53 protein-coding genes and 5 tRNA genes are annotated in these 56779 nt (G+C 55.4%); 43 read left to right on the forward strand and 15 right to left on the reverse strand.

The features are described from left to right. The first annotated feature begins 58 nt into the window (after nucleotides 1–58). Nucleotides 59–134: transfer RNA gene (locus tag IAE48_RS19335), tRNA-Trp, on the forward strand. Nucleotides 135–257: 123 nt separating this feature from the next. Here IAE48_RS19335 and hdfR read toward each other — a convergent pair. Beyond that, nucleotides 258–1079, reverse strand: coding sequence for an HTH-type transcriptional regulator HdfR (hdfR, locus tag IAE48_RS19340; RefSeq protein WP_054803695.1), 822 nt, complete (start codon nucleotides 1077–1079; stop codon nucleotides 258–260). Between the two features lie 118 nt (nucleotides 1080–1197). Here hdfR and IAE48_RS19345 point away from each other — a divergent pair, with 118 nt between their 5' ends. After that, nucleotides 1198–1536, forward strand: a complete 339-nt coding sequence (locus tag IAE48_RS19345) for a DUF413 domain-containing protein (protein WP_023479578.1) — start codon at nucleotides 1198–1200, stop codon at nucleotides 1534–1536. Nucleotides 1537–1562: 26 nt separating this feature from the next. On the opposite strand, the gene IAE48_RS19350 is transcribed toward IAE48_RS19345, so the two are convergent. Then, nucleotides 1563–3083: a YifB family Mg chelatase-like AAA ATPase gene (locus IAE48_RS19350; RefSeq protein WP_200135318.1), complete on the reverse strand. Its 1521-nt coding sequence runs from the start codon at nucleotides 3081–3083 to the stop codon at nucleotides 1563–1565. 319 nt (nucleotides 3084–3402) lie between these two features. Here IAE48_RS19350 and ilvL point away from each other — a divergent pair, with 319 nt between their 5' ends. From ilvL to ilvA, 6 genes are all read left to right on the forward strand, one after another. Then, nucleotides 3403–3501, forward strand: a complete 99-nt coding sequence (ilvL, locus tag IAE48_RS19355) for an ilv operon leader peptide (protein WP_200135319.1) — start codon at nucleotides 3403–3405, stop codon at nucleotides 3499–3501. Between the two features lie 138 nt (nucleotides 3502–3639). After that, nucleotides 3640–5286 (forward strand): acetolactate synthase 2 catalytic subunit, encoded by a 1647-nt coding sequence (gene ilvG, locus IAE48_RS19360; protein ID WP_200135320.1) that lies wholly within the window; start codon nucleotides 3640–3642, stop codon nucleotides 5284–5286. Next, nucleotides 5283–5552 (forward strand): acetolactate synthase 2 small subunit, encoded by a 270-nt coding sequence (gene ilvM, locus IAE48_RS19365; protein WP_023479554.1) that lies wholly within the window; start codon nucleotides 5283–5285, stop codon nucleotides 5550–5552. The genes ilvG and ilvM overlap by 4 nt, the downstream gene beginning before the upstream one ends. Before the next feature lie 17 nt (nucleotides 5553–5569). After that, a complete protein-coding gene (locus tag IAE48_RS19370; protein ID WP_200135321.1) occupies nucleotides 5570–6499 on the forward strand; it encodes a branched-chain amino acid transaminase in 930 nt (309 codons plus the stop codon). 186 nt (nucleotides 6500–6685) lie between these two features. Beyond that, the gene (ilvD, locus tag IAE48_RS19375; RefSeq protein ID WP_200135322.1) at nucleotides 6686–8536 is read left to right on the forward strand and encodes a dihydroxy-acid dehydratase; all 1851 of its coding nucleotides are present in this window, start codon (nucleotides 6686–6688) and stop codon (nucleotides 8534–8536) included. A 2-nt stretch (nucleotides 8537–8538) separates the two neighbouring features. Continuing rightward, on the forward strand, nucleotides 8539–10083 hold the full coding sequence (ilvA, locus tag IAE48_RS19380; RefSeq protein WP_200135354.1) for a threonine ammonia-lyase, biosynthetic: 1545 nt from the start codon (nucleotides 8539–8541) through the stop codon (nucleotides 10081–10083). Here the strand turns inward: ilvA and ilvY are convergent. Next, entirely contained in the window at nucleotides 10080–10970 is an 891-nt protein-coding gene (gene ilvY, locus IAE48_RS19385; protein WP_042717919.1) for an HTH-type transcriptional activator IlvY, read from the reverse strand. The genes ilvA and ilvY overlap by 4 nt on opposite strands. Nucleotides 10971–11123: 153 nt before the next feature. Here ilvY and ilvC point away from each other — a divergent pair, with 153 nt between their 5' ends. Next, complete coding sequence (ilvC, locus tag IAE48_RS19390) at nucleotides 11124–12599, forward strand: ketol-acid reductoisomerase (RefSeq protein WP_023479616.1); 1476 nt, start codon at nucleotides 11124–11126, stop codon at nucleotides 12597–12599. A 50-nt stretch (nucleotides 12600–12649) separates the two neighbouring features. On the opposite strand, the gene ppiC is transcribed toward ilvC, so the two are convergent. Further along, the gene (gene ppiC / locus IAE48_RS19395; protein ID WP_001140255.1) at nucleotides 12650–12931 is read right to left on the reverse strand and encodes a peptidylprolyl isomerase PpiC; all 282 of its coding nucleotides are present in this window, start codon (nucleotides 12929–12931) and stop codon (nucleotides 12650–12652) included. A gap of 145 nt (nucleotides 12932–13076) precedes the next feature. On the opposite strand from ppiC, the gene rep reads away from it, so the two are divergent. From rep to IAE48_RS19430, 7 genes are all read left to right on the forward strand, one after another. Further along, a complete protein-coding gene (rep, locus tag IAE48_RS19400; protein WP_042717921.1) occupies nucleotides 13077–15098 on the forward strand; it encodes a DNA helicase Rep in 2022 nt (673 codons plus the stop codon). Between the two features lie 278 nt (nucleotides 15099–15376). Further along, nucleotides 15377–15628 (forward strand): phosphopantetheine-binding protein, encoded by a 252-nt coding sequence (locus tag IAE48_RS19405; protein ID WP_200135323.1) that lies wholly within the window; start codon nucleotides 15377–15379, stop codon nucleotides 15626–15628. Between the two features lies 1 nt (nucleotide 15629). Beyond that, nucleotides 15630–16904: a beta-ketoacyl-[acyl-carrier-protein] synthase family protein gene (locus IAE48_RS19410; protein WP_042717926.1), complete on the forward strand. Its 1275-nt coding sequence runs from the start codon at nucleotides 15630–15632 to the stop codon at nucleotides 16902–16904. Next, nucleotides 16901–17677: a MaoC/PaaZ C-terminal domain-containing protein gene (locus IAE48_RS19415; RefSeq protein WP_200135324.1), complete on the forward strand. Its 777-nt coding sequence runs from the start codon at nucleotides 16901–16903 to the stop codon at nucleotides 17675–17677. The genes IAE48_RS19410 and IAE48_RS19415 overlap by 4 nt, the downstream gene beginning before the upstream one ends. 12 nt (nucleotides 17678–17689) lie before the next feature. Continuing rightward, nucleotides 17690–18430, forward strand: coding sequence for a 3-oxoacyl-ACP reductase FabG (fabG, locus tag IAE48_RS19420; protein WP_042717929.1), 741 nt, complete (start codon nucleotides 17690–17692; stop codon nucleotides 18428–18430). Between the two features lie 30 nt (nucleotides 18431–18460). Further along, nucleotides 18461–19405 carry a metal-dependent hydrolase gene (locus IAE48_RS19425; protein WP_200135325.1) on the forward strand — a complete coding sequence of 315 codons (945 nt, stop codon included), beginning with the start codon at nucleotides 18461–18463 and terminating at the stop codon, nucleotides 19403–19405. A 68-nt stretch (nucleotides 19406–19473) separates the two neighbouring features. Next, on the forward strand, nucleotides 19474–21102 hold the full coding sequence (locus IAE48_RS19430) for a class I SAM-dependent methyltransferase family protein (protein WP_200135326.1): 1629 nt from the start codon (nucleotides 19474–19476) through the stop codon (nucleotides 21100–21102). A gap of 51 nt (nucleotides 21103–21153) precedes the next feature. On the opposite strand, the gene ppx is transcribed toward IAE48_RS19430, so the two are convergent. Next, nucleotides 21154–22638 (reverse strand): exopolyphosphatase, encoded by a 1485-nt coding sequence (gene ppx, locus IAE48_RS19435; protein WP_042717936.1) that lies wholly within the window; start codon nucleotides 22636–22638, stop codon nucleotides 21154–21156. A gap of 5 nt (nucleotides 22639–22643) precedes the next feature. Then, nucleotides 22644–23915 (reverse strand): ATP-dependent RNA helicase RhlB, encoded by a 1272-nt coding sequence (gene rhlB, locus IAE48_RS19440; protein WP_023479570.1) that lies wholly within the window; start codon nucleotides 23913–23915, stop codon nucleotides 22644–22646. A 144-nt stretch (nucleotides 23916–24059) separates the two neighbouring features. Between rhlB and trxA the strand changes: the two genes are divergently transcribed. The 18 genes from trxA (at nucleotide 24060) to IAE48_RS19530 (ending at nucleotide 39297) form a co-directional block, all read left to right on the forward strand. Continuing rightward, nucleotides 24060–24389, forward strand: coding sequence for a thioredoxin TrxA (gene trxA, locus IAE48_RS19445; protein WP_023479590.1), 330 nt, complete (start codon nucleotides 24060–24062; stop codon nucleotides 24387–24389). A 161-nt stretch (nucleotides 24390–24550) separates the two neighbouring features. Continuing rightward, nucleotides 24551–24649: a rho operon leader peptide gene (locus tag IAE48_RS19450; protein WP_124971653.1), complete on the forward strand. Its 99-nt coding sequence runs from the start codon at nucleotides 24551–24553 to the stop codon at nucleotides 24647–24649. An 87-nt stretch (nucleotides 24650–24736) separates the two neighbouring features. After that, complete coding sequence (gene rho / locus IAE48_RS19455) at nucleotides 24737–25996, forward strand: transcription termination factor Rho (RefSeq protein WP_023479599.1); 1260 nt, start codon at nucleotides 24737–24739, stop codon at nucleotides 25994–25996. Between the two features lie 241 nt (nucleotides 25997–26237). Continuing rightward, complete coding sequence (wecA, locus tag IAE48_RS19460; RefSeq protein WP_200135327.1) at nucleotides 26238–27341, forward strand: UDP-N-acetylglucosamine--undecaprenyl-phosphate N-acetylglucosaminephosphotransferase; 1104 nt, start codon at nucleotides 26238–26240, stop codon at nucleotides 27339–27341. Nucleotides 27342–27354: 13 nt separating this feature from the next. Continuing rightward, complete coding sequence (gene wzzE / locus IAE48_RS19465; RefSeq protein ID WP_094419055.1) at nucleotides 27355–28401, forward strand: ECA polysaccharide chain length modulation protein; 1047 nt, start codon at nucleotides 27355–27357, stop codon at nucleotides 28399–28401. A gap of 55 nt (nucleotides 28402–28456) precedes the next feature. Further along, nucleotides 28457–29587 carry a non-hydrolyzing UDP-N-acetylglucosamine 2-epimerase gene (gene wecB, locus IAE48_RS19470; protein WP_023479595.1) on the forward strand — a complete coding sequence of 377 codons (1131 nt, stop codon included), beginning with the start codon at nucleotides 28457–28459 and terminating at the stop codon, nucleotides 29585–29587. Further along, nucleotides 29584–30846: a UDP-N-acetyl-D-mannosamine dehydrogenase gene (wecC, locus tag IAE48_RS19475; protein ID WP_200135328.1), complete on the forward strand. Its 1263-nt coding sequence runs from the start codon at nucleotides 29584–29586 to the stop codon at nucleotides 30844–30846. Before wecB ends, wecC begins: the two co-directional genes overlap by 4 nt. A gap of 9 nt (nucleotides 30847–30855) precedes the next feature. Then, nucleotides 30856–31533 carry a dTDP-4-amino-4,6-dideoxy-D-galactose acyltransferase gene (gene rffC, locus IAE48_RS19480; protein ID WP_200135329.1) on the forward strand — a complete coding sequence of 226 codons (678 nt, stop codon included), beginning with the start codon at nucleotides 30856–30858 and terminating at the stop codon, nucleotides 31531–31533. 4 nt (nucleotides 31534–31537) lie between these two features. After that, nucleotides 31538–32668 (forward strand): dTDP-4-amino-4,6-dideoxygalactose transaminase, encoded by a 1131-nt coding sequence (gene rffA / locus IAE48_RS19485; protein ID WP_200135330.1) that lies wholly within the window; start codon nucleotides 31538–31540, stop codon nucleotides 32666–32668. A gap of 1 nt (nucleotide 32669) precedes the next feature. Next, complete coding sequence (gene wzxE / locus IAE48_RS19490) at nucleotides 32670–33920, forward strand: lipid III flippase WzxE (RefSeq protein ID WP_200135331.1); 1251 nt, start codon at nucleotides 32670–32672, stop codon at nucleotides 33918–33920. Next, entirely contained in the window at nucleotides 33917–34996 is a 1080-nt protein-coding gene (locus IAE48_RS19495; RefSeq protein WP_200135332.1) for a TDP-N-acetylfucosamine:lipid II N-acetylfucosaminyltransferase, read from the forward strand. The genes wzxE and IAE48_RS19495 overlap by 4 nt, the downstream gene beginning before the upstream one ends. Continuing rightward, entirely contained in the window at nucleotides 34993–36345 is a 1353-nt protein-coding gene (gene wzyE, locus IAE48_RS19500) for an ECA oligosaccharide polymerase (protein WP_200135333.1), read from the forward strand. The genes IAE48_RS19495 and wzyE overlap by 4 nt, the downstream gene beginning before the upstream one ends. Before the next feature lie 11 nt (nucleotides 36346–36356). After that, complete coding sequence (gene wecG, locus IAE48_RS19505) at nucleotides 36357–37097, forward strand: lipopolysaccharide N-acetylmannosaminouronosyltransferase (protein WP_042714907.1); 741 nt, start codon at nucleotides 36357–36359, stop codon at nucleotides 37095–37097. A gap of 256 nt (nucleotides 37098–37353) precedes the next feature. Then, on the forward strand, nucleotides 37354–38739 hold the full coding sequence (locus IAE48_RS19510; protein WP_200135334.1) for an amino acid permease: 1386 nt from the start codon (nucleotides 37354–37356) through the stop codon (nucleotides 38737–38739). A 103-nt stretch (nucleotides 38740–38842) separates the two neighbouring features. Next, nucleotides 38843–38919: transfer RNA gene (locus IAE48_RS19515), tRNA-Arg, on the forward strand. Nucleotides 38920–38988: 69 nt separating this feature from the next. Further along, nucleotides 38989–39064: transfer RNA gene (locus IAE48_RS19520), tRNA-His, on the forward strand. Nucleotides 39065–39094: 30 nt separating this feature from the next. After that, a tRNA-Leu gene (locus tag IAE48_RS19525) sits at nucleotides 39095–39181 on the forward strand. A gap of 39 nt (nucleotides 39182–39220) precedes the next feature. Next, a tRNA-Pro gene (locus IAE48_RS19530) sits at nucleotides 39221–39297 on the forward strand. A 574-nt stretch (nucleotides 39298–39871) separates the two neighbouring features. Here the strand turns inward: IAE48_RS19530 and hemY are convergent. Genes hemY through hemC form a run of 4 tightly spaced genes read right to left on the reverse strand, consistent with a single transcriptional unit; the run spans nucleotide 39872 to nucleotide 43934 of the window. Next, a complete protein-coding gene (gene hemY, locus IAE48_RS19535) occupies nucleotides 39872–41068 on the reverse strand; it encodes a protoheme IX biogenesis protein HemY (protein ID WP_042713026.1) in 1197 nt (398 codons plus the stop codon). Between the two features lie 2 nt (nucleotides 41069–41070). Then, on the reverse strand, nucleotides 41071–42234 hold the full coding sequence (hemX, locus tag IAE48_RS19540) for a uroporphyrinogen-III C-methyltransferase (RefSeq protein WP_200135335.1): 1164 nt from the start codon (nucleotides 42232–42234) through the stop codon (nucleotides 41071–41073). Between the two features lie 21 nt (nucleotides 42235–42255). After that, entirely contained in the window at nucleotides 42256–42996 is a 741-nt protein-coding gene (hemD, locus tag IAE48_RS19545; protein ID WP_200135336.1) for a uroporphyrinogen-III synthase, read from the reverse strand. Next, nucleotides 42993–43934 carry a hydroxymethylbilane synthase gene (gene hemC, locus IAE48_RS19550; RefSeq protein WP_054803676.1) on the reverse strand — a complete coding sequence of 314 codons (942 nt, stop codon included), beginning with the start codon at nucleotides 43932–43934 and terminating at the stop codon, nucleotides 42993–42995. Before hemC ends, hemD begins: the two co-directional genes overlap by 4 nt. Before the next feature lie 357 nt (nucleotides 43935–44291). On the opposite strand from hemC, the gene cyaA reads away from it, so the two are divergent. Then, a complete protein-coding gene (gene cyaA / locus IAE48_RS19555; protein WP_023479540.1) occupies nucleotides 44292–46835 on the forward strand; it encodes a class I adenylate cyclase in 2544 nt (847 codons plus the stop codon). Between the two features lie 31 nt (nucleotides 46836–46866). Here the strand turns inward: cyaA and cyaY are convergent, their stop codons facing one another. Further along, nucleotides 46867–47187 (reverse strand): iron donor protein CyaY, encoded by a 321-nt coding sequence (gene cyaY / locus IAE48_RS19560; RefSeq protein ID WP_200135337.1) that lies wholly within the window; start codon nucleotides 47185–47187, stop codon nucleotides 46867–46869. A 136-nt stretch (nucleotides 47188–47323) separates the two neighbouring features. On the opposite strand from cyaY, the gene IAE48_RS19565 reads away from it, so the two are divergent. The 8 genes from IAE48_RS19565 to corA all read left to right on the forward strand — a co-directional run bounded on the left by IAE48_RS19565 (nucleotide 47324) and on the right by corA (nucleotide 54313). Further along, nucleotides 47324–47527, forward strand: a complete 204-nt coding sequence (locus IAE48_RS19565; protein WP_042714296.1) for a lipoprotein — start codon at nucleotides 47324–47326, stop codon at nucleotides 47525–47527. Nucleotides 47528–47563: 36 nt separating this feature from the next. After that, entirely contained in the window at nucleotides 47564–48388 is an 825-nt protein-coding gene (gene dapF, locus IAE48_RS19570) for a diaminopimelate epimerase (RefSeq protein ID WP_023479551.1), read from the forward strand. Then, nucleotides 48385–49092: a DUF484 domain-containing protein gene (locus tag IAE48_RS19575; RefSeq protein WP_042714298.1), complete on the forward strand. Its 708-nt coding sequence runs from the start codon at nucleotides 48385–48387 to the stop codon at nucleotides 49090–49092. Before dapF ends, IAE48_RS19575 begins: the two co-directional genes overlap by 4 nt. Continuing rightward, entirely contained in the window at nucleotides 49089–49991 is a 903-nt protein-coding gene (gene xerC / locus IAE48_RS19580) for a tyrosine recombinase XerC (RefSeq protein ID WP_200135338.1), read from the forward strand. The genes IAE48_RS19575 and xerC overlap by 4 nt, the downstream gene beginning before the upstream one ends. Then, nucleotides 49991–50707, forward strand: coding sequence for a 5-amino-6-(5-phospho-D-ribitylamino)uracil phosphatase YigB (yigB, locus tag IAE48_RS19585; RefSeq protein ID WP_200135339.1), 717 nt, complete (start codon nucleotides 49991–49993; stop codon nucleotides 50705–50707). The genes xerC and yigB overlap by 1 nt, the downstream gene beginning before the upstream one ends. Nucleotides 50708–50842: 135 nt before the next feature. Next, nucleotides 50843–53005 (forward strand): DNA helicase II, encoded by a 2163-nt coding sequence (gene uvrD / locus IAE48_RS19590; protein WP_200135340.1) that lies wholly within the window; start codon nucleotides 50843–50845, stop codon nucleotides 53003–53005. A gap of 148 nt (nucleotides 53006–53153) precedes the next feature. Beyond that, nucleotides 53154–53210, forward strand: coding sequence for a YsgD/CorL family protein (ysgD, locus tag IAE48_RS24385; RefSeq protein ID WP_353656052.1), 57 nt, complete (start codon nucleotides 53154–53156; stop codon nucleotides 53208–53210). Nucleotides 53211–53362: 152 nt separating this feature from the next. After that, nucleotides 53363–54313 (forward strand): magnesium/cobalt transporter CorA, encoded by a 951-nt coding sequence (gene corA, locus IAE48_RS19595; RefSeq protein ID WP_023479615.1) that lies wholly within the window; start codon nucleotides 53363–53365, stop codon nucleotides 54311–54313. A 39-nt stretch (nucleotides 54314–54352) separates the two neighbouring features. Here the strand turns inward: corA and IAE48_RS19600 are convergent, their stop codons facing one another. The 4 genes from IAE48_RS19600 to yigI all read right to left on the reverse strand — a co-directional run bounded on the left by IAE48_RS19600 (nucleotide 54353) and on the right by yigI (nucleotide 56731). Continuing rightward, nucleotides 54353–54745, reverse strand: a complete 393-nt coding sequence (locus IAE48_RS19600) for a DUF2628 domain-containing protein (RefSeq protein ID WP_200135341.1) — start codon at nucleotides 54743–54745, stop codon at nucleotides 54353–54355. A gap of 31 nt (nucleotides 54746–54776) precedes the next feature. Next, nucleotides 54777–55163 carry a hypothetical protein gene (locus IAE48_RS19605; RefSeq protein ID WP_200135342.1) on the reverse strand — a complete coding sequence of 129 codons (387 nt, stop codon included), beginning with the start codon at nucleotides 55161–55163 and terminating at the stop codon, nucleotides 54777–54779. 148 nt (nucleotides 55164–55311) lie between these two features. Next, nucleotides 55312–56208 (reverse strand): EamA family transporter RarD, encoded by an 897-nt coding sequence (gene rarD, locus IAE48_RS19610; RefSeq protein ID WP_042714306.1) that lies wholly within the window; start codon nucleotides 56206–56208, stop codon nucleotides 55312–55314. Nucleotides 56209–56263: 55 nt separating this feature from the next. Then, the gene (gene yigI, locus IAE48_RS19615) at nucleotides 56264–56731 is read right to left on the reverse strand and encodes an acyl-CoA thioesterase YigI (protein ID WP_023479602.1); all 468 of its coding nucleotides are present in this window, start codon (nucleotides 56729–56731) and stop codon (nucleotides 56264–56266) included. Nucleotides 56732–56779: the final 48 nt, after the last annotated feature.

Here is a 56779-nt window from a genome sequence, read left to right on the forward strand (position 1 = left end):
CCTGCCTGTCACGCAGGGGGTCGCGGGTTCGAGTCCCGTCCGTTCCGCCACCCTAATTAGGGGCGTAGTTCAATTGGTAGAGCACCGGTCTCCAAAACCGGGTGTTGGGGGTTCGAGTCCCTCCGCCCCTGCCAGAAATAATCCTTAGCATCTGCTAAGGATTTTTTTTTGCCTTTTTTCAGGCAATTTCCTTCCTGAATTTGTACCTTGGCTACATTTCAAAAGATCTGAAGAGCGTCCTTGCCCTTCAGAACGCCCTATTCGATAACGTTAATCTTCAAAAGATCCTTTATCTGGTTCTGTTTATCACTGTTTTGCAGCCAAATCGCATATAACGGGCGAGACAATGTTTCTGTGTCCATCACAGGATAAAGACTCTCTTTCGGCTCAGCCCACGAAACCGGTAACCAGGTACAACCATTCAGTTTTGGTAATTGCTGATGGGCCACTTCCGCTGAACTGGTCGTTAAAGTCGGCACATCATCACTGGCGATCAACCCAGACTCATGCTGCTGAAAATCCGGCCCCCATTCCAGGCGCAAGTAATTGAGATCGCTTTTCTTCTTCTCTGGCTCGGCGCTATAGAGAGCAAGCGTGAAATGGCCTAATAACTGGCTGCTGAACTCATCCATCTTTGGCGTCTCGGTCGTTATCAATAAATCGAGTTGCCTCTCATGTAATTGTTTTACCAGAGATTGTCGTTGGGCAATGCGCGCTTCAAACTGAAGGTTATCTTGCAAATGGTAAAGCCGTGAGAGCCAGTCACTCAGCATGCATTCCCAAAGCGATGCGCTGGCACCAATTGAAAATTGATGGTGCCGCGAGGTATGCGCGACCTCTTTACGGGCGGCTTGCCAGGTACTCATAAGCGTTTCTGCATAGGGCAGCAGCTTCTCGCCGGCCGCGGTCAGGCGAATATTATTACGATGGCGGGTGAAGAGATTAACCCCCAGCTGGTTCTCCAGTTGGCGAATACGAAAGCTCACCGCGGATTGCGTCAGATAAAGTGCTTCCGCTGCGCGCCCGAAGTGACGAGTCCTGCTCACTTCGAGGAAAGTTTTTAACAATTCCGTATCCACTGTTTTCTCCGCAAAATTTTTTGTCGTAATGATTTAAATGTTTTGTTTTACACTCTGTCAAGCGTAACTAATACTCCGCGCCATAAATAGCTCGGCCAAAGAATTAGGAGCGTGCAGGATGGCGGAAAGCTTTACGACGACTAATCGTTTTTTCGACAATAAAAATTATCCTCGCGGGTTTTCCCGTCACGGTGATTTCACCATCAAAGAGGCGCAACTGCTTGAACGTCATGGTTATGCTTTTAACGAGCTGGAACTCGGCAAGCGTGAACCGGTGACTGAAGAAGAGAACCAGTTTGTTGCCGTTTGCCGTGGTGAGCGTGAACCCAACACGGAAGCTGAACGTGTATGGATCAAGTATATGGCACGTATTAAACGTCCGAAGCGTTTCCATACTCTCTCAGGTGGAAAACCGCAGATGGAAGGCGCGGAAGATTACACTGAATCCGAGGATTAAGAAAAAAGGGGCTACGGCCCCTTTTTTTATGCCAACATATTTTGCAGATGAATGAGTAGCCTGTCGATTGCCCGGTAACTTAACGCTTCCTGCAGATGTTCCCGGCGAATGGTTTCCTGTTTTTCAAGATCCGCGATGGTTCTGGCTACCTTCAATAACCGCTGCCAGGCGCGCACGGATAAACCCAGCCGTGTCAGCGTCTCTTCCAGCCATTTCCCATCTTCTTTCGTCAGTGCACAGAAGCGCCTGGTTTCACTGCTCTCCAGCTGCGCGTTGAGCTTATGCTGGCGTTGATGCTGTTGCGCCTGCGCCTCAACTACTCGCGCACGAACAGCATCGCTGCCTTCACCCCCTTGTTGAGGCTCACTCATTAAACCGCGTGTGGGCAACGGTATCTCAAGGGAGAGATCGAAGCGGTCGAGGAAAGGGCCGGATAACTTTCCCAGGTAACGTAATGTTTGCTCTGGCGAACAGCGATTATGTTTGCCCTGATAATGGCCGGTTGGGCTTGGATTCATAGCTGCGATCAATTGAAAGCGGGCGGGGAAAGTGACTTTTGCCCTGGTGCGTGAAATATGAATCTGCCCGGATTCAATTGGTTCACGTAATGCATCGAGAACACGGCGTTCAAACTCGGGGAGTTCATCAAGAAAAAGCACGCCATTATGCGCCAGAGAGATCTCGCCCGGTGCTGGTATCGATCCTCCACCAACCATGGCAGTTAATGAGGCGCTGTGGTGCGGCGATCGAAAGGGCCTGTGCTTCCAGTGACGGGTCAAGCTCGCGCTATTGATTAAGCTCATCACCGCCGCGCTCTCTAATGCTTCGGTATTAGAGAGCGGAGGAAGTAAGCCGCTCATTCGGCTGGCCAGCATGGTTTTCCCCGTACCCGGCGGGCCAATCAGAAGCAAGTTATGTCCTCCGGCCGCTGTAATTTCCAGCGCACGTTTCCCTTGCTCCTGACCGATAATGTCCCGCAAATCTTCTCTGCGCTCATCCTCCAGCTCAGCCAGGGGAGCAGGGTTCAACAACGTCTGTTTACCTTCCAGAAACGCACACACCTCCAGAAGATGATTCGCCACCAGGCACGCCTGGGTCTCAGCCAGACTCGCTTCCGCTTCGTTCTCTTTCGCAATAACAATTCGCCTGTTAGCCTTCACGGCTTCCATAACGCACGAGATAGCGCCGGGAACGCCGCGTAACGCGCCCGTAAGCGCTAACTCACCCACGAATTCGTAATGGTCGAGTGATGCCGCGTTCACCTGCTCAGAGGCTGCCAGGAGCGCGATAGCGATAGGTAAGTCATATCGTCCACCCTCCTTAGGGAGATCTGCGGGTGCCAGGTTAATGGTGATCCGCTTTGCGGGGAAATCATAACCACTATTGATAACGGCACTACGTACGCGATCCCGGGCCTCTTTCACCGTTGTCTCAGGCAGCCCGACAATGGTTAACCCCGGAAGCCCATTGCTGATATGGACTTCGACGGTCACAAGCGGCGCGGCGACACCTAATACCGCTCTTGTATAGATTACTGACAACGCCATAGACCCTCCTTGTCGATAGCATTATCTTGCCGCCTCCAGCTTGTTTCATCAGGCAGATATCGTTACTACGCGTTTGTTTCCAACATATCGCTGCAATTTCATATGTGTTTCCCCACGCTGGAAGGAAGATCGCACTTTGCTAACCAGACTATAAATCCTGAAATATTTTCACCTCATATTTTTGCTATATAAAACAAGCGCTTTTAAGTTAATCCTCTTGCCTGTCAAAAGAGGCGTCATAATTTTTTCTTGTGCCTCATTGCAAATCTGTGTTACCTCTTTAGGCATTCCTTCGAACATGAAGCAAGAACAGACAACTATGACAGCCCTTCTACGAGTGATTAGCCTTATCGTGATTAGCGTGGTGGTGATTCTTATCCCACCGTGCGGGGCTGCACTTGGACGAGGAAAGGCTTAAAAATCAAGCCTTAACGAACTAAGACCCCCGCACCGAAAGGTCCGGGGGTTTTTTTATCACCAAAAAACGCAAATCAGGAACAGAAATGAATATCAGCATAAAATTCTGTTTCTCACGATATTCGACGGGGATGTAGCTATGAATGGAGCACAATGGGTGGTACATGCGTTGCGAGCGCAGCAGGTCGATACGGTTTTCGGCTATCCTGGCGGTGCAATCATGCCGGTTTACGATGCGCTATATGACGGCGGCGTGGAACACCTATTGTGTCGGCATGAGCAGGGCGCGGCGATGGCGGCCATCGGTTATGCTCGCGCAACGGGTAAAACCGGCGTCTGCATCGCCACTTCTGGCCCTGGTGCGACAAACTTAATCACCGGTCTTGCGGATGCGCTGCTGGATTCCGTTCCGGTGGTGGCGATCACCGGGCAGGTTGCTGCGCCGCTGATTGGCACTGACGCTTTTCAGGAAGTGGATGTGCTGGGCATGTCCCTCTCCTGTACCAAACACAGCTTCCTGGTGGACTCCCTGGATGCGCTGCCGCGCGTGATGGCGGAAGCGTTTCATATCGCCAACTCCGGCCGCCCCGGCCCGGTGTTAGTTGATATCCCGAAAGATATTCAGCTCGCCGTCGGTAACTGGGAGCCTCACTTCGTTACTGAGCAAGAGGAGGTTGCATTTCCACAGGCTGAGGTTTATCAGGCCGCAGAGATGCTCGCTCAGGCGAAAAAACCGATGCTCTACGTTGGCGGCGGCGTTGGGATGGCGCAAGCGGTTCCCGCCCTGCGCGCGTTCCTGGCAGAAACGAACATGCCGATTGCCTGCACGTTGAAAGGCTTAGGCGCGGTAGCATCTGACTACCCCTATTATCTTGGTATGCTGGGCATGCACGGCACGAAAGCGGCTAACTTTGCCGTACAGGAGTGTGATTTGCTGATTGCCGTTGGCGCGCGTTTTGATGATCGTGTGACCGGCAAACTGAACACCTTCGCGCCTCATGCTCGCGTTATCCATATGGATATCGACCCGGCAGAGATGAGCAAGCTGCGCCAGGCGCACGTTGCCTTGCAGGGCGATTTAAATGCGCTGCTCCCTGCGCTGCAACAGCAGTTGGCGATCGATGAGTGGCGTCAATACTGTGCCGATCTGCGCCACGAGCATGCCTGGCGCTACGATCACCCCGGCGAGGCGATCTATGCTCCGCTGCTGTTAAAGCAGCTTTCCGATCGCAAAGCGGAAAATAGCGTCGTGACGACAGATGTTGGCCAGCATCAGATGTGGGCTGCCCAGCACCTGAGCTTCACCCGTCCGGAAAATTTCATCACCTCCAGCGGCTTAGGCACCATGGGCTTTGGCCTGCCCGCCGCCGTTGGCGCGCAGGTTGCGCGTCCGGAGGATACGGTAATCTGTATCTCCGGTGACGGCTCCTTCATGATGAATGTGCAGGAGCTGGGCACCGTAAAACGCAAGCAGTTACCGCTGAAGATCGTTTTACTCGATAACCAGCGATTAGGAATGGTTCGCCAATGGCAGCAGTTGTTCTTCAATGAGCGTTACAGTGAAACCACCCTGACCGATAACCCCGATTTCCTCATGCTGGCCAACGCCTTCGGCATCCCAGGCCAACACATTACCCGTAAAGACCAGGTTGAAGCGGCACTTGACGCAATGCTCTCAAGCGATGGGCCCTATCTGCTTCATGTCTCGATCGACGAACTCGAGAATGTCTGGCCGCTGGTGCCGCCCGGTGCCAGTAACTCACAAATGCTGGAGAAATTATCATGATGCACCATGACGTCGCTGTTGAAGCCCGCTTTAATCCGGAAACCTTAGAACGCGTGCTGCGCGTAGTGCGCCACCGTGGCTTTCAGGTATGTGCCATGAACATGGAAACGGCCTGCGATGCGCGCAACATAAATATTGAATTGACCGTTGCCAGCCCGCGGCCTGTCGAATTACTGTTTAGCCAGTTGAGCAAACTTGTCGACGTTGCCAGGGTCGATATCCGGCAGCGCGCTACATCATCATCATCACAACAAATCCGCGCGTAAGCGCAAAAGGAAGCATAATGACGACGAAAAAAGCAGACTACATTTGGTCCAATGGCGAGATGGTACGTTGGGAAGACGCGAAAGTTCACGTAATGTCTCACGCATTGCACTACGGTACGTCTGTGTTTGAAGGTATTCGCTGCTACGACTCCTACAAAGGGCCGGTTGTTTTCCGCCATCGTGAGCATATGCAACGTCTGCGCGACTCCGCCAAAATCTACCGCTTCCCGGTCTCCCAGAGCGTTGACGATCTGATGGAAGCGTGCCGCGCGGTGATCCGCAAAAATAATCTGACCAGCGCCTATATCCGTCCGCTGGTGTTTGTCGGTGATGTTGGCATGGGCGTTAACCCGCCGGCAGACTACACCACCGATGTCATCATCGCCGCCTTCCCGTGGGGCGCCTATCTGGGCGCAGAAGCGCTGGATCAGGGCATTGATGCGATGGTCTCCTCCTGGAATCGCGTAGCACCGAACACTATTCCAACTGCTGCGAAAGCGGGCGGTAACTATCTCTCCTCCCTGCTGGTCGGTAGCGAAGCTCGCCGCCATGGTTATCAAGAAGGTATCGCGCTGGACGTTCACGGTTATATCTCTGAAGGTGCGGGCGAAAACCTCTTCGAAGTGAAAGATGGCATCCTGTTTACCCCGCCGTTCACCTCCTCTGCGCTGCCGGGTATTACCCGCGACGCCATCATCAAGCTGGCAAAAGATCTCGGTATCGAAGTGCGCGAGCAGGTGTTGTCTCGCGAATCGCTCTACCTGGCTGACGAAGTATTTATGTCCGGCACAGCGGCTGAAATCACGCCGGTGCGCAGCGTCGATGGTATTCAGGTTGGCGAAGGCCGCTGCGGCCCGGTTACCAAACGTATTCAGCAAGCATTCTTTGGCCTCTTCACCGGTGAAACGGAAGATAAATGGGGCTGGTTGGATCAAGTTAATCCATAAATACCCGTCATACTTCAGGTTGTCGGTGTGTTGGCGACACGCGTTCAGCCCAGTTATTTACTGATGTAAGTTCCTGGGAATTCGCTCGCTTGTCGCCTTCCTGCAACCCGAATTATTTAGGGTAGAGCAAATAAATATGGGATGGCACGCACCATCCCATCGACAAGAGAGACGGGAGTAAAGAGCATGCCTAAGTATCGTTCCGCCACCACCACACATGGGCGCAATATGGCGGGCGCCCGCGCGCTGTGGCGCGCTACCGGAATGACCGATGACGATTTCGGTAAGCCGATCATTGCCGTCGTCAACTCGTTTACCCAGTTTGTGCCAGGCCACGTTCACCTGCGCGATCTCGGTAAGCTGGTTGCGGAGCAGATCGAAGTCGCAGGCGGCGTGGCGAAAGAGTTTAATACCATCGCCGTGGATGACGGCATCGCCATGGGTCACGGCGGCATGCTTTACTCTCTGCCTTCGCGCGAACTGATCGCCGACTCCGTTGAATATATGGTGAATGCCCACTGCGCCGACGCGATGGTGTGCATCTCCAACTGCGACAAAATCACCCCGGGGATGTTGATGGCCTCTCTGCGCCTCAACGTTCCGGTCATTTTTGTCTCCGGCGGCCCGATGGAAGCCGGGAAAACCAAACTCTCCGACCAGATCATCAAACTCGATCTGGTGGATGCGATGATTCAGGGCGCTGACCCGAAAGTCTCCGACGATCAGAGCGAGCAGGTTGAACGCTCTGCCTGCCCGACCTGCGGCTCCTGCTCCGGCATGTTTACCGCCAACTCGATGAACTGCCTGACTGAAGCGCTCGGCCTGTCGCAGCCGGGTAACGGTTCGCTGCTGGCTACCCACGCCGATCGCAAAGAGCTCTTTATCAACGCCGGCAAACGCATTGTTGAGCTGACCAAACGTTACTACGAGCAGGATGATGAAACCGCGCTGCCGCGCGCGATCGCCTGCAAAGAAGCGTTTGAAAACGCCATGACGCTGGATATCGCCATGGGTGGCTCCACCAATACCGTGCTGCACCTGCTGGCAGCAGCGCAGGAAGCGGAAATTGATTTCACCATGAGTGATATTGATCGTCTCTCCCGCCATGTGCCGCAGCTGTGCAAAGTGGCACCGAGCACACAGAAGTACCACATGGAAGATGTTCACCGCGCGGGCGGCGTGCTGGGCATTCTGGGCGAGCTGGATCGCGCCGGGCTGCTCAACCGTGAGGTGAAAAACGTACTCGGCCTGACGCTGCCGCAGACGCTGGAAAAATATGATGTGATGCTGACCCAGGACGAGGCGGTGAAAACCATGTTCCGCGCGGGTCCGGCAGGCATCCGCACCACCCAGGCGTTCTCGCAGAATTGCCGCTGGGATACGCTGGATGACGATCGCGCCGAAGGGTGTATCCGCTCCCTTGAGCATGCTTACAGCCAGGAGGGCGGCCTGGCGGTGCTGTACGGCAACTTCGCGGAGAACGGCTGTATCGTCAAGACCGCAGGCGTTGATGACAGCAACCTGACCTTTACCGGCCCGGCGAAAGTGTATGAAAGCCAGGATGCAGCGGTTGAAGCGATCCTTGGCGGGAAAGTGGTCGCGGGCGATGTGGTGGTTATTCGTTATGAAGGGCCGAAAGGCGGGCCGGGCATGCAAGAGATGCTCTATCCGACCAGCTTCCTGAAATCAATGGGCCTCGGCAAAGCGTGCGCGCTGATCACCGACGGTCGTTTCTCCGGCGGCACCTCTGGCCTCTCTATCGGCCACGTTTCACCGGAAGCTGCCAGCGGCGGCAATATCGGTCTGATTGAGGATGGCGACATCATCGCAATTGATATCCCGAACCGCGGCATCCAGCTGCAGCTGAGTGACCGCGATCTGGCGGCCCGCCGCGAAGCGCAGGAAGCCCGTGGCGATAAAGCCTGGACCCCGGTTAACCGTGAGCGTCAGGTCTCCTTTGCGCTGCGTGCTTACGCCACTCTCGCTACCAGTGCGGATAAAGGCGCAGTACGCGACAAATCCAAACTGGGAGGTTAATGATGGCCGACGCCCAACCTCTCTCTGCCGCCCCCGAAGGGGCGGAGTATCTGCGCGCCGTGCTGCGCGCGCCGGTCTATGAAGTGGCACAGGTCACGCCGCTGCAGAAGATGGAGAAGATCTCTGCCCGGCTGGATAACGTTGTGCTGGTGAAGCGGGAAGACCGCCAGCCGGTGCACAGCTTTAAGCTGCGCGGGGCCTACGCGATGATTGCTGGCCTGAGCGCAGAGCAGAAAGCCCACGGCGTGATCACCGCTTCGGCGGGCAACCACGCCCAGGGCGTGGCGCTATCATCCACCCGGCTCGGTATCAAATCGCTGATTGTGATGCCGGTCGCAACGGCAGATATCAAAGTCGATGCGGTGCGCGCGTTTGGCGGCGAAGTGCTGCTCTATGGCGCAAACTTTGACGAAGCGAAGGCCAAAGCGATTGCCCTTTCACAGCAGCAGGGCTACACCTTTGTGCCGCCGTTCGATCATCCGATGGTGATTGCCGGTCAGGGTACGCTGGCGCTGGAGCTGTTGCAGCAGGATGCGCATATCGATCGCATCTTTGTGCCGGTCGGCGGCGGTGGGTTGGCGGCGGGCGTCGCGGTATTGATTAAACAGCTGATGCCGCAAATCAAAGTGATTGCTGTTGAAGCGGAAGATTCCGCCTGCCTGAAGGCGGCTCTGGACGCCGGTTATCCGGTCGACCTGCCGCGCGTGGGGCTGTTTGCCGAAGGCGTGGCGGTCAAACGCATCGGTGATGAGACCTTCCGGCTCTGCCAGGCTTATCTTGATGACATCATCACCGTTGATAGCGATGCTATCTGCGCGGCAATGAAAGATCTGTTTGAAGATGTCCGCGCGGTGGCGGAACCGTCAGGCGCACTGGCGCTGGCGGGGATGAAAAAGTATATCGCCAAACATAACATTCGCGGCGAGCGGCTGGCGCATGTGCTCTCCGGCGCGAACGTCAATTTCCACGGCCTGCGCTATGTTTCCGAGCGCTGTGAGCTGGGCGAACAGCGCGAAGCGCTGCTGGCGGTCACCATTCCGGAAGAGAAGGGCAGCTTCCTCAAATTCTGCCAACTGCTGGGCGGCCGCTCGGTGACGGAATTTAACTACCGTTTTGCGGATGCGAAGGATGCCTGCATTTTTGTCGGCGTGCGCCTGAGCCGCGGGCTGGAAGAGCGCAAAGAGATCCTCGCTCTGCTGCATGAAGGCGGCTACAGCGTGGTGGATCTCTCCGATGATGAGATGGCGAAGCTGCACGTGCGCTATATGGTGGGTGGGCGCCCGTCTAAGCCGTTGCAGGAGCGTCTTTACAGCTTCGAGTTCCCGGAGTCGCCGGGCGCACTGCTGAAATTCCTGCATACGCTAGGCACGCACTGGAATATCTCGCTGTTCCATTACCGCAGCCACGGCACCGATTACGGGCGCGTGCTGGCGGCGTTTGAGCTGGGTGAGCATGAGCCGGATTTCGAAACCCGGCTTAATGAACTGGGCTATGAGTGTCACGATGAGACCCATAACCCGGCGTTTCGCTTCTTCCTCGCCGGTTAATGTCCCGGCAGGATCTGCCAGAACGCGTTAATAAGCGGCTCATGCAGCCGCTTTTTTTGTGCGCAGACGCCAAGCTCGAACGGCGTTTTTTCATCGCTACGCTCAAGGATCATCACGCGGTTGCGCACCGGTTCAGGGCTATTCTCCAGTACCACTTCCGGGATTAGCGCCACGCCACAGCCCAGCGCAACCATCGAAACCATCGCTTCGTGGCCGCCGACGGTGGCATAAATCGACGGGTTGCTGATTTTATGGCGGCGGAACCAGAGCTCAATACGGCGGCGCACCGGCCCCTGATCCGGCAGAATAAATGGCACCGTCGACCAGTCCGGATCGGGCTGCGAGACCTGGTTGCGTACCGGGCAGGGCAGCGCCGGGGCAATCAGCACGACTGCAAGATTCTCCAGCATTGAAAAGGCTACGGCGCCCGGCAACGTCTCCGGTTTGCCGGCAATCGCCAGATCCGCTTCGCCGGTCACCACTTTTTCCATCGCATCGGCGGCATCGCCGGTAGAGAGCTTAATCTCCACCGACGGGTGTTCCGCGCGAAAGCGATCGAGTATCGGCGGTAAATGGCTGTACGCCGCGGTCACGGAACAGAAGAGATGCAGTTCGCCGGAGAGCGACGGGCCTTGCTGATCGAGAGTGTGCCGCAGCTGCTGATACTGCAATAACGTCTGCTGGGCAAAAACCCGCAGCTCTTCGCCCGCTTCGGTCAGCGTGACGGTGCGGTTATCACGCACAAAGAGCGGTTGGCCGAGATCTTCTTCCAGCCGCTGGATCTGGCGCGATAGTGTCGAGGGGCTGACGTGCATGGCGCGCGCACTGCGGCCAAAATGGCGGCTCTCCGCCAGGTGCAGAAACATTTTCAGATCGCGTAAATCCATGAGACCCGCTCCACAAAATTACATTGCAAAAATTGCAATGTCACATTGTTAATATATCAATTTAAGCAACGCATTTCCTGACATATAGTGGGTTCAACCTCGCGCAACAGCGAATCGAACAATAAGCACGACACAACATCTACGGAGTACACCATGGCTAACTACTTTAATACACTGAACCTGCGCCAGCAGCTGGCGCAGCTGGGCAAATGTCGCTTTATGACGCGTGAAGAATTTGCTGATGGCGCAAGCTACCTTCAGGGTAAAAAAGTGGTCATCGTCGGCTGTGGCGCACAGGGTCTCAACCAGGGGCTGAATATGCGTGACTCCGGTCTGGATATCGCTTACGCCCTGCGTGCAGAAGCCATTGCTGAGAAGCGCGCCTCCTGGCGTAAAGCAACAGAAAACGGTTTTAAAGTCGGCACTTACGAAGAGTTGATCCCGCAGGCGGATCTGGTGGTGAACCTGACGCCGGACAAACAGCACTCTGACGTTGTGCGTACGGTTCAGCCGCTGATGAAAGATGGCGCGGCGCTTGGTTACTCTCACGGTTTCAACATCGTCGAAGTGGGCGAGCAGATCCGTAAAGATATCACCGTAGTAATGGTGGCACCGAAGTGTCCGGGTACCGAAGTGCGCGAAGAGTATAAGCGTGGTTTCGGCGTGCCGACGCTGATTGCGGTTCACCCGGAAAACGATCCGAAAGGCGAAGGCATGGCGATTGCCAAAGCCTGGGCCGCAGCGACCGGCGGTCATCGCGCTGGCGTGCTGGAATCCTCCTTCGTTGCCGAAGTGAAATCTGACCTGATGGGCGAGCAGACTATCCTCTGCGGCATGTTGCAGGCGGGTTCGCTGCTCTGCTTTGACAAGCTGGTGGCGGAAGGTACCGATCCGGCTTATGCGGAAAAACTGATTCAGTTTGGCTGGGAGACCATCACCGAAGCGCTGAAGCAGGGCGGTATCACACTGATGATGGATCGACTCTCCAACCCGGCCAAACTGCGTGCTTACGCGCTCTCCGAGCAGCTGAAAGGCATTATGGCGCCGCTGTTCCAGAAGCATATGGATGACATCATCTCCGGCGAATTCTCCTCCGGCATGATGGCAGACTGGGCGAACGACGATAAGAAACTGCTGACCTGGCGTGAAGAGACCGGTAAAACCGCGTTTGAAACCGCGCCGCAGTATGAAGGCAAAATCAGCGAGCAGGAGTACTTCGACAAAGGCGTACTGATGATCGCGATGGTGAAAGCGGGTGTTGAGCTGGCATTCGAAACCATGGTCGCTTCCGGCATCATCGAAGAGTCGGCTTACTACGAGTCTCTGCACGAGCTGCCGCTGATCGCCAATACCATCGCGCGTAAGCGTCTGTACGAAATGAACGTGGTGATCTCCGATACCGCCGAGTACGGTAACTACCTCTTCTCATACGCCTGTGTGCCGCTGCTGAAAGAGTTTATGACCACGCTGCAGACCGGCGACCTGGGCAAAGCGATTGCTGAAGGTGCGGTAGATAACGCGCAGCTGCGCGATGTGAATGAAGCGATTCGCAGCCATGAGATTGAGAAAGTGGGTCACAAACTGCGTGGGTATATGAAAGATATGAAGCGTATTGCCGTCGCAGGCTGATTTTCGCAGAACAGAAACAGAAGCCCGGTAAATGCTACCGGGCTTTTTTATTAGTTGCGGTACAGCACTTTGATGATGTGGTAACCGAACTGGGTGTGCAGCGGGCCGGTTGGCTCCAGCACCGGGCAGGAGAAGACCACTTTATCGAACGCCGGAACCATCTGGCCCTGGCGGAATTCACCTAAGTGACCGCCCTTTTTGCCTGACGGGCAGATAGAGTGTTTTTTCGCCAGCTTCTCGAAATCGCCGCCGTTTTTGATCTGCTCCAGCAGGTCCAGCGCCAGTTTCTCTTCTTTAACAAGGATATGCAGTGCTGCTGCGGTTTTTGCCATGATCGTGCCTTGAGTGAGGTTATTGAGGCTGGCTATACTACCACGCCTTTATACACTTCGGCCTTCAGCCTGCCTCTTTGTTGGCCCGTCGTCGCCTTGCCGAATCGGTGTATTTTCCCTGACTTTCATTGAGTGATGTTTCTTTATGCGTTTAAACCCCGGACAACAACAAGCCGTCGAATTTGTCACCGGACCTTGCCTGGTGCTTGCAGGCGCGGGATCCGGTAAAACACGCGTGATCACTAATAAGATCGCCCACCTGATCCGCGGCTGCGGCTATCAGGCGAAGCATATTGCCGCCGTCACCTTTACCAATAAAGCGGCGCGCGAAATGAAAGAGCGCGTGGCACAGACGTTGGGGCGTAAAGAGGCGCGCGGCTTGATGATCTCAACTTTCCATACGCTGGGCCTGACCATCATCAAGCGTGAGTATGCTGCGCTGGGCATGAAAGCCAATTTCTCACTGTTTGACGATACCGATCAGGTAGCGTTGCTCAAGGATCTTACCGAAGGGGTGATCGATGACGATAAGGTCGTGCTGCAACAGCTGATCTCAACGATCTCCAACTGGAAAAACGATCTGCTGACGCCGCAGCAGGCTGCCGCGCAGGCGGCGGGCGAACGGGATCGCATTTTCGCGCACTGCTATGGTCTCTACGACGCGCATATGAAGGCGTGTAACGTTCTCGACTTTGACGATCTGATTTTGCTGCCGACGCTGCTGTTACAGCGCAATGAAGAGGTGCGCGAGCGCTGGCAGAACAAAATCCGCTATCTGCTGGTGGATGAGTATCAGGACACCAACACCAGCCAGTATGAGCTGGTAAAACTGCTGGTTGGCCAGCGCGCGCGCTTTACGGTGGTAGGGGATGACGATCAGTCGATCTACTCCTGGCGTGGTGCGCGACCGCAAAACCTCGTTCTGTTAAGCCAGGATTTCCCTGCGTTACAGGTGGTGAAGCTGGAGCAGAACTACCGATCTTCCGGGCGCATTCTGAAAGCGGCCAACATCCTGATTGCCAATAACCCGCACGTTTTTGAAAAGCGGCTCTTTTCGGAACTGGGCTACGGCACCGAGTTGAAAGTCCTCAGCGCCAACCATGAAGAGCATGAGGCCGAGCGCGTCACCGGCGAGCTGATCGCCCATCACTTTATCAATAAAACGCAATATAAGGATTATGCGATCCTCTATCGCGGCAACCACCAGTCGCGCGTGTTTGAAAAATTCCTGATGCAGAACCGTATTCCTTACAAAATTTCCGGCGGCACCTCATTCTTCTCGCGCCCGGAAATTAAGGATCTGCTCGCTTACCTGCGCGTACTTACCAATAGCGATGATGACAGCGCTTTTCTGCGCATCGTTAATACGCCGAAGCGCGAGATTGGTTCCGCGACGCTGCAAAAACTGGGCGAATGGGCGATGGTGCGCAATAAGAGCCTGTTTGCCGCCAGCTTTGATGTCGGCCTCAACCAGACGCTCACCGGGCGTGGTTATGAAGCGTTAACGCGCTTTACCCAATGGTTAGGCGAAATCCAGCGGCTGGCGGAGCGCGAACCGATCGCCGCAGTGCGCGATTTAATCCACGGCATTGATTACGAATCCTGGCTATTTGAAACCTCGCCCAGCCCGAAAGCCGCTGAGATGCGGATGAAAAACGTCAATACGCTGTTTGGCTGGATGACGGAGATGCTCGAAGGCAATGAGCTGGATGAAGCAATGACGCTGGCCGAAGTGGTCACGCGTTTTACCCTGCGCGATATGATGGAGCGCGGCGAAAGCGATGATGAAGCGGATCAGGTGCAGTTAATGACCCTTCACGCTTCAAAAGGCCTCGAATTTCCCTATGTCTTTTTAGTCGGCATGGAGGAGGGGCTGTTACCGCACCAGAGCAGTATTGATGAGGATAACGTCGACGAAGAGCGACGTCTGGCTTATGTAGGCATTACCCGCGCACAAAAAGAGCTGATCTTTACCCTGTGCAAAGAGCGTCGCCAGTATGGCGAGCTGGTGCGCCCGGAGCCGAGCCGTTTCTTGCTGGAGCTGCCGCAGGACGATCTTATTTGGGAGCAGGAGCGTAAAGTTATCAGCGCTGAAGAGCGGATGCATAAAGGCCAGGCGAACGTCGCTAATATTCGTGCCATGCTGGCTAAAGCGAAAGGCCAATAAAATAAGCGGAAGCTTCCCGAATAATCATCAGGAAGCTTCTGTTTTTATTTCTTTAAATATTATTCGGAAATTTATTTTCTATTGAAGCATATTTATTGCATGCTTCATTTTCTTCATTATTAATCGTGACCCTCTTCTCACTCTTATTAAATGTAGAGATATATCTCGTATAATCTTTGACATTATCAAATGGCGCTTGTAGTTTAATTTATGTCACACCTCTGCTGTATATCAGTTATTTATATTTATTGTCTAAACATGTTTATAAGGATATGAATATGAGCGAAAACCTCGATCATTTTCTTCGGTCGTTAATTGATAAGCTAACGGATTATGATATCGCAGAGCTTAATCAGGATACCCCCCTCGAAGCGCTGGAACTGGTTAGCCTTGATTTTGTGACAATTAAAGTCGAAGCGAAAACAGTGCTCGGCATTGATATCGATTTGAATGCATTAGCCCAGTCGCAGGCTGAAACCTACGGCGATTTAATCCGCTATTTGCAAAAGAACGTTTTTCAGGGGGAATAAAATGGATGCTGTTGCACATCACGGACAACGCGTTGTTATTACCGGCTATGGCGCCATTTGCTCATTAGGCGAGAATAGCGAGCAAATATGGCAAGCGATACGCGATAAAAAATCAGGTTATGAAATATGGGACGACCCGGGAAAAGGCGTCGGTGCTAAATTTTTCGGTCGGGTAACTTCTCCCCTTAATCTCTCCCGCTTCTCCAGAAAAGTCCTTAAAAACGCCCCGCGTTTTGCCGAGTTTGGCCTGATTGCCGCAGATGAGACCATCACCATGGCGTTCGGCAACGAGCAGGATATTTTCTCCCACTACGATCCATGCGACTGTGGCGTCATCTTTGGTACCGGCTGGGCGGGGTTTGATTGCTCAACTATCAACTATTACGCCTATTCCGATCCCCATTCGCTGACCGCATCGGCGCACAGCTGTTTTCACTCGATGCCGAGCATCGGCACCTCACTTATCACCGTCAACTGGAAGCTCAGGGGCTATCAAAATAGCCCGGTTGCTGCTTGTGCCACGGGCAATATCGCCATCGGCGATGCCTATGAAATTATCCGCAGTGGAAAAGCGCGCATGATGATTGCCGGCGGCGGCGAAAGCCTGATGCAGCCTTTCACCGTCTGGTCTGTCGATATTCTTGGTGCCTTGTCGAAAGAGCAGCAGGATGTTGTTAAGGCCTGCTGTCCTTTCAGCCTCGACCGAAGCGGGTTTATCCTCTCCGAGGGCGCTGCAACCGTCTGTCTTGAGCGGCTGGAAGATGCGCTGGCGCGTAATGCGACTATCTACGGTGAAGTGGTGGGCTATGCGAATCATAGCGATGCTTACGTTAATCTCACCGCGCCTGCGCCCGATCTTATTGGCAGAGTGACCACTATCCAGCGGGCGATGGCGTATGCCGGGCTTGGGGTTGAGGATATTGACTATATCAATGCCCACGGTACCTCGACGCCGATGAATGATTACAACGAAACGCTGGTATTAAAAGAGGTGTTTGGCGAGCGGGCGCAGGCTATTCCGGTTTCCAGCACCAAATCTTATACGGGCCATCTTATTGCCGCGGCTGGTGGGGCGGAAACGATATTCTGCCTGAAAAGTATGGCCGATCGGATGATCCCGGCGACGATAAATCTTCAACGGCCAGACCCGAAGTGCGATCTCAACTATGTCCCGAATGACCATCTGTTCGGTCAGAAATTAGATCACGTCGTGAATGTGAATTACGGCTTTGGTGGGGCAAACAGCTGCCTGGTACTGAAGAGGTTCTCCGCATGATAAGACGCTATGGGGCGCAGGATATCGAGCGATGGGCGCAATTTTCCGGCGATCGCAATCGTGTTCACTTCGATAAAGCCTTTGCCATAAAAAATGGCCTGAAAGATATTATCGTGCAGGGCATGCTCACTTTGCTTGATGCGAAGTTACTGCTGGCAGAGAGCCTCGGGCAAACCTCTATGCTCCATTTCTATATTAAAAAGCCGGTGCCGATAGATACGGACATTGAGATAAGCGTGAAGGGTGACGAGGAGAGGAAAAGTGTCTCGGTTAAAGTGGGGGGTGATCCGCAGAATATCGCTATTACCGCGGCGGTGATGCCGCAAAAGCCGCCGGATCCCCCCGTATGCGCCTCTCCTGTGGCAGTCAGCGGGCAAACTATCCAGACGCATCTTGCACAATTGAGAGCCTGTTATCCGCACATCACCCATCAATGGGTCATGTTTGATACGTTGCTCTTTTCAATTTGTTTTAATCAACGGAAAGATGACTACTTTAAAAAGCAGGCTGAGAAAATAGCTAAACATCATCCTTTAGAAAATATTACGACCTATCATGTGGCGAATAAGATTTTTATTCACCAGCGATTAATTACCGGCGGCGAATTAAACTATTCTCACCTCCAGTATCTGGTCGAAGATAAAGATATTTATATCGATAAGGATTCTGCTTACAACACCTTTACTATTCATGTGCTGGAGAATAATGAGATTATTTTCCAGTCCTCTATCGATTGTTTAACCAGAATTTACGATCGCTCGCAGGAAAGTTAAAGGATTAACAAAATGGGTAACAAGAAATGGGTTTTAGTCACGGCAGGCAGCCGTGGCATCGGGGCGGCTATTGTCAAAGAGCTGGTGCGGCAAGATTATCATGTTGTTTTCACCTACAAAAATAATAGCGCGCTTGCGGCCGTGCTTATGCACTCGCTTAACGTTAATCACGAGGTTTGCTGGTGCTACCCCTGTGATGTGGCGAGCGTTGAATCGGTGAAAGCGCTCAGCGAGACATTACGTAAAAATCATGGCACCCCCTACGCGATTATTAATAACGCCGGCATTACTAAAGATGCGCTCAGCTTTACCATGAGCCTGGATGACTGGCTGGATGTGATTAATACCAACCTCAACTCGCTCTTTTATCTCAATCACTGTCTGCTTAATGAGATGTTAATGCAGAGGGACGGCTGCATTATCAATATTAATTCTGTGGCTGGCTTACGCGGCAACGTCGGTCAGGCGAACTATTCAGCATCAAAATCCGCGCAGTATGGCTTTACCAAAACGCTGGCCCGGGAAGTGGGGAATTTTAATATTCGCGTGAACTGCATCGCGCCCGGCCCGGTGAAGACCGACATGCTTTCGGCGCTCCCGGAAAAAGCCGTTTCACAGCTTGTCAAAATGACCCCGCTGAGGAAGCTGGGCCAGCCCGAAGATGTGGCGCTCATGGTTGCTTTTCTGCTCGGTAGAGGCGGGAAACATATTACCGGACAGACCTTTGTTATCGACGGCGGCTTGTCCATTTGATCAGGACGTTCAAATGAAGAGGAAAAGAGTATGGATCTTAAATTAAGAGCGGTACCGCAGGAAGTGTATGGCGTGATGGAGTTGAATGAGAATTTTAATTTTCAGTGGAACCCCGACCCCGTCTCTTCGCTTATTGGCCTTGGTACCTCCTATGTGCTGGAGTTTTTCGAATTCTACGGTGAGCGCATTGGCGATTACTACGATGAGTTTATTCCGGAGTCGCCGCAGAAGGATGAGCGCTTCGCCCTGTTTGTGACGCAAGAAAAGAGGCATGCAGCGGCACACCGGAAACTCAATAACTTTATTACCAAAGGCATCGCTCCGCCGGTCCGGGAGACGTTCCATCCCCGCGTTTATGATTTCCTGTATGGCGCTTATAAAGAGATGGCTGAGCCGATTATTGGCGGCATCGAGCGCGATAAGGCCAACGGTAAAAAAGCCGATGGTGCCTTTTTTAAAGAGGCGGTACGCAGCATCGCGATATTTGAAAGCCAGGTGTGCATGACCGGGCTCTCTTTCTTTGAAAACCTGTTTGAAAACGGCCGCTTTGAACTGGTGAGTAATCTTTCCGGCAATCTCGGCGTGCTCTATTTACTGGGCTATCACTACACCGAAGAGATGGAGCACTGCTGCGTTTCGATCGAAGCGTTCGAAACCATTTATCAGGAGAAAGTCTGGACCCGCGCCTTAGTCGATCAACATATCCACAGCCGCGACCTGCTTGCCAGCCAGGTCCTGCTTTCAACCCTGCATGTCGCCAGAATGCTTAACCAGCCGCTTACCGTTGAGCAGATCACCAACAGCGTGGCCTACCAGTATCGTGAGCAGATGGCGAAGAAATACATTGTTGAAGGGTTCAATGCCCGAGAGCCGGAGATCCTCGCTCGCCGTAAATCGCTGGTCGAACGCTGGGACAACGAGTGGGAACCGCGTTTGTTAGAGAAGATCGCGCAGCGTATCCGCGCAGGTGCCTGAGGGTAACGTTCTACTCTCGCTGATGCCTGACGCCCGTTGGGCATCAGCGAATAACATGCAGAAGAGTGATGATGACGCAGACCAGCCAGATGCAGCACTTTGTCAGCCATGACAATCAGCAAATACCTTATCAGCTCTTTCCGGCGCGCGCGCAAAATGGCCCTGCGGCGGCCATCGTGCTGTTGTATCGCAACGCGGATCTTAAAGAGAAAATTGCCGCACTCGGCTTGCCAGAGTGTACCTTTTTCGCCATCGATTTTACCCCCGGTACGATCAACGCAGAGACGTCCGACGGTTCATCGGTGCTCTCGCTACAAAGCTATTATTTTCAGCAATTTATTGAGCATATAACCACGCAGCACGGGCTGCGCACGCAGGATATTGCCCTGATGGCGCACCATGAGTGCGCGGTAGTTATCGCCGCCTGGGTGGTGGATTATGCCCCTGAGATCCGCGCCGTCACGCTTCTCTCGCCGCGCTTTTTGCTGAGAAAACGCGATCTCTTATTGGCGTTGCTTAAAAAGCCAAAGGCGTGGAGCACGCTGCGCGATCTGCGCTATACCAGCCAGCGTATTTTTCGCAGCGTATTCGCCTGGCCAACGCCGACGCAGCTTGTGTTGACACAAACCGACCGCAGGGCCGCTGCGGGTACGTTAATGACCTTTTATGCCAATCTGGGTAGCAGCGCAAAAACGGTGTTAATGAAGCCGGATAGCGGCTTCGGCTGCCCAGGCCAGTTGTGGGACAAGGCTATGCTGGCCCAGACACGTGCCTTTTTGCGGCTGCACTTCTCTCAGCATCACCCGGTGCCTTCGCTATTTGATTCCTGGCAGCAGGGCGCAACATGGGAGGAGTATGAGAGGCTACGTATGCCGGAAAAAAGTCTGTTACGGCGCGGCTACTGGGCGCTGGCGAATTTTGCGCTGTGCGCCCTGGGGCACTTCTCTTCGGGGATTCGAATAGGGCTGGAAACCGGTTTCGACTCCGGCGCGTCGCTGGAGTATGTCTATCAAAATCAACCAACGGGTAAAGGCGCTGTGGGCAGAGCGGTTGATCGCTACTACCTCAATACGCTTGGCTGGCGCTGTACGCGACAGCGCAAACAACATGTTGAAGCGCTGATCGCCATGGCGGCGTCGCTTCTGGCGCAGCAGGATCAGGTGGTACGCCTGTTGGATATCGCCGCCGGCCAGGGTCGCTATATTCTCGACGCTATCGAAAAAATAGAGCCGCCGGTGGAGCATCTTCTGCTGCGCGATTTTGATACTGCCAATGTGGAGGAGGGGAACCGTCTGCTGCTGCAGCGAGGGTTAAATGAGCGCGCGCGCTTCGAGCAGGGCGATGCTTTTTCACCCGCCGATCTCGCGACGTTGCCTGCTGACCGTACTCTGGCGGTGGTGTCGGGGTTCTATGAACTCTTCAGCGATAACAACCTGGTGCTGGCCTCGCTCAATGGCCTCGCCAACGCGGTGAAAAAAGGGGGATATCTGGTCTATACGACCAAGCTGTGGAACCCAAAACTGGCGCTGATGGCGCGCGTATTGCCCAGCCACCAAAAAGGGGCGTTCTGGTTACTGCGCCGGCGCGCCCAGCGTGAGATCGACCAGATGGTGAAGCGGGCCGGTTTTGCCAAAGTGACTCAGCGGGTAGATGGCTGGGGATTGTTCAGCGTGACGCTGGCGAAAAAGGTGAGGTAGGGTAATCGATTTATCGCCGCGAAAGGAGTTCGCGGCAATAGATTGAGGTGCTTAGCGAATAACCAGCGCCCAGTGAACGTAGCTTTGCCACTGGCTCTCCTGATCGATCAGCTCTGCGCCCAGCGGATGGCTCGCCAGCCAGCCCGGCGGCAGCGCCAGCGTGAGCTGTTCACCCTGCGCGGTGACCGAGATTTCCGGCAGCAAATCATCACGACGACGGCTGGCGAAAATAATCGCCAGGCGCAGCAAGCGGCAGAGATGCTCCGCCACGCGCGGTGGAACGGCATTTTGCTGATGCAGAGAGGAGAGATCGACTGCATTGGTCTGGTTGAGCAGCAGCGTAGCGAGCAGCTTTTTCTGCGCGGGAGTAAAGCCCGGCAAATCAAGGTTACGCACCAGCCAGGCGGCATGAAGCGGTGCCTGTTTAAACTCAATGCTTAAACCTATTTCGTGCAGTTCGCAGGCGACATGCAGGATTTCAGTGCTGTAGGCGTCTAAATCCCAGCTTGTCGAAACACTTTGCGCGAATCGCTCTGCCAGCATTGAGACGCGTCTCGACTGATCGATATCCACCATAAACCGGCGCTGGATGTTGCGCAGGGTACGGCTGCGAATATCCTGATCGACCGCCAGATGAAGCATGCCGTAAACCAGCCCTTCGCGCAGCGCGCCGCCGGCGAGGGTCATGCTCTCAATGTTCATTTCGGTGAAAATGGCGATCAGAATGGCGAGGCCGCTGGGGAAAACCAGCGCGCGCTCGAGGGTCAGCCCTTCGATCTCCAGTTCTTCAAGCCGACCGCACTGGATTGCGCGCTGCTTAAGCTGCTGGAGTTTGGCGAGGGTGATGCGCTCATCCATGCCCTGCGCCATCATAATCTCTTGCAGCGCCTGCACGGTGCCCGACGCGCCGACACACACTTTCCAGCCGTGACGACGAAGCTCATCCGCGACCGGACGCAGCACTTCGCGCGCCGCCTGCTCTGCGGTGTCGAAATTCTCCTGCGCCAGATGACGATCGGTAAAATAGCGCTCGAGCCAGGTAACGCAGCCCATTGACAGGCTGAAAAGCGAGGTGGTTTGTGCCCCGGTGCCGGTCACAAGTTCCGTGCTTGCGCCACCAATATCAACCACCAGACGCTGATCCGCGCCGCCGGTGGTGTGGGCAACGCCCTGGTAAATCAGACGCGCTTCTTCTTCGCCGCTGATCACCTGTACCGGACAGCCGAGGATCTCCTGCGCTTTGTCGAGAAACTCATGCGCATTGACGGCCAGACGCAGCGTGGCGGTCGCCACCACGCGGATCTGCTGTTGCGGGATATCTTGCAGACGTTCGGAAAAGAGGCGCAGACATTGCCAGCCACGCTCCATCGCCTCCTGAGAGAGGCGATTGTCCTGGCTCAGGCCCGCCGCCAGGCGGACTTTGCGTTTAATACGCGACAGAGTCTGGATACTGCCAGCCACCTCGCGCACAACCAGCATATGAAAACTGTTGGAACCGAGATCAATAGCTGCGTAGAGCGAGGCGGAACCGAGCATAGTAATTAACCTGAACGACGACGATTACGCGGCGCGCCACCACCACTACGGCGCGGGCCATTAGCCGGGCGAGAACGCGTCAGGCGTTTCGGCGGCGGCAGTTCGCTGAGCAGCGCATCCGGGTTGTATTTGCTGACCGGAATAGAGTGACCAATATAGGTCTCAATCGCTGGCAGGTTCAGCGCGTACTCTTCGCACGCAAGGCTGATCGAGTTGCCGCTGGCACCTGCGCGACCGGTACGGCCAATACGGTGAACGTAATCTTCGCAGTCATCCGGCAGATCGTAGTTAAAGACGTGCGTTACAGCCGGAATATGCAGACCACGTGCCGCGACGTCTGTCGCAACCAGGATATCGAGATCGCCACGGGTGAACTCATCGAGGATACGCAGGCGTTTCTTCTGCGCCACGTCACCCGTCAGCAGCCCAACGCGATGACCATCGGCGGCCAGGCTGCCCCAGATCTGTTCACAACGGTGTTTGGTATTGGCAAAAACAATGGCGCGATCCGGCCACTCTTCTTCAATCAGGGTCTGCAGCAGACGCATTTTCTCGTCGTTGGACGGGTAGAAAAGCTCTTCTTTAATGCGGTGGCCGGTTTTCTGTTCCGGTTCCACTTCAACATATTCTGCGTTGTTCATCTGCTCGAATGCCAGTTCACGCACGCGGTAAGAGAGCGTAGCGGAGAAGAGCATATTGAGACGCTGGTCGGTTGCCGGCATACGGCGGAACAGCCAGCGGATATCTTTAATAAAGCCCAGATCGTACATACGATCGGCTTCGTCCAGCACCACGACCTGAATCGCGCCCAGGTTAATATGGTTCTGTTTGGTGTAATCGATCATACGACCGGTGGTGCCGATAAGGATATCGACGCCGCTTTCCAGCACTTTCAGCTGTTTGTCGTAGCCATCACCGCCGTAAGCCAGACCCAGCTTCAGTCCTGTTGACTGCGCCAGCGGCTCTGCATCAGCGTGAATTTGCACCGCGAGTTCACGTGTCGGCGCCATGATAATCGCGCGCGGCTGGTTAACTTTACGGTCTTCGATTGCAGGGTGAGAGAGGAGATAATGAAACGTTGACGTTAAAAACGCCATCGTTTTACCGGTACCGGTTTGCGCCTGACCTGCAACATCACGACCCGCCAGCGTTAGCGGAAGGGCGAGAGCCTGAATAGGCGTGCAATTATGAAAGCCTTTAGTTTCAAGGGCTTCTATCACTTTTGGGTGCAGGGCGAAGTCGGAAAACTTCTGTTCTGTTAAATGTGTTTTGCTCATAGTGTGGTAGAATATCAGCTTACTATTGCTTTACGAAAGCGTATCCGGTGAAATAAAGTCAACCTTTAGTTGGCTATTGTGGCATCAACACGTTGCTGTTTTATGCTACACCAACATGCCAGGCTTATTCCTGTGGAGTTATATATGAGCGATAAAATTATTCACCTGACTGACGATAGTTTTGACACGGATGTACTCAAAGCGGACGGGCTTGTGCTCGTTGATTTCTGGGCAGAGTGGTGTGGACCGTGCAAAATGATCGCCCCGATTCTGGATGAGATCGCTAATGAGTACGAAGGCAAGTTGACCATTGCGAAACTGAACATCGACCAGAACCCAGGCACCGCGCCGAAGTATGGTATCCGTGGCATTCCGACCCTGCTGCTGTTCAAAAACGGCGAAGTGGCGGCGACCAAAGTGGGCGCACTGTCCAAAGGTCAGTTGAAAGAGTTCCTGGACGCTAACCTGGCGTAATCCCAGACTCTCACCGGTGCGGCCAGCTATCCTAAATTGCCAGGATTGCTGGACGCCCGACCCCAGCCGTGCTAATTTAGTTTTGACTTCGTTCTAAACATATCTATAGTTGTTTGAACCTTGCGTTACCCCAATACTTCCCGCTGAGCATCTCAGCCGCGTTGAGAAGTAGACAGATTCCGGGCTTGTCGCTCATTCCGTCTTATCGTTTCAGTTCTGCGTACTCTCCTGTGACCAGGCACCGATTAGACATGAGTTGATGGCCGCTAACAGGCATGGATGACCCTGCCATACCATTCACAACATTAAGTTCGAGTATCACCCCGAGTTTAAGAACCCACACCATTATGAATCTTACCGAATTAAAGAATACGCCGGTTTCTGAGCTTATCACTCTCGGCGAAAATATGGGGCTGGAAAACCTGGCCCGTATGCGCAAACAGGACATCATTTTTGCCATCCTGAAGCAGCACGCAAAGAGTGGCGAAGATATCTTCGGCGACGGTGTGCTGGAGATTCTGCAGGATGGATTTGGTTTCCTCCGTTCCGCAGACAGCTCCTACCTTGCCGGCCCCGACGACATCTACGTATCCCCCAGCCAAATCCGCCGTTTCAACCTCCGCACCGGTGACACCATTTCAGGTAAGATTCGCCCACCTAAAGAAGGTGAACGTTACTTTGCACTGCTGAAAGTTAACGAGGTGAACTACGATAAACCGGAAAACGCGCGCAATAAGATTCTGTTTGAGAACTTAACGCCGCTGCACGCGAACTCTCGTCTGCGTATGGAACGTGGTAACGGCTCTACTGAAGATTTAACCGCCCGCGTTCTCGATCTGGCTTCGCCGATTGGTCGTGGTCAGCGTGGTCTGATTGTGGCACCGCCGAAAGCCGGTAAAACCATGCTGCTGCAGAATATCGCGCAGAGCATCGCTTACAACCATCCGGACTGCGTGCTGATGGTGCTGCTGATTGATGAACGTCCGGAAGAAGTGACGGAAATGCAGCGCCTGGTGAAAGGTGAAGTGGTTGCGTCAACCTTCGACGAACCGGCCTCCCGCCATGTGCAGGTTGCTGAAATGGTTATCGAAAAAGCGAAACGTCTGGTTGAGCATAAGAAAGATGTCATTATCCTTCTCGACTCCATCACCCGTCTGGCGCGTGCTTATAACACCGTTGTTCCGGCTTCCGGTAAAGTGTTGACCGGTGGTGTGGATGCGAACGCCCTGCACCGTCCGAAGCGTTTCTTCGGTGCTGCGCGTAACGTGGAAGAGGGCGGTAGCCTGACCATTATCGCGACGGCGCTGATCGATACCGGTTCGAAGATGGATGAAGTGATTTACGAAGAGTTTAAAGGCACCGGTAACATGGAGCTGCACCTCTCACGTAAAATCGCAGAAAAACGCGTCTTCCCGGCGATTGATTACAACCGCTCCGGTACCCGTAAAGAAGAGCTGCTCACCACACAGGAAGAGCTGCAGAAAATGTGGATCCTGCGCAAAATCATTCACCCGATGGGTGAGATCGATGCGATGGAGTTCCTCATCAACAAGCTGGCTATGACGAAGACGAATGATGAGTTCTTCGACATGATGAAGCGCTCTTAATTTAAATAAACCCCCGAAGCGCCACGTTTTTACGTGGCGTTTTTCATTGGTGGGCTATACGCTATAGGCACTGGACCAGGCATTATCCAGGGCTGGCGAGACCGGATAGGTTATTGATCTTCAAAATATCTGCTGGTTTAAAAGAAAAAGATAATATCAGCGTAAGGCTCGCTTTCTCCTTTTATGGGCCATAGCTCTGTCGTTATACTGTTAGGATAAACATTAGCTGAGAGCATGCATTGTGAATCTACTCACTGCTTTTACTGAATTATTCAGTATTTTTTTGTTTACTATGCTTTTCTTATTTGTTGCGCGCAAAGTAGCAAAACGGATCGGTCTGGTTGACAAGCCCAACTTCCGTAAGCGCCACCAGGGATTGATACCGCTGGTTGGTGGCATCTCGGTCTATGCGGGTATCTGCTTTACCTTTGGGATCACAAACTACTATATTCCTCACGCCGCTCTCTATCTTCTTTGCGCCGGCGCGCTGGTTTTAATTGGCGCGCTGGACGATCGCTTCGATATCAGCGTTAAATTCCGTGCTTCTGTTCAGGCCCTGGTCGCCGTCGTAATGATGGTGGTCGGTAAACTCTACCTTAGCAGCCTTGGTTACATCTTCGGTTCATGGGAGATGGTTCTCGGCCCGTTCGGTTACCTGCTGACGCTCTTTGCCGTGTGGGCCGCGATCAACGCCTTTAATATGGTCGACGGTATCGACGGTTTGCTTGGCGGGCTCTCCTGTGTGTCGTTTGCCGCGATTGGCTTCATTCTGTGGTTCGATGGTCAATCAAGCCTCGCGCTGTGGTGCTTCGCCATGATTGCCGCGATTTTGCCCTACATTCTGCTCAACCTGGGCGTGCTTGGGCGCCGCTACAAAGTCTTCATGGGTGACGCCGGGAGTACGCTCATCGGCTTTACCGTGATTTGGATTTTACTGGAAACCACGCAGGGCAAAACTCACCCCATTAGCCCGGTGACGGCGCTGTGGATAATCGCCATTCCGCTGATGGATATGGTAGCGATTATGTACCGTCGCCTGCGAAAAGGTATGAGTCCTTTCTCTCCCGATCGCCAGCATATTCACCATCTGATCATGCGCGCAGGTTTTACCTCTCGTCAGGCATTCGTTCTTATTACGCTTGCCGCTGCGCTGCTCGCAACGATAGGCGTCGTTGCGGAATACCTTCATTTGGTCCCTGAGTGGGTAATGTTGGCATTATTCTTGCTAGCATTCTTTCTGTATGGCTACTGTATTAAGCGTGCATGGAAAGTGGCGCGTTTTATCAAACGGGTAAAACGCAGAATGCGCCGTAGCAGAGGTCAAAAATCAACACTAACCAAGTAAAATCGGGAAAGCGATGATTCAACAAGCGTCGGAAACACCTTCAGCGTTTACGGAAAATGAACTGGATATTCGGGGTTTGTTTCGTACTTTGTGGGCAGGAAAATTTTGGATTGCTGGCGTAGCGCTGCTCTTCTCGTTGCTGGCGCTAGTCTGGACCTTTTTCGCTCCCCAGGAGTGGGGGGCGACCGCTGTTACCGACCGACCGACCGTCAATATGCTTGGCGGTTACTACTCCCAGCAGCAATTTTTGCGCAACCTGGACGTAAAGGCGAACCTTGCGCCCGCCGATCAGGTTTCTGTCATGGATGAAGCGTATAAAGAGTTCATCATGCAGCTTGCAGCATGGGATACGCGTCGCGATTTCTGGTCGCAAACCGACTATTACAAGCAGCGTCGTGTTGGCAACAGCAAAGCGGATGCCGCGATGCTCGACGACCTCATCAATAATATCCAGTACACGCCAGGTGATGTCGTGCGTAACCAGAATGACAACGTCAAACTGATCGCCGAAACCGCGCCGGACGCGAACAATCTGCTGCGTCAATATATTGCTTTCGCCAGCCAGCGCGCCGCCAGCCATCTGAACGATGAACTGAAAGGCGCATGGGCGGCACGTACTATTCAGATGAAAGCGCAGGTGAAACGTCAGGAAGAGGTCGCCAAAGCTATCTATAACCGACGTGTCCACAACGTTGAGCAGGCGCTTAAAATCGCTGAGCAAAACAATATCTCGCGCAATGTGACCGATATTCCGACGGATGAGTTGCCGGATTCCGAACTCTTTATGCTTGGTCGCCCGATGCTGCAGGCACGTCTGGAAAACCTGCAGGCGGTAGGGCCGCAATACGATCTGGACTATGATCAAAATCGGGCGATGTTGAATACCCTCAACGTCGGCCCAACGCTGGATCCGCGTTTTCAGACCTATCGATATCTGCGTACACCGGAAGAGCCGGTGAAACGCGACAGCCCGCGTCGTGCTTTCCTGATGATTATGTGGGGAATTGTCGGTGCGTTAACCGGAGCTGGGGTGGCGTTAGCACGTCGCCGTTCGAACTAAACGCCGTCTGAGATGGAGGCGCTATGCCTCCATCCTCTAATTAAAGAGAATCGTTGTGAAAGTACTGACCGTATTCGGCACGCGACCAGAAGCCATCAAAATGGCACCGCTGGTTCATGCGCTGGCAAAGGATCCTGACTTTGAGGCAAGAGTTTGCGTCACTGCACAGCATCGGGAGATGCTCGATCAGGTGCTGAACCTCTTCTCTATCGTCCCGGATTACGATCTAAATATTATGCGTCCCGGGCAGGGGCTAACCGAAATTACCTGCGGTATTTTGCAGGGATTAAAACCCATTCTTGAAGCGTTCCGCCCGGATGTCGTGCTGGTTCACGGCGACACCACTACCACCATTGCTGCAAGCCTCGCCGCATTTTATCAACGCATACCCGTAGGGCATGTGGAGGCAGGCCTGCGTACCGGCGATCTCTCATCTCCCTGGCCGGAAGAGGCTAACCGCACGCTGACAGGTCATCTGGCGATGTACCACTTCGCGCCGACGGAGAACTCCCGGCAGAATTTACGCCGGGAAAACGTCGCCGATGAGCGCATTTTTGTTACCGGCAATACGGTAATTGATGCGCTCTTCTGGGTACGCGATAGCGTGATGAACAACCCCGCGCAATATGAGGCGCTGGCAGCCCGCTACCCTTTCCTTGATGCAAAGAAAAAGCTGGTGCTGGTTACCGGCCACCGCCGGGAGAGCTTCGGCCAGGGCTTCGAACAGATTTGTCACGCGCTGGCGGATATCGCTGCCCGGCATGATGATGTCCAGATTGTCTATCCCGTGCACCTCAATCCTAATGTCAGCGAGCCGGTAAACCGCATTCTCGGGCCGGTTGAGAACGTTTTTTTGATTGAGCCGCAGGATTATTTACCCTTCATGTGGTTGATGAACCACGCCTGGCTGATCCTGACGGACTCCGGCGGCATTCAGGAGGAGGCGCCTTCACTGGGTAAACCGGTGCTGGTGATGCGTGACACGACCGAGCGGCCAGAGGCCGTCGATGCCGGAACCGTAAAACTGGTGGGCACCGATCGCCAGCGCATCGTCGATGAGGTCACGCTCCTGCTTAATGACAATGAAGCATGGCAGACCATGAGCCGCGCGCACAACCCTTACGGGGATGGGCAGGCTTGTGGCCGAATTTTGCACGCACTTAAACACAATCAGGTAACACTATGAGCTTTACAACCATTTCCGTGATTGGCCTCGGCTACATTGGCCTGCCTACCGCAGCGGCTTTTGCCTCCCGGCAGAAGCAGGTCGTAGGGGTGGACATCAACGCGCGTGCCGTGGAGACCATTAACCGTGGCGAGATCCACATCGTTGAGCCGGAACTGGATAGCGTAGTAAAAGCGGCGGTGGAGGGCGGTTACCTGCGCGCCAGCACCACGCCTGTTGCGGCAGACGCCTACCTGATTGCGGTGCCAACACCGTTTAAGGGCGATTACGAGCCGGATATGGCCTATGTTGAAGCGGCTGCAAAATCCATTGCCCCCGTGCTGCATAAAGGCGCGCTGGTGATCCTCGAATCCACCTCACCGGTTGGTGCGACGGAGCAGATGGCAGAGTGGCTCGCCGAGGCGCGCCCGGATCTCACCTTCCCTCAGCAGGCTGGCGAGCAGGCGGACGTGAATATCGCCTACTGCCCGGAGCGCGTGCTGCCGGGCCAGGTAATGGTAGAACTGATTAAAAATGACCGCGTGATTGGGGGTATGACACCTAAGTGTTCTGCCCGCGCCAGCGAGCTTTATAAAATCTTCCTTGAAGGCGAGTGTGTGGTCACTAACGCCCGCACCGCCGAGATGTGCAAGCTGACAGAAAACAGCTTCCGCGACGTTAACATCGCTTTTGCCAACGAACTGTCGCTGATTTGCGCCGATCAGGGGATCAACGTCTGGGAGCTGATCCGCCTGGCGAATCGCCATCCGCGCGTCAATATTCTGCAGCCCGGTCCAGGCGTCGGCGGCCACTGTATCGCGGTCGACCCATGGTTTATCGTGGCGCAGAACCCCGATCAGGCAAGGCTTATCCGTACCGCGCGTGAAGTGAACGATCACAAACCGCACTGGGTGCTGAACCAGGTGAAAGCCACCGTCGCCGATTGCCTCACTGCGAGCGGCAAGCGCGCCAGCGAGGTTAAAATTGCCTGCTTCGGGCTGGCGTTTAAACCGAACATTGACGATCTGCGTGAAAGCCCGGCGATGGAGATCGCGCATGACATCGCCCAGTGGCACAGCGGCCAGACGCTGGTCGTCGAACCGAATATCCACACGCTGCCGGAGAAAATGGCCGGGCACAGCACGCTGGTCAACACCCAGGATGCGCTGGCGCAGGCCGATGTGCTGGTGATGCTGGTCGACCATAAGCAGTTTAAAGCGGTCGATGCCGCCACCATTTCGCAGCCGTGGATCGTCGATACCAAAGGCGTCTGGCGCTAAGGATTTAGCATGGCGGTGCATGGCACGATAGATGAGCTGGCATGGGAAAGCGCTTTTTTTGGTCTGCGCAGCGCGATTATTCGTCTGAATCCTTCCGCACCCGCGCTTACTGGCGCAGATTTTGCAAAGTGGGAACGCCTGCAGGTGAAATTGCCCGCCGCGCAAACCCATCAGCTTGATGCCCTGCAACAGCTGGGTTTTCAACTGGTCGAAGGTGAGATCGATTTGCGATTGCCGGTTGCCGCGCAGGGTGTCGATCCGGTCGCCACTGTGGCAGGTGAAAGCGATATTCCGGCGCTACGCCAGATGGCGGCAGAGATGTTTGTCCAGAGCCGCTTTCGCGCGCCCTGGTATGCGCCTGAGGCGAGCGGTCGTTTCTACGCGCAGTGGATTGAAAATGCGGTAAAGGGCCTTTTCGATCACCAGTGTCTGATTTTCCGCGCGCAGGAGGATGCCATCAGCGGTTTTGTCTCCCTTCGCCAGCTTAATGAGCACGAGGCGCGTATTGGCCTGCTCGGTGGACGCGGTATGGGCGAGAAACTGATGCAGGCGGCGTGCCAGTGGGCGCGAGCGCGGCAGTTAACGCACGTGCGTGTGGCGACCCAGCTCGGGAATACTGCCGCACTTAAACGATATATTCAGAGCGGCGCGAACGTAGAAAGCACCGCCTTATGGCTATACAGGTAACGCTATGATCCCTTTCAATGCACCACCGGTAGTAGGAACGGAAATTGACTACATGCAGTCGGCAATGGGCAGCGGGAAATTATGCGGCGACGGCGGTTTTACCCGCCGCTGCCAGCAGTGGATGGAGCAGCGTTTTCGCAGCGCCAAAGTCCTGCTGACGCCTTCATGCACCGCATCGCTGGAGATGGCCGCGCTGCTGCTGGATATCCAGCCTGGCGATGAAGTGATCATGCCGAGCTACACCTTCGTCTCCACCGCGAACGCCTTTGTGCTGCGTGGAGCGAAGATCGTCTTCGTTGATATCCGCCCGGATACGATGAATATCGATGAGACGCGGATTGAAGCGGCGATCACCGATAAGACGCGCGCGATTGTGCCGGTGCATTACGCGGGCGTTGCCTGTGAAATGGACACCATCATGGCGATCGCGCAAAAGCATAAGCTGTTCGTGGTGGAAGATGCCGCACAGGGCGTAATGTCGACCTACAAAGGACGGGCATTAGGCACCATCGGCCATATTGGCTGCTTCAGTTTTCACGAAACCAAAAACTACACTGCGGGCGGTGAAGGCGGCGCGACGCTGATTAACGATCGCGCGCTGGTTGAACGCGCAGAGGTGATTCGCGAAAAGGGCACCAATCGCAGCCAGTTCTTCCGTGGGCAGGTTGATAAATACACCTGGCGTGATATCGGTTCCAGCTATTTGATGGCCGATTTGCAGGCCGCCTACCTGTGGGCGCAGCTGGAGTCAGCCGAGCGCATTAACCAGCAGCGGCTGGCCTTGTGGCAAAACTACTATGATGCGCTCTCCCCGCTGGCAAAAACCGGGCGTATTGAACTGCCTTCGATTCCGGCAGAGTGCAGCCACAATGCGCACATGTTTTACATTAAGCTGCGCGACGAAGCGGATCGCAGCAAGCTGATTGCCTTCCTGAAGGAAGCGGAGATTATGGCGGTGTTCCACTATATCCCGCTGCACGCCTCGCCGGCCGGCGAGAAGTTCGGCACCTTCCACGGCGAAGACCGCTATACCACGCAAGAGAGTGAGCGGTTGCTTCGCCTGCCGCTCTTCTACAACCTGGCGTCGGTCAATCAGCGGACGGTGATCAGCACGCTTCTGAGCTACTTCAGCTGATATGTCACTGGCAAAAGCATCGCTCTGGACTGCCGCAAGCACGCTGGTCAAAATCGGCGCGGGTCTGCTGGTGGTTAAACTGCTGGCGATGGCGTTCGGGCCATCCGGCGTCGGACAGGCGGGTAACTTTCGCCAGCTGATAACCGTGCTTGGCGTACTGGCGGGCGCGGGGATTTTTAATGGCGTCACTAAGTTTGTGGCGCAGTCTCATGACGATCCCGCACGTCTGCGCGTGGTTGTCGGCACCTCATCGGCGATGGTGCTCGGCTTCTCAACCCTGCTGGCGCTGCTGTTCCTGCTCGCTGCCGCGCCCATCAGCCAGGGGCTGTTTGGGCATACCCACTATCAGGGGCTTGTGCGCTTAGTCGCGCTGGTACAGATGGGCATCGCCTGGGCCAACCTGCTGCTGGCGGTAATGAAAGGGTTCCGCGATGCGGCGGGGAATGCGCTGTCGCTGATTATCGGTAGCCTCATTGGCGTGCTGGCCTGGTATCTCTGTTACCGCATTGGCGGCTATCAGGGTGCGCTGCTGGGGCTGGCGCTGGTGCCTGCGCTGGTGGTGATCCCGGCGATGGCGATGCTGCTGAGAAGCAAAGCGATACCGCTGCGTTTCTTTAGGCCGCAGTGGGATCGTATGCTGGCAGGTCAACTGGGTAAATTTACCCTGATGGCGCTCATCACCTCATTTACGATGCCGTTGGCTTACGTGATGATGCGAAACCAACTTGCTGCCCACTACAGCTGGGATGACGTGGGGATCTGGCAGGGGGTAAGCACGATATCGGATGCTTACCTGCAGTTTATTACCGCCTCGTTTAGCGTCTATCTGTTACCGACGTTGTCGCGGATGGTGACAAAGCAGGAGATCTCGCGTGAAATCGGCAGGTCACTGCGCTTTGTGCTTCCCGCCGTGGCGGCGGTGAGTCTCGGCGTCTGGCTGCTGCGCGATGTAGCAATCTGGCTGCTCTTTTCCGAGAAGTTTATCGCCATGCGCGATCTCTTCGCCTGGCAGTTGATCGGGGATGTATTGAAAGTGGGGGCTTACGTCTTTGGCTATTTAGTCATCGCGAAGGCCTCGCTGCGATTCTATATACTGGCTGAAATAAGCCAGTTTGCGCTGCTGACGCTCTTCGCGCGCTGGCTTATTCCGGCGCACGGCGCGGCGGGCGCGGCGCAGGCCTATATGGCCACCTACATTATCTATTTCGCTGTTTGTTGCGGCGTTTTTTTGATTTGGCGTAAAAAGGCATGACTGCACTGATTCACATACTGGGATCGGATATCCCACACCATAACCAAACTGTGCTGCGCTTCTTTAACGACCATCTTGCGGCATCGGGAGAGTATGCCCGCGAGTTTATGGTTGTCGGGCGCGACGAGTCGCAGCGGACGCTCTATCCCGCGCTGACGCTGCATTTTTATCCCGACAAAAAGAGTCTGGCAAAAGCGGTCATCGCGCGGGCGAAAGCGCAACGTCAGCAGCGCTTCTTCTTCCACGGCCAGTTCAATTTCGATCTCTGGCTGGCGCTGCTGCAAGGCGCTATCAAGCGCGAGCAGTTCTACTGGCACGCCTGGGGCGCCGATCTGTATGAAGTCTCCCGCAGCCTGAAATTCCGTCTCTTTTATCCGCTGCGCCGTTTAGCGCAGCGTCGCGTAGGGCGTATCTTTGCGACTCGGGGCGATCTGGCGTGGTTTGCCGAACGTAACCCTAAAGTGCCTGGTGAACTGCTCTACTTCCCAACACGTATGGATCCGGCGCTGAACAACATGGCGGATGAACGCCCGCAGACGGGCAAGCTGACGATTCTGGTCGGCAACTCGGGCGATGCGAGTAATGAGCATATTGCTGCTTTGCAGGCGATCCACCGTCAGTTTGGCGATACGGTTAATATCATTGTGCCGATGGGCTACCCGGCGAATAACGACGCTTATATCGCGTCGGTGCGCCACGCCGGGCTGGCGCTCTTCAGCGCTGACAACCTGCGCATCCTCGATGAGAAAATGGATTTTGATGCCTATCTCGGGCTGCTCGCGCAGTGCGATCTGGGCTATTTCATTTTTGCCCGCCAGCAGGGGATCGGCACAATGTGCCTGCTGATCCAGGCGGGCGTGCCCTGTGTGCTGAACCGCGAAAACCCCTTCTGGCGCGATATGGTGGCGGAGGGTATTCCCGTTCTCTTTACCGGCGATGCGCTGGATGAGGCGGTAATTCGTGAGGCCCGCCGCCAGCTGTTAGCGGTGGATAAAAACGCCATCGCCTTTTTCAGCCCACATTACGAAACGCTGTGGCACAACGCGCTCCTTAACGCTGCGGGGATCAACGGATGAGCCCACTCGAATTTTGCGGACTGTTTGTTATCTGGTTGTTGGCGACGCTGTTTATCGGCACGCTCACCTGGTTCGAATTTCGCCGCGTACGTTTTAACTTTAACGTCTTCTTCTCGTTGCTCTTTTTGCTGACCTTCTTCTTCGGTTTTCCGCTGACCAGCGTGCTGGTGTTCCGCTTCAACGTTGGCGTTGCGCCGCCGGATATCCTGATGCAGACGCTGCTGGCGGCGGCCTGCTTCTATGGCATCTACTATGTGACCTATAAAACGCGGCTGCGCGCTTCATCTTCGCTTACGCCGCGCCGTCCGCTCTTTACCATTAACCGGGTAGAGGCGCATCTGACGTGGGTGATCCTGATGGTCATCGCGCTGGTGAGCGTTGGCATCTTCTTTATGCACAACGGGTTTTTACTCTTCCGTCTACACTCCTATAGCCAGATTTTCTCCAGCGAAGTCTCCGGTGTAGCGCTGAAGCGCCTCTTCTATTTCTTTATTCCGGCGATGCTGGTGGTCTACTTTCTGCGCCAGAATGCCCAGACCTGGCTCTTCTTTTTGGTCAGCACCGTGGCGTTTGGCCTGCTGACCTACATGATTGTTGGCGGTACGCGCGCCAATATCATTATTGCCTTCGCCATCTTCCTGTTTATCGGCATTATTCGCGGCTGGATCTCGTTGTGGATGCTGGCGGCGGCGGGCGTGCTCGGCATTGTTGGCATGTTCTGGCTGGCGCTGAAACGCTACGGGCTGGATGTGCGCGGTGATGAAGCGTTTTACACCTTCCTCTACCTGACGCGCGATACCTTCTCGCCGTGGGAAAACCTCGCGCTGCTGCTGCAAAACTACGACAAGATTGAGTTTCAGGGGCTGGCGCCAATTGTGCGCGACTTCTACGTCTTTATCCCCACCTGGCTGTGGCCATCGCGCCCGGGTGTTGTGCTTAACACCGCGAATTACTTTACCTGGGAAGTGCTGAATAACCACTCAGGGCTGGCGATTTCGCCAACGCTGATTGGCTCCTTAGTGGTGATGGGCGGCGCGTGGTTTATTCCGCTGGGTGCGGCAGCGGTGGGGCTTATCATCAAATGGTTCGACTGGGTTTATGCCCTGGGCAACCGGGAAACGAACCGCTACAAGGCGGCGATCCTGCACAGCTTTTGCTTCGGGGCGATCTTCAACATGATTGTGCTGGCGCGTGAAGGGCTGGATGCGTTCGCCTCTCGTGTGGTCTTTTTCCTCGCCGTTTTCGCTTTCTGCCTGCTGGCGGCGAAACTGTTGTACTGGTTATTCGATAGCGCCGGGTTGATACAGCGTCGCGGTGCGCGCGCGGTCAAACCGCTCTCCCAGTTGTAAAAGGATCAAACATGACGGATAAGACGGCGGCACCGCTGTATGACTTGCGCGGCCTGAAGTTGATTGGCTGGCGCGATATGCCCCACGCGCTGGATCATCTCTTCGGTGACGGGCGCGTAGAGCAGGGCACGCTGGTGGCAATCAATGCCGAAAAGATGCTGACGCTGGAAGATGATGCCGAGGTTCGCGCGCTGATTGAGGCGGCGGAGTTTAAATACGCCGATGGCATCAGCGTCGTGCGCTCAATACGCAAAAAGTTTCCGCAGGCGCAGGTCTCCCGCGTGGCGGGTGCCGATTTGTGGGAAGCGTTAATGGCGCGGGCAGGGGAGACGGGCACGCCGGTCTTCCTGGTGGGCGGTAAGCCGGACGTGCTGGCGCAAACCGTGCAGAAACTGCGTGACCAGTGGCGGGTGAATGTTGTGGGTTGCCAGGATGGCTACTTCAAACCCGAGCAGCGCGAGGCGCTGTTCGCAGCCATTCGTGACAGCGGGGCGAAGATCGTCACCGTGGCAATGGGCTCGCCGCGGCAGGAGATTTTTATGCGTGACTGCCGCCTTGTCTACCCCGATGCGCTCTATATGGGCGTCGGTGGCACCTACGATGTCTTTACCGGACATGTTAAGCGCGCACCGAAATTCTGGCAGAACCTCGGCCTTGAGTGGCTATACCGTCTGCTGTCGCAGCCTTCGCGCCTGAAGCGCCAGCTCCGTCTGCTGCGTTATTTACGCTGGCACTACAGCGGAAAACTCTGAACCCCTCCGGCGGCGCAATGCGCTGCCTTTCCCTCTCTGGCTGCTCTTTTATTGTGCGCTACCAGGATTTTTTATACACATCGTTTGCCATTTCCGTCGATTTAAGAAACCATTCGCTCTCTCATTGCAGCGCCGCGCTGATTTTGCGCCCTCCCTTTCGCGGGGCGGAGCAGTATCGCCTGCGATGAGATGAGGGAAACTCATAACAATAACCCGCGATGCGGGCGAAGCAAGAAGCAAATACAACAGAGGATTTATGGCCGAAAAACAACCCGAACTTCAGCGTGGGCTGGAGTCTCGTCACATTGAATTAATTGCCCTTGGCGGCACCATCGGCGTTGGCCTGTTTATGGGCGCTGCCAGCACCCTGAAGTGGGCTGGCCCGTCAGTTCTGCTGGCCTATATTATTGCCGGACTTTTCGTCTTCTTTATTATGCGTTCGATGGGCGAAATGCTCTTCCTTGAACCGGTCGCCGGGTCGTTCGCTGTCTACGCTCATCGTTACATGAGCCCCTTCTTTGGTTATCTCACCGCCTGGTCCTACTGGTTTATGTGGATGGCGGTAGGGATTTCGGAAATCACCGCCATTGGCGTCTATGTCCAGTTCTGGTTCCCGGATCTCGCCCAGTGGATACCGGCACTGATTGCCGTTGGGCTGGTGGCGCTGGCGAACCTTGCGGCGGTGCGCCTGTATGGCGAGATTGAGTTCTGGTTTGCGATGATCAAAGTCACCACCATCATTGTGATGATCATCGTGGGCCTGGGCGTGATTTTCTTCGGCTTTGGCAATGGCGGTCACTCCATCGGCTTCAGCAATCTCACCGAGCATGGCGGCTTCTTCGCCGGCGGCTGGAAAGGGTTCCTCACCGCGCTCTGTATTGTTGTCGCCTCGTATCAGGGCGTTGAGCTGATTGGTATTACCGCGGGTGAAGCGAAAAACCCGCAGGTGACGCTGCGCAGTGCGGTAAGCAAGGTGCTGTGGCGCATCCTGATTTTCTATGTCGGCGCAATCTTCGTTATCGTCACTATCTTCCCGTGGAATGAAATTGGTACCAACGGCAGCCCGTTCGTCCTGACCTTCGCGAAAATCGGTATTACCGCGGCGGCAGGTATTATCAACTTTGTTGTGCTGACGGCGGCGCTCTCCGGCTGTAACAGCGGCATGTACAGCTGTGGCCGTATGCTCTATGCACTGGCGAAGAACCGCCAGTTACCGGCAGCGGTTGCCAACGTCTCGAAAAACGGCGTGCCGGCAGTGGGGGTGACTATCTCGATTATCATCCTGCTCATCGGTTCATGCCTGAACTACATCATTCCTAACCCGCAGCGCGTGTTTGTCTATGTCTATAGCGCCAGCGTGTTGCCGGGCATGGTGCCGTGGTTCGTGATCCTGATTAGCCAGCTGCGTTTTCGCAAGGTTCACAAAGAGGCGATTGCCAGCCATCCGTTCCGCTCGATGCTGTTCCCGTGGGCGAACTGGCTCACCATGGCCTTCCTCGTCTGCGTACTGATTGGCATGGGATTCAATGAAGACACCCGTATGTCGCTGTTTGTCGGCGTGATCTTCCTGGCAGCCGTAACGCTGGTATATAAGCTATTTGGCTTCGATCGCCGTGCGGCAACGCCCCGGATGGGTGAATAAGAGACAAAGTGCGCAAAGCATAACCAAACGCGCATTTTTCTTCAAAAAAGCACTAGACAGCTGCCCCCGAAGTCCGTACTATCCACCCCCGCAACGGCGCTACGCGCCCGTAGCTCAGCTGGATAGAGCGCTGCCCTCCGGAGGCAGAGGTCTCAGGTTCGAATCCTGTCGGGCGCGCCATTTTAACCCGGCGCTTGAGCTGCGGTGGTTCGTGAATTATCACGATACCGCGTGAACAGATTTACAGTGGTGGCTATAGCTCAGTTGGTAGAGCCCTGGATTGTGATTCCAGTTGTCGTGGGTTCGAGTCCCATTAGCCACCCCATTATTTAGCAGTAAAAAGTTTCGTGGCGATGCGAAGGTGGCGGAATTGGTAGACGCGCTAGCTTCAGGTGTTAGTGTCCTTACGGACGTGGGGGTTCAAGTCCCCCCCCTCGCACCACAACTTTGATTGAACAAAAAAGTCAAAAAGCAGTAAAAACGGCGAGTAGCGCAGCTTGGTAGCGCAACTGGTTTGGGACCAGTGGGTCGGAGGTTCGAATCCTCTCTCGCCGACCAATTTTGAACCCCGCGTAAGCGGGGTTTTTTGTTTTCTGCGGTTCAGGTTTTCCTCATTTTCCTCTGTTGTTCTTCAGCGACATTCTTATCAGGCGTTGTCGCCTATCAGCTACACGTAAGTTATTAATTAAAAAGAGTTTACTTAAAAGAGCATAGATATGTCGTTCCATAGCGACACATTGTGTCTGCGCAGAAGCGTGTGAAGGCGCTCTCTGCCCGCCACCAGCCTGAATATAGAGGTTTCTTAAAAGGTTGCGTGATGTAACATTTCTTAATGCGGGGTTGGCACGCTATGTGCAATAATACTGGCGTAGATGCTCATTCCATCTCTTATGTTCGCCTTCTGGCCTCATAAACTCAGGAATGACGCAGAGCCGTTTTATGGTGCTTATCGTCCACCGAGAGATGTCGCTTCGGCCTCATCAAACACCATGGGCATAACGTTGAGTGAAGCACCCATTAGTTGTCAAAGACCTGTTTTAACGCCTGTCAGTGTATGCTGACAGGCGTTTTTTTATGGAGGGAGGAAGAGGCTTCGCGCCACAGATAAACTCTGTAACGCGAAGGGAAGGGCTTAAGCGGGCGGATTGTTTTGCAGCGTTAACAGCAGGCCGTCGCGACGCATCGTTGCGGCCTCTTCAGGCTGGCGCAGACGGTCGAGACAGTCTGCGAGCCAGGCGTAATCAAACGCATCCGGGCGCTGTTTCAGCGCAGCGCGGAATGCAATCGTCGCTTCCTGCCACTCGCCGTGTTTCATCAGCGACTGACCGAGCGTGCTCCACAGCAGCGGGCGATCGCCCTGCGTTTTGATCTGCTGGCGCAGCACTTTTTCAACCTGCTCCGGGTTATTGGTCTTCAGACGCGGGATCACCAGCACCAGACGATCGTCATACTGCCGCTTCAGGCCGTCGAGGATGATCTCCTGCGCGGTGTCATGATCGTCACACTCAATTAAGTGCTCCGCCATTGCCACCTGCAGCGCCACCTGGTGACGCGTTTTACGGCTCTGATTCTTCCACCAGCCCTTCAGACCATCGCTGCCCTGATCGGCGCGCGCCTGATCCATAATGCCGATCCACGCCTGCTGTTGCAGCATGTCGCGGTGCTCTTCATCGCCAACGTTAGCTTTCGCCATCGAAGGAATGATATCGAGCAGCGACGTCCACGCACCGGTGCGAATATAGGCCTGTTCCGCCAGACGCAGCACTTCCGGATGGCGCGGCGCGATCTCCAGCAGTTTATCGACGCCGTGACGCGCAGCATGGTTCTCATTGCGCGCCAGTTGCAGACGAACGCGGGTGATCTCGACCGGAATCGGGTCATTCTCTGCCAGTTCGGCAGCACGCTGGAGGTGCTGGTTAGCGCGCATTTCATCGCCTCGCTGCTGGGCGGCTTCCGCTGCCAGCAGATAGTTAACCAGCGGTTGTTCCGCGTGATCGGCATTTTTCGACATCAGCTTCTCAACCTGCTGATAATCGCCTTCCGCCAGCTTCAGCAACGCCTGTTCTGTCTGCTTGCGCGCGCGACGACGCTTACGACCCATAAACCAGCCGCGGGTATGCGCGCCGGTACGGAAGATCCGACGCAGCAGCCACTCCAGGGCAAAGAAGACCACCAGCGTCAGCACCAGCATGATCGCCAGACCCGTGACACTGGTTTCAATGTTGTAGTTATCCGTCTGGATCAGCACATAGCCCTGATGCCCGGCGAGCATCGGGCCCAGCACGATCCCGGCGAGAAGCAGTGCAAAGAGCAATAATACTTTCAGCATGATTATTCTCCCTGCGCTGCATCGGCGGGCGCGGCGGGCGCCTGTTCAGACGGCACAGCGGGCTGCGCGAGCAGATTACGCACGCGGGTCTGCATCAATTTTTCCAGAATCGGCTGGCTCTGGAGCGATTCAGGCAGCTCCATGGCGATAGATTGCTGACCGAGCTTATCCACCTCTTCGAGAAACGCTTTGGTGGCCGCATCGTCCGTATCGTAGTAGGCGCGAACCCACGTCGACACGTTATCCAGCGCCTGTTTATAGGTCTCTTCCTGATGACGCGGAACGGCCTGCGCCGCGACCAGCAGGCGCGAGCGGATGTTCTCACGCAGATAGACATCCTGATTCGGCGCTAACAGCGGTACGGCGGTCTCATCGCGGCGGCGAATGGTAATAAAGCTGTCCATAAAGTTGCGCCAGCTTTTTTGCAGGTTAACGCGCCACTCGCTGATGGAGCTTGAGAGCTCGCCGCTGTCGGAATCCATCGGCGAATCATCGTCGTTATTGTCGGCGAGTCGCAGGTTATCGATCTGGTTGGAGAGCTGGTTCAGCTTGAGAATCGCCCCGTCATAATCGACCTGCGTCACGGAGGAGAGGCTGGCGATATCGTCGGTAATGGCGCGACGCGCACTAATCAGGCTCGGATCGTTCATATCCGCAAGACTTGCGTCAGCGCTTTTCAGCAGCGCGGCCGCGGTGGTGACATCCTGATCGCTCCACAGCTTACGGCCCGCCAGTTTGACGAGGAAGTCAGCCTGCGCCAGCTGCCAGGTTTTGGCATCGGAGCCGGAGATGGTCGCGACTTTCTGCTGAACTTCATCAAGCTGCTTCGCCAGCGCTTCGCTTTGGCGTTTTTCTGCCGCCAGCGCATCAGCCTGCTGCTTAATCACCCCTTCCAGCTCAGTACGCTGCTTATCCTGCGTCTGTTGTAGCGCGATCAGCTGGTCGGCGATTTCGCCATTGCTGGTCTGCAGGGTTTTATTTTGATGCTTCACCCAGCCATAAAGCCCGGCGCCCGATGCCAGCGCAATAGCGATGGCGATCGCGCTTAGCGCGAGGCTGGTCCTGTTAGCGCGTCTCTTCTTCTCTGCTTTCTCCGGCGGCGGCGTTACGCCGTCAGCCGCTTTGGTCTCTTCAACCACGGCGGAGGAGTTTTCGTGTTCCGTCATTATGGCTTCCCATTATGAGAGTTATTGTAATGCGCGAAGCAGCGCATCGTTGTCGGCATTGTCAGCGACCTGAATCTCTTGCCAGCCCAGTTCCCGGGCAAGGTTCGCCAGACGTTCGCTTACCACCACCAGGCGGCAGCGAAGTAACCAGTTCTCCCGATACCAGGGAGGAATAAGTGAAAAAAGTTGCTGCAGCATTTCGCCGCTGGTGACCACCAGCGTTGAGACACCCCGCGTATGCCAGCGCATCGCTTCTTCTGCACCGTCATAAAATTTTGCACTGCGTTGATAACACTCGCAAAATTCAACATTCGCGCCGCGCTCAGCCAACGTTTCCGCCAACAGCTCGCGTCCGCCGTTGCCCCGTAAGATTAGCGCATGCTTGCCCTGAACATCTTGCAATTCAGGTAATTGTAGCAACACTTCGCTGATTTCCCGGTCGTGAGGGTAGCGCACATCGATACCGCTTACCGTATGCAGCGCGAGTGCGGTGGTCCGTCCAATGGCAAACCAGGCCGGTTCCGTCGGGAAGGAGAGGCCAGCCTGCTGCAAATGGGCATGCGCGAAGGAGACAGCGTGCTGCGACAGCACAAAAGCGAGGTCATTCGCGCCGAGCCTGGCAAGCTGCCCGGGTAATAAAGGCAGTTCACGACCCGGCGTGAATTCAATTAACGGAAAGCTCCAGGCCACCAAACCCAGTGTGCGCAGTCGGCTCACTAACTCTTCCCCGGAGGGAGAGGGACGGGTGACCAGGATACTCATGCGGGGGCTTCTCCGTTGTAAATATCAGCAAGAATGGCGCGCGCGCCGTTATCCAGCAGCTCTTCGGCCAGCGAGATGCCCATTTTTAGCGCATCTTCCGGTTGGCCGCGACGCTCGCCGCGTATCATCGTCGAACCATCCGGCGCGCCAACCAGCCCGCGCAACCAGAGCTCGCCGTTAATCAATTCAGCATAGCTGCCGATTGGCACCTGGCAGCCGCCTTCAAGACGGGTATTCATCGCCCGCTCGGCTTTAACGCGGATTGCGGTCTCATCATGATTCAGCGGCTGCAGCAGCGCGCGGGTGCGCGCATCGTCAAGACGGCACTCAACGCCTACCGCGCCCTGGCCTACGGCCGGGAGTGAGATTTCCGGCGGCAGCGCCCAGCGTACGCGATCGCTAAGACCCAGGCGGTTAAGACCGGCGACGGCGAGGATAATCGCATCGTATTCGCCGTTATCGAGCTTGCTCAGGCGGGTGCCAACGTTGCCGCGCAGCGAGCGGATCACCAGATCGGGGCGCAGCGCAGCCAGCTGACACTGGCGACGTAAACTTGAGGTGCCGACAATACTGCCTGCGGGCAGTTCGTCCAGAGACTTATAACGGTTAGAGACAAAGGCGTCGCGCGGATCGTCGCGTTCGCAAATCGTCACCAGACCGAGTCCATCGGGAAAGTCGACCGGGACATCTTTCATTGAGTGCACGGCGATGTCGGCGTGGTTGTCGAGCAGCGCCCGTTCAAGCTCTTTGACGAACAGGCCTTTGCCACCCACTTTCGCCAGCGGCGTATCGAGGATCACATCGCCGCGCGTGACCATCGGCACCAGCTCAACGGCTAACCCCGGATGGCTCGCTTCAAGGCGCGCTTTTACATAATGTGCCTGCCAGAGCGCAAGCGGGCTTTGCCGTGTGGCAATTCTTAAAACATTGTCTACCATGCTTGATACCGTCAATTTCGTCCGTTGACCATCCTAACACTGTTGCATTAGGGTGTCAGTGTTCACGGTCGATTGCGGGTCTCGCGCCGCGCAACAGGCGCAGCGCGGGATGTAATTCGGAATTTACAGAGTGCGTTTAATGCTAAACTGGTTTGTAGCGCATCTTTCTTTACGGTCAATGAGCAAGGTGTTAGATTGATCACGTTTTAGACCATTTTTTCGTCTGTCCTCCCATAACGATAACGACGAAAAAAGGGCAACGGCTACTTTTGGATTTTCTGTCTACGCACCCCTTTTCAAGCTGCGGCCTACAAAACATCAGCATGAAGGTGTGTATAAAACATCAGGCGATATGTCTTGTACCTCTATATTGAGACGCTGAAACAGCGACTGGATGCCATTAATCAACTGCGTGTGGATCGCGCGCTTGCTGCCATGGGCCCTGCTTTTCAGCAGGTTTACAGTCTGCTGCCGACATTACTGCACTATCACCATCCGCTGATGCCTGGCTACCTTGACGGTAACGTTCCCAATGGCATTTGCCTCTACACGCCTGATGAAAACCAACTCCACTACCTGAACGAACTTGAGCTGAACCGTGGCCTGCCTGCGCAGGATGCGCCGACCGGCGAACTGCCGATCACCGGCGTCTACTCCATGGGCAGCACCTCTTCGGTTGGGCAGAGCTGCTCTTCCGATCTCGATATCTGGGTCTGCCACCAATCCTGGCTCGATAACGACGAGCGCCAGCTGTTACAGCGTAAATGCAGCCTGCTGGAGAGCTGGGCGGCTTCCCTTGGCGTGGAAGTGAGCTTCTTCCTGATTGATGAGAACCGCTTCCGCCATAATGAAAGCGGCAGCCTCGGCGGCGAAGATTGCGGCTCAACGCAGCACATTTTACTGCTCGATGAGTTCTACCGCACCGCCGTGCGCCTGGCAGGTAAACGTATTCTGTGGAATATGGTGCCGGGCGACGAAGAGGAGAATTACGACGATTACGTCATGACGCTTTACGCGCAGGGCGTGCTGACCCCGAACGAGTGGCTCGATCTGGGCGGCTTAAGCTCGCTCTCGGCGGAAGAGTATTTCGGTGCCAGCCTATGGCAGCTCTATAAGAGTATCGACTCGCCCTATAAAGCGGTGCTGAAAACCCTGCTGCTCGAAGCCTACTCCTGGGAATATCCGAATACCCGCCTGCTGGCGAAAGATATCAAACAGCGCCTGCACGATGGTGAGATCGTCTCCTTCGGTCTCGATCACTACTGCATGATGCTTGAGCGCGTCACCCACTATCTGGAAGCGATTGAGGATCCGACGCGTCTTGACCTGGTACGTCGATGTTTCTACTTAAAAGTGTGTGAAAAACTGAGCCGCGAACGCGCCTGCGTCGGCTGGCGCCGCGAGGTGATCACGCAGTTAGTGAAAGAGTGGGGCTGGGACGAAGCGCGCCTCGCAATGCTCGATAACCGCGCCAACTGGAAAATCGATCAGGTGCGCGAAGCGCACAATGAGCTGCTTGATGCGATGATGCAGAGCTACCGTAACCTGATCCGCTTTGCCCGCCGTAATAACCTGAGCGTCTCCGCCAGCCCGCAGGATATCGGGGTATTAACCCGTAAACTCTACGCAGCGTTTGAAGCGCTGCCGGGCAAAGTGACGCTGGTGAACCCGCAGATTTCACCGGATCTCTCCGAACCGAACTTAACCTTTATTCATGTGCCGCCGGGCCGCGCCAACCGTACCGGTTGGTATCTCTACAACCGTGCGCCGAACATGGACTCCATCGTCAGCCATCAGCCGCTGGAGTATAACCGCTACCTGAATAAGCTGGTGGCCTGGGCGTGGTTCAATGGCCTGCTGACATCGCGTACGCGCCTGTTTATTAAGGGCAACGGCATTGTCGATCTGCCGAAGCTGCAGGAGATGGTTGCTGATGTCTCGCACCACTTCCCGCTGCGCCTACCTGCGCCGACGCCGAAAGCGCTCTACAGCCCGTGCGAAATCCGCCATCTGGCGATTATCGTCAACCTGGAGTACGACCCGACCGCGGCGTTCCGTAACCAGGTGGTGCACTTTGATTTCCGTAAGCTTGATGTCTTCAGCTTCGGCGAGCAGCAAAACTGCCTCGTTGGCAGCGTCGATCTGCTCTACCGCAACTCGTGGAACGAAGTGCGTACTTTGCACTTCAACGGCGAGCAGGCGATGATTGAAGCGCTGAAAACCATCCTCGGCAAAATGCACCAGGATGCCGCGCCGCCGGACAGCGTCGAAGTCTTCTGTTACAGCCAGCATCTGCGTGGCCTGATCCGCACCCGCGTGCAGCAGTTGGTCTCTGAATGTATCGAACTGCGCCTCTCGACGACGCGTCACGAAACCGGGCGCTTTAAAGCGCTGCGCGTGGCGGGGCAAACCTGGGGCCTGTTCTTCGAGCGCGTGAACGTTTCGGTGCAGAAGCTGGAAAACGCTATCGAGTTTTACGGTGCCATCTCCCACAACAAGCTGCATGGTTTGTCAGTGCAGGTGGAGACCAACCACGTCGAATTACCGGCGGTGGTGGATGGTTTTGCCAGCGAAGGGATTATTCAGTTCTTCTTTGAAGAGGCGGGGGAAGAGGGCTTTAACATCTATATTCTGGATGAGAGCAACCGCGCCGAAGTGTATCACCACTGCGAAGGCAGCAAAGAGGAGCTGGTGCGCGACGTGAGCCGCTTCTTCTCCTCCTCCCACGATCGTTTTACCTACGGCTCAAGCTTTATCAACTTCAACCTGCCGCAGTTCTACCAGATTGTGAATGTTGAAGGGCGCGCGCAGGTGATTCCGTTCCGCAACCAGGCGATCAGCACCGCATCGCCAGCCAATCAGGATAACGCCGCACCGCTGTTGCAGCAGTACTTCTCCTGATATTGCTGCCCGGTCTCCCGGGCAGTGCGTCTTAGCGGAAAGTGACGCTTTCGCCTGCTTGCTGGCTTGCCGCCTGCTCCAGCAGATCCCAGAAGGTTTCGCCGCTGCGATCGCAGACCCACTCATCCCCTTTGAGATTGAAATGGTAACCGCCCTGTTTTGTCGCCAGCCACACCTGGTGTAGCGGTTCCTGACGGTTAATAATGATTTTACTGCCGTTCTCAAAGCTGAGGGTTAATACGCCGCCGTTGATTTCACAGTCGATATCGCTATCGCCGTCCCAGTCATCCAGGCGTTCTTCGATGGTGAGCCACAGGCCGTCGGCGAGGCGATGAAATTCTGAATCGTTCATTCTGCTTTCCTATTTTTTATGATGGCCGCAGTATAACGCGAAACATTTCCCGTTGCCCTAAACGTGCAAACTCTTGCTTTTGTGTCTTCTCCTGCGATGATAGAGCGCAGTAAGAATGAACTCACAGGCAACGATAATGAAAGATCTGTTTCGCACGCTGGCCGTAGTGCTGACTCTGTTCAGCCTGACGGGCTGTGGTCTGAAAGGGCCGCTCTACTTCCCTCCGGCCGATAAAACCGCGCCGCCGCCAACCAAAACGCAGGAGAGCACGATCCAGCCTACTATTCCAAATAGTAACGATCGGGGCGATACCGGCTCGCCGACCCAGGTGAATTATTGACGTTACCGCTCTGTACCCGCGTAAATGGAGTAGATAATGCAGTTCTCAAAGATGCATGGCCTTGGCAACGATTTTATGGTCGTCGACGCGGTGACGCAGAATCTCTTTTTCTCCCCGGAGTTGATCCGTCGTCTGGCGGATCGCCATCTTGGCGTAGGCTTCGATCAGCTGCTGGTGGTTGAGCCTCCTTACGATCCAGAACTCGATTTTCACTACCGTATTTTTAACGCTGACGGCAGCGAAGTGTCGCAGTGCGGCAACGGCGCGCGCTGTTTTGCCCGTTTTGTGCGTCTGAAAGGTTTGACCAATAAACGTGACATTCGCGTCAGTACGGCGAACGGGCGTATGGTATTGAGCGTAACGGAAGATGAGCTGGTGCGCGTTAATATGGGCGAACCGAACTTCGAACCGTCGCAGGTGCCGTTTCGCGCGAACAAAGCTGAGAAGACCTATATTATGCGCGCGGCGGAACAAACCGTGCTCTGCGGCGTCGTATCGATGGGCAACCCGCACTGTGTTATCCAGGTCGATAGCGTGGAAAACGCGCCGGTAGAGACGCTGGGACCGGTGCTGGAGAGCCATGAGCGCTTTCCTGAGCGCGCCAATATCGGCTTTATGCAGGTCGTCAAAACCGATCATATCCGCCTGCGCGTTTTCGAGCGCGGCGCAGGTGAAACGCAGGCGTGCGGAAGCGGTGCCTGCGCAGCCGTTGCCGTCGGCATTCAGCAAGGCTTGCTGGCGGAAAGCGTTCGTGTGGAGTTACCGGGCGGTCGACTTGATATCGCCTGGAAAGGCCCGGGCCAACCGCTGTACATGACTGGCCCGGCGGCACATGTCTATGACGGGTTTATTCATCTATGAAGCAACCAGGGGAAGAATTGCAGGAGACGCTGACGGAGCTGGAAGATCAGACCGTTGCCGACTATTTGGTGCGCCATCCTGACTTCTTTATCCGTAACGCGCGGCTGGTGGAACAGATGCGCGTGCCGCATGCGGTGCGCGACACGGTTTCTCTGGTGGAGTGGCATATGGCGCGCTCGCGCAACCACATCAACGCGCTGGAAGAGAACATGACGCTGTTGATGGAGCAGGCGAGCGCCAACGAAGGGCTCTTTTATCGCCTGCTGCGTCTGCAAAGCCGGCTGGCTTCCGCGCCAAGCCTTGATGAGATGCTGAACCGCCTGCACCGCTGGGCGCGTGATTTAGGGCTGGCGGGCGCCACGGTGCGCCTCTTTCCGGATCGCTGGCGTCTCGGCGCGCCGTCGCGCTATACCCATCTCTCCCTCTCGCGTCAGGCGTTTGAGCCACTGCGCATTCAGCGCCTTGGCCACCAGCATCACTATCTGGGATCGCTCAACGGGCCGGAGCTGTTGCTGCTGTTGCCGGAAGCGAAAGCCATCGGATCAGTGGCGATGTCGCTGATGGGGCAAGATGGCTCGCTCGGCGTGGTGCTGTTCAGCAGCCGCGATCCGCACCATTATCAACATGGCCAGGGTACCCAGCTGCTGGAGGAGATCGCGCAGATGCTGCCGGATCTGCTTGAGCGCTGGATCGCGCGCGCATGACCGCTTCGCCGCTCTGCCCGCTCGTTACCCGCTTTTTGCGTTACCTCGGCGTTGAGCGCCAGCTCAGCCCGATCACCCTGCGCAACTATCAGCGCCAGCTGGACGCCATTATGGCGATGGCGGACGATCTCGGCCTTAAAAGCTGGCAACAGTGCGATGCTGCCACGGTGCGCTCGATTGCCACCCGCAGCCGCCGCAAAGGGCTGGGCGCGGCGAGTCTCGCGCTACGGCTCTCGGCACTGCGCAGCTTCTTCGACTGGCTGGTGAGCCAGGGCGAACTGCCCGCCAACCCAGCGAAAGGGATCTCGGCGCCGAAAGCCGCGCGCCATCTGCCGAAAAATATCGATGTCGATGATGTAAACCGCCTGCTGGAGATCGACATTAACGATCCGCTGGCGGTGCGCGACCGCGCGATGCTGGAAGTGATGTACGGCGCGGGCCTGCGTCTGTCTGAACTGGTCAATCTCGATATCAAACACCTCGATCTGGAGAGCGGCGAAGTGTGGGTGCTCGGCAAAGGCAGCAAAGAGCGCCGCGTGCCGATAGGCCGCAATGCGGTGAGCTGGGTTGAGCACTGGCTCGATCTGCGCGAACTGTTTGGCGCGCAGGACGATGCGCTGTTCCTCTCAAAGCTCGGCAAGCGCATCTCGGCGCGCAACGTGCAGAAACGGTTTGCCGAATGGGGCATCAAGCAGGGGCTGAACAGCCATGTGCATCCGCATAAACTGCGCCACTCCTTTGCCACCCATATGCTGGAGTCGAGCGGCGATCTGCGCGGCGTGCAGGAGCTGCTCGGGCACGCCAATTTATCCACCACCCAGATCTACACCCATCTTGATTTTCAACACCTTGCTTCGGTCTACGATGCGGCGCATCCGCGCGCAAAACGGGGGAAATAATGCGTTTTTACCGCCCACCAGGCGAGATCTCGGCGATCACTTTCGACCTGGACGACACCCTTTATGACAACCGGCTGGTGATCCAGCGTACAGAGCAGGAGTCGCTGGCCTTTTTGCAGGGCTACCACCCGGCGCTCAGCACGCTGGAGAACAGCGAATTCAAGCGCCTGCGCCAGGCGCTGCGCGAAACCGAGCCGGATATCTACCACGATGTCACCGAGTGGCGGCGACGCGCCGTTGAGCGCGCTATGCTCGATGCCGGGCTGACGGCAGCAGAGGCCGCGGCCGGTGCCGAAGCCGCCATGGCCAACTTTGCGCACTGGCGCAGCCGTATTGATGTCCCGGACGAGACTCACGACACGCTGGCGAAGCTGGCAGAAAAGTGGCCGCTGGTGGCGATCACTAACGGTAATGCGCAGCCGGAGCTGTTCGGGCTCGGCGACTATTTCAAATTTGTTCTGCGCGCCGGGCCGGACGGGCGCTCAAAACCCTTCAGCGATATGTATCACCTCGCTGCTGAGCGTCTTGGCGTGCCTATTGGCAACATTTTGCACGTTGGCGACGATCTCACCACCGACGTTGCGGGCGCGATCCGCTGCGGCATGCAGGCCTGCTGGATCAAACCCGAGGGCGCAGATCTGCTGCAAGCCAGCGACAGCCGCCTGTTGCCGCATATGGAAATTTCGCGGTTGGCATCCCTCACTACGCTGATATAATCACCCATTGTTCTGTATAAAATACCAGGGTTTTGGTGGCGGGCGCGGCGCGAATACGCCCACGCAAACCGGACCCTGGTACGCGAAGCGCCACCGGCGTTTTGTTCAATTCCTGATGACTACGCGACGGTACCTATGGACGTTTCTTATCTGCTCGACAGCCTCAATGACAAACAGCGCGACGCCGTAGCGGCGACACGCAGCAATATGCTGGTGCTGGCGGGAGCGGGAAGCGGCAAGACGCGCGTGCTGGTGCACCGTATCGCATGGCTGATCACCGTAGAGAACTGCTCGCCCTTCTCGATTATGGCGGTCACCTTTACCAACAAAGCGGCGGCGGAGATGCGCCACCGTATCGGCCAGCTGATAGGTACCACCCAGGGCGGCATGTGGGTCGGCACCTTCCACGGGCTGGCGCACCGGCTGCTGCGCGCGCACCATATGGACGCGAAGCTGCCGCAGGATTTCCAGATCCTCGATAGCGAAGATCAGCTGCGCCTGCTCAAGCGCCTGATCAAAGCGATGAACCTTGATGAGAAGCAGTGGCCAGCGCGCCAGGCGATGTACTACATCAACGGTCAAAAAGATGAGGGCATTCGCCCGCACCATATTCAAAGCTTCGGCAATCCGGTGGAGCAGACCTGGCAGAAGGTCTACCAGGCCTATCAGGAGGCGTGCGATCGCGCCGGGCTGGTCGATTTTGCTGAGCTGCTGCTGCGCGCCCATGAGTTGTGGCTGAACAAACCGCATATTCTGCAGCACTATCGCGAACGCTTTACCAATATCCTGGTGGATGAGTTCCAGGATACTAACAACATTCAGTACGCGTGGATCCGCCTGCTGGCGGGCGATACCGGCAAGGTGATGATTGTCGGCGACGATGACCAGTCGATCTACGGCTGGCGCGGCGCGCAGGTGGAGAACATCCAGCGCTTCCTCACCGATTTTCCCGGCGCGCAAACCATTCGTCTTGAGCAGAACTACCGCTCTACCAGCAATATTCTGAGCGCCGCCAACGCCCTGATTGAGAACAACAACGGGCGTCTGGGGAAAAAGCTGTGGACCGAAGGGACCGCCGGCGAGCCAATCTCCCTCTACTGCGCGTTTAACGAGCTGGATGAAGCGCGTTTCGTGGTTAATCGCATCAAAGCCTGGCAGGACAACGGCGGCCAACTGACGCAGTGCGCCATCCTCTATCGCAGCAACGCCCAGTCGCGCGTGCTGGAAGAGGCGTTACTGCAGACGAGCATGCCCTATCGCATCTATGGCGGCATGCGCTTCTTCGAACGTCAGGAGATTAAAGATGCGCTCGCCTATCTGCGCCTGATCGCTAACCGTAACGATGACGCCGCGTATGAGCGCGTGGTGAATACGCCGACGCGCGGCATTGGCGATCGCACTTTAGACGTTGTTCGCCAGACCTCCCGCGAGCGCCAGCTGACGCTGTGGCAGGCGACCCGCGAGCTGCTGCAAGAGAAAGCGCTGGCGGGCCGTGCGGCGGGCGCGTTGCAGCGTTTTCTTGAGCTAATCGACGCGCTGGCGCAGGAGACGGCGGATATGCCGCTGCATGTGCAAACCGACCGGGTGATCAGCGATTCCGGCCTGCGCGCGATGTACGAGCAGGAGAAGGGTGAAAAAGGCCAGACGAGAATTGAGAACTTAGAGGAGCTGGTCACCGCAACGCGGCAGTTCAGCTACAACGAAGAAGATGAAGATTTAATGCCGCTGCAGGCGTTCCTCTCCCACGCGGCGCTGGAAGCGGGCGAAGGGCAGGCGGACACCTGGCAGGACGCGGTGCAGTTGATGACGTTGCACTCGGCGAAAGGGCTTGAGTTCCCGCAGGTGTTTATTGTCGGCATGGAAGAGGGGATGTTCCCGAGTCAGATGTCCCTTGACGAGGGCGGCCGTCTGGAAGAGGAGCGCCGTCTGGCCTATGTCGGCGTCACGCGCGCGATGCAAAAACTGACCTTAACCTACGCGGAAACGCGTCGGCTGTATGGTAAAGAGGTTTATCACCGCCCTTCGCGCTTTATCGGCGAGCTGCCGGAAGAGTGTGTTGAAGAGGTGCGTTTGCGCGCCAGCATCAGCCGTCCGGTCAGCCATCAGCGGATGGGCACGCCGGTGGCGCAGAGCGATACGGGCTATAAGCTTGGTCAGCGCGTGCGCCACGCCAAATTTGGCGAAGGCACGGTGGTGAATATGGAAGGCAGCGGCGAGCACAGCCGCTTGCAGGTGGCGTTCCAGGGGCAGGGTATTAAGTGGTTAGTCGCCGCCTATGCGAAGCTCGAAACCGTGTAACCTTCAGAAAAATATCATCATTTTGTAATATTCTGCTAGCCTTATACGCTGAAGGGCAAATATTGCTCTTTAGCGTTTCGTTGCGTGTTGACGCCTCCTGAGTGCTGGCGTAACATGCGCGCACGATCACGCTAAGAGGACATTCGCCTTGGACACACCCAGTAGATGCTGGCTCAATTTCCTGGATTTCAGGAACAACTCCTAAGGCTTTCTCCTCACGCTGATGGCCTTAGAGGTTGTCGGCGACCCGCTTTATCCCCGTCGCGCTGAGTCAGACTGTTTAATGGTCTGAAACCCCAATTGTTTCTTGTGTGCCCTGCGAACTGTCCGATATTTTTTGCATTGGGAGTCCCGGCCATGCTGAGCGCATTTCAACTGGAAAACAATCGTTTAAGCCGTCTTGAGGCTGACGAAATCAAACACCTCGCCAGCTCGGTTTGGGTTGATTTGGTCGAGCCGGACGATGATGAACGTACCCGCGTGCAAACGGAATTGGGCCAGAATCTGGCTACGCGACCTGAACTGGAAGACATCGAAGCCTCGGCGCGTTTTTTCGAAGACGAAGATGGTCTGCACATCCACTCCTTCTTCTTTTATGAAGATGCAGAGGATCACGCAGGCAACTCAACGGTAGCATTCACCATTCGCGAAGGGCGTCTCTTTACCCTGCGCGAGCGCGAACTGCCCGCGTTTCGTCTCTACCGTATGCGCGCCCGCAGCCAGGAGATGGTTGACGGCAACGCCTACGAGTTGCTGCTCGATCTCTTCGAAACCAAAATCGAACAGCTGGCGGATGAGATTGAAAACATCTACAGCGATCTGGAAAAGCTCAGCCGCGTCATTATGGAAGGGCAGCAGGGCGATGAGTATGACGAAGCGCTCTCGACGCTTGCGGAGCAGGAAGATATCGGCTGGAAAGTGCGGTTGTGTCTGATGGATACCCAGCGTGCGCTGAACTTCCTGGTGCGTAAAGCGCGTTTACCGGCGGGTCAGCTTGAGCAGGCGCGCGAGATCCTGCGCGATATCGAATCGCTGCTGCCGCATAACGAATCCCTGTTCCAGAAGGTGAACTTCCTGATGCAGGCGGCAATGGGTTTTATCAATATCGAGCAGAACCGAATCATCAAGATCTTCTCGGTGGTATCGGTAGTGTTTCTGCCGCCAACGCTGGTGGCATCAAGCTATGGGATGAACTTCGAGTTTATGCCCGAGCTGCACTGGAGCTTCGGCTATCCCGGCGCGATTATCTTTATGATCCTTGCCGGTCTTGCCCCCTACCTCTACTTCAAGCGCCGCAACTGGCTTTGAAGCCAAAAAAAGGTTCAGCCTGCGCTGAACCTTTTTTCTTTACAGGCCCCAGGTCTGGATGCCTTTAACTTTATATTCGTGATACCAGACATTTGTTCGCATCATGATAAGCATGGGTACGATAAAGGAGAGGAAAGGGAAACCTATAAGAGCGGCGACTAATAATCCCAGTACGTTCAGCCCAATAGAGGTCAGCGCTTTTTTCCACAGGCCCAGGATAAAGAGATAAATACAGCCGAAGAAGAATGCGTAGAAGTTTTGGTTAACTGTTACTTTCTCCCCAAACTTCATCTGCTTAAACGCTTGTTTCCACGCCGGAGTAGGACGCCAGAATCCGGGGTAGCCATTCTTTTCAAAAAATGCGAAGCGATACTTCCACTTGTCGCTCAGCGATTCATCTTTCTGGTAATCATAGTCGTTGATAGTACTCATTTTCCTCTCCTGAAAAACCCTGTCTTTTAAACTAATTAGCTGTTTTTACTTCCGTTGGCGCGAACATAAACATAAAAAATACCAGGCCGTCGAACCAAATATAGATCTGAGCGCCGAGCAGCAGATATTCATCATCCAGCACGAAACCTGCCGCGGAGACCACTGGCGAAATGAGATAAACCAGGATCGACAAAATGACGACATAACGCCCCTTTAATCCACTATCCCGGCAGCGCTGCGCATTGATATTGATCTTCACCCACGTGTAAACCAGCAGGCAGAGCAGCGGCAGTATGGGAAGCTTCGCCACGCTAACCATGGCAATTAAAAAAACAATATGCAGAAGCATAAAAGTAAGGAAATAGGGCTTACGCGCGAGGCATGCCTTGCCTGTTGGCCAAAAAATCCTGCGGATCATTTTTCCGGGTCGTCCTGAATAGCGTAATAATAAAGCGGCGAACATACCATTCAGTAGATTAATATGCGACGCGACGATCGAATAACCCACGAATATTTGTAGGTAGCGGGCGGCAATTCCGCCCGTCTGATTTGTTCCCTAAGCGGAATTAGCGTGTTTTACGTAATGCGCGCTGGGTATAAAGGGCATCCATTACGAAGATCGCCAGTGCCACCCAAATAAAGCCAAAGGTCACCATTTTATCCGCGCCGGGATGCTCACCGTAAAAGGTCACTGCCAGCACGAACATCAGCGTCGGGCCGATGTACTGAAAGAAACCGAGGGTTGAGAGGCGCAGACGTGTTGCCGCCCCGGTAAAGCAGAGCAGCGGCACGGTGGTCACCACGCCCGCCGCGATCAGCAGCAGATTGAGTGACAAGCTGTTTTGCGACATATGACTGGTCGGGCTATCGGTAATGCCGAACAGCCAGATGGCCGCCACCGGCAGTAACCATAAGGTCTCTATCAGCATGCCGGTTTGCGCCTCAACGGCGATTTTCTTTCGCAGCAGGCCGTAGAAGGCGAAGCTAAAGGCGAGGCCGAGGGCGATCACCGGCAGCGAACCAAAGGTCCAGAGCTGCACCAGCACGCCGAGCGCGGCGAGGATCACCGCCAGCCACTGCATGCGGCGGAAACGCTCGCCCAGGAAAAGCATCCCCAACAGGATATTCACCAGCGGGTTAATAAAGTAGCCGAGGCTCGCTTCCAGCATATGGTTATGGTTGACCGCCCAGATAAACAGCAGCCAGTTACCGCCCACCAGCACCGCCGAGACCGCCAGCAGCAAAATCTTTTTCGGCGTTTGCAGCAGCGCTTTCACGCTCTTCCACTGGCGGCTTACGCTTATTAGCGCCAGCATAAAAAAGAAGGACCAGATGACGCGGTGAGTCAGGATCTCATCGGCGGGAACATACCAAATCACTTTGAAGTAGGCGGGCGCGATGCCCCAGATAAAATAAGCGGCGAGCGCAAGTAATACGCCAAGCCGCGTCTGCTTTGCATCCATCAGAAAGACTCGTTGCGAAAATGTAACCGCATGGTACCCGATTTCGCAGGCCTGCTCACCCCACCATATAGGTAGCGGTTGCGCTGGCGATATGCACCTGCTCCTCGTTATGCAGCTCCACGCGTGCAACCGCGACCTTATTACCGGCACGTAGCAAACTGCTGCTGGCAGTAAACCGCGTACCGCGGCCGGGTCGCAGATAATCAACACGCAGATCAATCGTCCCCATGCGCGCCAGGCGCTGGCGCAGCTCCTCTTCGCTAATGGTTTCATGGCGGGTGAGGGTGCTGCCGACGCATACCAGCCCGGCGGCGACATCCAGCGCAGAGGCAATCACCCCACCGTGGAGAATGCTCTGCGCCCAGTTACCGACCATCATCGGCTGGTTATTGAAATGCAGTTCTGCGAACGCTTTTTCATAGCGCCCCAGCTCCAGGCCTAACGCACGGTTGTAGGGCATGTGATAGACAAAAATCTCGCCCACCATTTGCAGGGCTTGATCGGCGGTAAGAACGGCTGACATATCAATCTGATCCGATGAGTTAATGGAGTGTTAATTTTATGCTCAATG

Origin of the sequence: Kosakonia sp. S57 (assembly GCF_016516575.1) — a bacterium.
In the GTDB taxonomy this organism is placed as follows: Bacteria; Pseudomonadota; Gammaproteobacteria; order Enterobacterales; family Enterobacteriaceae; genus Kosakonia; species Kosakonia cowanii.

What these genes read in the sequence shown, in the direction of transcription:
- IAE48_RS19345 (WP_023479578.1), top strand. Translation starts at nt 1,198, where the DNA reads ATGGCGGAAAGCTTTACGACGACTAATCGTTTTTTCGACAATAAAAAT.
- IAE48_RS19350 (WP_200135318.1), bottom strand. Translation starts at nt 3,083, where the DNA reads ATGGCGTTGTCAGTAATCTATACAAGAGCGGTATTAGGTGTCGCCGCG.
- ilvL (WP_200135319.1), top strand. Translation starts at nt 3,403, where the DNA reads ATGACAGCCCTTCTACGAGTGATTAGCCTTATCGTGATTAGCGTGGTG.
- ilvG (WP_200135320.1), top strand. Translation starts at nt 3,640, where the DNA reads ATGAATGGAGCACAATGGGTGGTACATGCGTTGCGAGCGCAGCAGGTC.
- ilvM (WP_023479554.1), top strand. Translation starts at nt 5,283, where the DNA reads ATGATGCACCATGACGTCGCTGTTGAAGCCCGCTTTAATCCGGAAACC.
- IAE48_RS19370 (WP_200135321.1), top strand. Translation starts at nt 5,570, where the DNA reads ATGACGACGAAAAAAGCAGACTACATTTGGTCCAATGGCGAGATGGTA.
- ilvD (WP_200135322.1), top strand. Translation starts at nt 6,686, where the DNA reads ATGCCTAAGTATCGTTCCGCCACCACCACACATGGGCGCAATATGGCG.
- ilvA (WP_200135354.1), top strand. Translation starts at nt 8,539, where the DNA reads ATGGCCGACGCCCAACCTCTCTCTGCCGCCCCCGAAGGGGCGGAGTAT.
- ilvY (WP_042717919.1), bottom strand. Translation starts at nt 10,970, where the DNA reads ATGGATTTACGCGATCTGAAAATGTTTCTGCACCTGGCGGAGAGCCGC.
- ilvC (WP_023479616.1), top strand. Translation starts at nt 11,124, where the DNA reads ATGGCTAACTACTTTAATACACTGAACCTGCGCCAGCAGCTGGCGCAG.
- ppiC (WP_001140255.1), bottom strand. Translation starts at nt 12,931, where the DNA reads ATGGCAAAAACCGCAGCAGCACTGCATATCCTTGTTAAAGAAGAGAAA.
- rep (WP_042717921.1), top strand. Translation starts at nt 13,077, where the DNA reads ATGCGTTTAAACCCCGGACAACAACAAGCCGTCGAATTTGTCACCGGA.
- IAE48_RS19405 (WP_200135323.1), top strand. Translation starts at nt 15,377, where the DNA reads ATGAGCGAAAACCTCGATCATTTTCTTCGGTCGTTAATTGATAAGCTA.
- IAE48_RS19410 (WP_042717926.1), top strand. Translation starts at nt 15,630, where the DNA reads ATGGATGCTGTTGCACATCACGGACAACGCGTTGTTATTACCGGCTAT.
- IAE48_RS19415 (WP_200135324.1), top strand. Translation starts at nt 16,901, where the DNA reads ATGATAAGACGCTATGGGGCGCAGGATATCGAGCGATGGGCGCAATTT.
- fabG (WP_042717929.1), top strand. Translation starts at nt 17,690, where the DNA reads ATGGGTAACAAGAAATGGGTTTTAGTCACGGCAGGCAGCCGTGGCATC.
- IAE48_RS19425 (WP_200135325.1), top strand. Translation starts at nt 18,461, where the DNA reads ATGGATCTTAAATTAAGAGCGGTACCGCAGGAAGTGTATGGCGTGATG.
- IAE48_RS19430 (WP_200135326.1), top strand. Translation starts at nt 19,474, where the DNA reads ATGATGACGCAGACCAGCCAGATGCAGCACTTTGTCAGCCATGACAAT.
- ppx (WP_042717936.1), bottom strand. Translation starts at nt 22,638, where the DNA reads ATGCTCGGTTCCGCCTCGCTCTACGCAGCTATTGATCTCGGTTCCAAC.
- rhlB (WP_023479570.1), bottom strand. Translation starts at nt 23,915, where the DNA reads ATGAGCAAAACACATTTAACAGAACAGAAGTTTTCCGACTTCGCCCTG.
- trxA (WP_023479590.1), top strand. Translation starts at nt 24,060, where the DNA reads ATGAGCGATAAAATTATTCACCTGACTGACGATAGTTTTGACACGGAT.
- rho (WP_023479599.1), top strand. Translation starts at nt 24,737, where the DNA reads ATGAATCTTACCGAATTAAAGAATACGCCGGTTTCTGAGCTTATCACT.
- wzzE (WP_094419055.1), top strand. Translation starts at nt 27,355, where the DNA reads ATGATTCAACAAGCGTCGGAAACACCTTCAGCGTTTACGGAAAATGAA.
- wecC (WP_200135328.1), top strand. Translation starts at nt 29,584, where the DNA reads ATGAGCTTTACAACCATTTCCGTGATTGGCCTCGGCTACATTGGCCTG.
- rffC (WP_200135329.1), top strand. Translation starts at nt 30,856, where the DNA reads ATGGCGGTGCATGGCACGATAGATGAGCTGGCATGGGAAAGCGCTTTT.
- rffA (WP_200135330.1), top strand. Translation starts at nt 31,538, where the DNA reads ATGATCCCTTTCAATGCACCACCGGTAGTAGGAACGGAAATTGACTAC.
- wzxE (WP_200135331.1), top strand. Translation starts at nt 32,670, where the DNA reads ATGTCACTGGCAAAAGCATCGCTCTGGACTGCCGCAAGCACGCTGGTC.
- IAE48_RS19495 (WP_200135332.1), top strand. Translation starts at nt 33,917, where the DNA reads ATGACTGCACTGATTCACATACTGGGATCGGATATCCCACACCATAAC.
- wzyE (WP_200135333.1), top strand. Translation starts at nt 34,993, where the DNA reads ATGAGCCCACTCGAATTTTGCGGACTGTTTGTTATCTGGTTGTTGGCG.
- wecG (WP_042714907.1), top strand. Translation starts at nt 36,357, where the DNA reads ATGACGGATAAGACGGCGGCACCGCTGTATGACTTGCGCGGCCTGAAG.
- IAE48_RS19510 (WP_200135334.1), top strand. Translation starts at nt 37,354, where the DNA reads ATGGCCGAAAAACAACCCGAACTTCAGCGTGGGCTGGAGTCTCGTCAC.
- hemY (WP_042713026.1), bottom strand. Translation starts at nt 41,068, where the DNA reads ATGCTGAAAGTATTATTGCTCTTTGCACTGCTTCTCGCCGGGATCGTG.
- hemX (WP_200135335.1), bottom strand. Translation starts at nt 42,234, where the DNA reads ATGACGGAACACGAAAACTCCTCCGCCGTGGTTGAAGAGACCAAAGCG.
- hemD (WP_200135336.1), bottom strand. Translation starts at nt 42,996, where the DNA reads ATGAGTATCCTGGTCACCCGTCCCTCTCCCTCCGGGGAAGAGTTAGTG.
- hemC (WP_054803676.1), bottom strand. Translation starts at nt 43,934, where the DNA reads ATGGTAGACAATGTTTTAAGAATTGCCACACGGCAAAGCCCGCTTGCG.
- cyaY (WP_200135337.1), bottom strand. Translation starts at nt 47,187, where the DNA reads ATGAACGATTCAGAATTTCATCGCCTCGCCGACGGCCTGTGGCTCACC.
- IAE48_RS19565 (WP_042714296.1), top strand. Translation starts at nt 47,324, where the DNA reads ATGAAAGATCTGTTTCGCACGCTGGCCGTAGTGCTGACTCTGTTCAGC.
- dapF (WP_023479551.1), top strand. Translation starts at nt 47,564, where the DNA reads ATGCAGTTCTCAAAGATGCATGGCCTTGGCAACGATTTTATGGTCGTC.
- IAE48_RS19575 (WP_042714298.1), top strand. Translation starts at nt 48,385, where the DNA reads ATGAAGCAACCAGGGGAAGAATTGCAGGAGACGCTGACGGAGCTGGAA.
- xerC (WP_200135338.1), top strand. Translation starts at nt 49,089, where the DNA reads ATGACCGCTTCGCCGCTCTGCCCGCTCGTTACCCGCTTTTTGCGTTAC.
- yigB (WP_200135339.1), top strand. Translation starts at nt 49,991, where the DNA reads ATGCGTTTTTACCGCCCACCAGGCGAGATCTCGGCGATCACTTTCGAC.
- uvrD (WP_200135340.1), top strand. Translation starts at nt 50,843, where the DNA reads ATGGACGTTTCTTATCTGCTCGACAGCCTCAATGACAAACAGCGCGAC.
- corA (WP_023479615.1), top strand. Translation starts at nt 53,363, where the DNA reads ATGCTGAGCGCATTTCAACTGGAAAACAATCGTTTAAGCCGTCTTGAG.
- IAE48_RS19600 (WP_200135341.1), bottom strand. Translation starts at nt 54,745, where the DNA reads ATGAGTACTATCAACGACTATGATTACCAGAAAGATGAATCGCTGAGC.
- IAE48_RS19605 (WP_200135342.1), bottom strand. Translation starts at nt 55,163, where the DNA reads ATGATCCGCAGGATTTTTTGGCCAACAGGCAAGGCATGCCTCGCGCGT.
- rarD (WP_042714306.1), bottom strand. Translation starts at nt 56,208, where the DNA reads ATGGATGCAAAGCAGACGCGGCTTGGCGTATTACTTGCGCTCGCCGCT.
- yigI (WP_023479602.1), bottom strand. Translation starts at nt 56,731, where the DNA reads ATGTCAGCCGTTCTTACCGCCGATCAAGCCCTGCAAATGGTGGGCGAG.